The 41259-nt window shown below is 44.5% G+C and carries 29 protein-coding genes and 1 pseudogene; 19 read left to right on the plus strand and 11 right to left on the minus strand.

The features are described 5' to 3' along the window. From VR7878_RS03435 to VR7878_RS03445, 3 genes and pseudogenes are all read left to right on the plus strand, one after another. Positions 1 to 127: pseudogene (locus VR7878_RS03435) on the plus strand (IS200/IS605 family transposase); the annotation flags it as partial. A gap of 147 nt (positions 128 to 274) precedes the next feature. Continuing rightward, complete coding sequence (locus VR7878_RS03440; protein ID WP_077333482.1) at positions 275 to 1360, plus strand: autoinducer 2-binding periplasmic protein LuxP; 1086 nt, start codon at positions 275 to 277, stop codon at positions 1358 to 1360. Positions 1361 to 1401: 41 nt separating this feature from the next. Then, positions 1402 to 3987, plus strand: a complete 2586-nt coding sequence (locus VR7878_RS03445) for a LuxQ periplasmic sensor domain-containing protein (protein ID WP_077333484.1) — start codon at positions 1402 to 1404, stop codon at positions 3985 to 3987. 88 nt (positions 3988 to 4075) lie between these two features. Here the strand turns inward: VR7878_RS03445 and VR7878_RS03450 are convergent, their stop codons facing one another. Further along, the gene (locus VR7878_RS03450) at positions 4076 to 4603 is read right to left on the minus strand and encodes a hypothetical protein (protein WP_077333486.1); all 528 of its coding nucleotides are present in this window, start codon (positions 4601 to 4603) and stop codon (positions 4076 to 4078) included. Positions 4604 to 4779: 176 nt separating this feature from the next. Between VR7878_RS03450 and VR7878_RS03455 the strand changes: the two genes are divergently transcribed. Continuing rightward, positions 4780 to 6255 (plus strand): cobyric acid synthase, encoded by a 1476-nt coding sequence (locus tag VR7878_RS03455; protein WP_077333488.1) that lies wholly within the window; start codon positions 4780 to 4782, stop codon positions 6253 to 6255. Positions 6256 to 6297: 42 nt separating this feature from the next. On the opposite strand, the gene VR7878_RS03460 is transcribed toward VR7878_RS03455, so the two are convergent. The 3 genes from VR7878_RS03460 to yccS all read right to left on the minus strand — a co-directional run bounded on the left by VR7878_RS03460 (position 6298) and on the right by yccS (position 9398). After that, a complete protein-coding gene (locus VR7878_RS03460) occupies positions 6298 to 6624 on the minus strand; it encodes a hypothetical protein (protein ID WP_139344000.1) in 327 nt (108 codons plus the stop codon). A gap of 106 nt (positions 6625 to 6730) precedes the next feature. Further along, positions 6731 to 6943 carry a hypothetical protein gene (locus VR7878_RS03465; protein ID WP_077333492.1) on the minus strand — a complete coding sequence of 71 codons (213 nt, stop codon included), beginning with the start codon at positions 6941 to 6943 and terminating at the stop codon, positions 6731 to 6733. Between the two features lie 289 nt (positions 6944 to 7232). Next, positions 7233 to 9398: a YccS family putative transporter gene (gene yccS / locus VR7878_RS03470; RefSeq protein ID WP_077333494.1), complete on the minus strand. Its 2166-nt coding sequence runs from the start codon at positions 9396 to 9398 to the stop codon at positions 7233 to 7235. 371 nt (positions 9399 to 9769) lie between these two features. Between yccS and helD the strand changes: the two genes are divergently transcribed. Beyond that, positions 9770 to 11836, plus strand: coding sequence for a DNA helicase IV (gene helD / locus VR7878_RS03475; RefSeq protein WP_077333496.1), 2067 nt, complete (start codon positions 9770 to 9772; stop codon positions 11834 to 11836). Positions 11837 to 11849: 13 nt separating this feature from the next. Here the strand turns inward: helD and VR7878_RS03480 are convergent, their stop codons facing one another. After that, on the minus strand, positions 11850 to 12311 hold the full coding sequence (locus tag VR7878_RS03480; protein ID WP_077333498.1) for a methylglyoxal synthase: 462 nt from the start codon (positions 12309 to 12311) through the stop codon (positions 11850 to 11852). A 359-nt stretch (positions 12312 to 12670) separates the two neighbouring features. After that, positions 12671 to 13891, minus strand: coding sequence for a glucose-1-phosphate adenylyltransferase (glgC, locus tag VR7878_RS03485; RefSeq protein ID WP_077333500.1), 1221 nt, complete (start codon positions 13889 to 13891; stop codon positions 12671 to 12673). A gap of 289 nt (positions 13892 to 14180) precedes the next feature. On the opposite strand from glgC, the gene VR7878_RS03490 reads away from it, so the two are divergent. From VR7878_RS03490 to ylqF, 6 genes are all read left to right on the plus strand, one after another. Continuing rightward, positions 14181 to 14849, plus strand: coding sequence for an SH3 domain-containing protein (locus VR7878_RS03490; protein ID WP_077333502.1), 669 nt, complete (start codon positions 14181 to 14183; stop codon positions 14847 to 14849). Positions 14850 to 15322: 473 nt separating this feature from the next. Continuing rightward, the gene (locus tag VR7878_RS03495) at positions 15323 to 16063 is read left to right on the plus strand and encodes an SDR family oxidoreductase (protein WP_077333504.1); all 741 of its coding nucleotides are present in this window, start codon (positions 15323 to 15325) and stop codon (positions 16061 to 16063) included. Between the two features lie 15 nt (positions 16064 to 16078). Further along, complete coding sequence (locus tag VR7878_RS03500; RefSeq protein WP_077333506.1) at positions 16079 to 17287, plus strand: acetyl-CoA C-acetyltransferase; 1209 nt, start codon at positions 16079 to 16081, stop codon at positions 17285 to 17287. Between the two features lie 39 nt (positions 17288 to 17326). Then, positions 17327 to 17674 carry a phasin family protein gene (locus tag VR7878_RS03505; protein WP_077333508.1) on the plus strand — a complete coding sequence of 116 codons (348 nt, stop codon included), beginning with the start codon at positions 17327 to 17329 and terminating at the stop codon, positions 17672 to 17674. Between the two features lie 57 nt (positions 17675 to 17731). Continuing rightward, positions 17732 to 19558, plus strand: a complete 1827-nt coding sequence (gene phaC / locus VR7878_RS03510) for a class I poly(R)-hydroxyalkanoic acid synthase (protein ID WP_077333510.1) — start codon at positions 17732 to 17734, stop codon at positions 19556 to 19558. A 305-nt stretch (positions 19559 to 19863) separates the two neighbouring features. After that, on the plus strand, positions 19864 to 20808 hold the full coding sequence (gene ylqF / locus VR7878_RS03515) for a ribosome biogenesis GTPase YlqF (protein ID WP_077333539.1): 945 nt from the start codon (positions 19864 to 19866) through the stop codon (positions 20806 to 20808). A 122-nt stretch (positions 20809 to 20930) separates the two neighbouring features. Here the strand turns inward: ylqF and VR7878_RS03520 are convergent, their stop codons facing one another. Further along, entirely contained in the window at positions 20931 to 21923 is a 993-nt protein-coding gene (locus VR7878_RS03520) for a CobW family GTP-binding protein (RefSeq protein WP_077333512.1), read from the minus strand. Positions 21924 to 22450: 527 nt separating this feature from the next. Between VR7878_RS03520 and clcA the strand changes: the two genes are divergently transcribed. After that, positions 22451 to 23860: a H(+)/Cl(-) exchange transporter ClcA gene (clcA, locus tag VR7878_RS03525; RefSeq protein ID WP_077333514.1), complete on the plus strand. Its 1410-nt coding sequence runs from the start codon at positions 22451 to 22453 to the stop codon at positions 23858 to 23860. Between the two features lie 72 nt (positions 23861 to 23932). Here clcA and VR7878_RS03530 read toward each other — a convergent pair whose 3' ends face one another. Then, positions 23933 to 24751 (minus strand): phosphate ABC transporter substrate-binding protein, encoded by an 819-nt coding sequence (locus VR7878_RS03530; protein WP_077333516.1) that lies wholly within the window; start codon positions 24749 to 24751, stop codon positions 23933 to 23935. Between the two features lie 623 nt (positions 24752 to 25374). On the opposite strand from VR7878_RS03530, the gene VR7878_RS03535 reads away from it, so the two are divergent. Continuing rightward, positions 25375 to 25719 carry a DUF3024 domain-containing protein gene (locus VR7878_RS03535; RefSeq protein ID WP_077333518.1) on the plus strand — a complete coding sequence of 115 codons (345 nt, stop codon included), beginning with the start codon at positions 25375 to 25377 and terminating at the stop codon, positions 25717 to 25719. 134 nt (positions 25720 to 25853) lie between these two features. Here the strand turns inward: VR7878_RS03535 and rnb are convergent, their stop codons facing one another. Continuing rightward, positions 25854 to 27851 carry an exoribonuclease II gene (rnb, locus tag VR7878_RS03540; protein WP_077333520.1) on the minus strand — a complete coding sequence of 666 codons (1998 nt, stop codon included), beginning with the start codon at positions 27849 to 27851 and terminating at the stop codon, positions 25854 to 25856. A 605-nt stretch (positions 27852 to 28456) separates the two neighbouring features. On the opposite strand from rnb, the gene VR7878_RS03545 reads away from it, so the two are divergent. Then, on the plus strand, positions 28457 to 30301 hold the full coding sequence (locus VR7878_RS03545; protein WP_077333522.1) for a DEAD/DEAH box helicase: 1845 nt from the start codon (positions 28457 to 28459) through the stop codon (positions 30299 to 30301). 95 nt (positions 30302 to 30396) lie between these two features. Here the strand turns inward: VR7878_RS03545 and VR7878_RS03550 are convergent, their stop codons facing one another. After that, entirely contained in the window at positions 30397 to 31941 is a 1545-nt protein-coding gene (locus tag VR7878_RS03550) for a methyl-accepting chemotaxis protein (protein WP_077333524.1), read from the minus strand. A gap of 417 nt (positions 31942 to 32358) precedes the next feature. Continuing rightward, a complete protein-coding gene (locus VR7878_RS03555) occupies positions 32359 to 33801 on the minus strand; it encodes a 6-phospho-beta-glucosidase (protein WP_077333526.1) in 1443 nt (480 codons plus the stop codon). Positions 33802 to 34141: 340 nt separating this feature from the next. Here VR7878_RS03555 and VR7878_RS03560 point away from each other — a divergent pair, with 340 nt between their 5' ends. The 5 genes from VR7878_RS03560 to VR7878_RS03580 all read left to right on the plus strand — a co-directional run bounded on the left by VR7878_RS03560 (position 34142) and on the right by VR7878_RS03580 (position 40931). Further along, the gene (locus tag VR7878_RS03560; RefSeq protein ID WP_077333528.1) at positions 34142 to 35341 is read left to right on the plus strand and encodes a glycine C-acetyltransferase; all 1200 of its coding nucleotides are present in this window, start codon (positions 34142 to 34144) and stop codon (positions 35339 to 35341) included. A 120-nt stretch (positions 35342 to 35461) separates the two neighbouring features. After that, entirely contained in the window at positions 35462 to 36493 is a 1032-nt protein-coding gene (tdh, locus tag VR7878_RS03565; protein WP_077333531.1) for an L-threonine 3-dehydrogenase, read from the plus strand. Between the two features lie 386 nt (positions 36494 to 36879). Beyond that, complete coding sequence (locus tag VR7878_RS03570; protein ID WP_077333533.1) at positions 36880 to 38772, plus strand: methyl-accepting chemotaxis protein; 1893 nt, start codon at positions 36880 to 36882, stop codon at positions 38770 to 38772. 304 nt (positions 38773 to 39076) lie between these two features. Next, a complete protein-coding gene (locus VR7878_RS03575) occupies positions 39077 to 40366 on the plus strand; it encodes a diguanylate cyclase domain-containing protein (protein WP_235862842.1) in 1290 nt (429 codons plus the stop codon). 142 nt (positions 40367 to 40508) lie between these two features. Further along, the gene (locus VR7878_RS03580) at positions 40509 to 40931 is read left to right on the plus strand and encodes an NUDIX hydrolase (protein WP_077333537.1); all 423 of its coding nucleotides are present in this window, start codon (positions 40509 to 40511) and stop codon (positions 40929 to 40931) included. The last annotated feature ends 328 nt before the right edge of the window (positions 40932 to 41259 follow it).

Genomic DNA, 41259 nt, shown 5'->3' on the forward strand with positions numbered 1-41259 from the left:
AGATACGGTAGGTAAAAATACGAGCAAGATACAAAATTACATCAAGCAGCAACTAGAGCAGGATAAAATGGGAGAGCAATTGTCGATCCCGTATTCAGGTAGCCCGTTTACGGGCCGCAGGAACTAGTCATATGCAAATGTCAGATCACTACGCGCCTGCTAGGGCGCTGCTAGTAGGAGAGCCTTATAGGCGCATATGAAAAACCACCGGCTATGCCGGTGGATACTTTTTTTTGTTGATGTAGCAAAATGTTTAATTAATGAGAAGACGACAATGAGACTTTTTGGAGTTATTTTAACCACCTGCTTTTTTCTTATTTATCACTCAGCAGCTTACGCATTAAGTGGTTACTGGCATTACAACGAATATCTTGATTTAAATCCGGATCAAAAACAACTGACTCTTTCTTTAGCAAATGCGGTTCGACTTGAGCCGAAGCCATTACAGGCGACGCAGGAAAATCCGGTAAAAATATCGGTGATTTATCCTGGGCAGCAAGTATCGGACTATTGGAGCCGTAATATCCGAGCCTTTGAATTGCGTTTAAATGAACTTGGGGTCAAGTATGAAATTCATCAGGTATTTACCCGGCCGAATCTGGATATCCGCCAACAAAGTCTCTCTTTGATGGAGGCATTAAAAAATAAATCCGACTATTTGATTTTTACGCTTGATACCACCAGACACAAAAAATTTATTGAACATGTGTTAAGAGGCGGAGAGACCAAACTGATTATCCAGAATGTGACTACACCAGTGAAAGACTGGGCACATCGACAACCATGGATGTATATCGGTTTTGATCATGAAATAGGAACCAGTTTGCTGGTGGACTATTTTAAGAAGACATTAAAGCCCCATTCACCTTATTCCGTATTGTATTTTTCTCAAGGCTATGTGAGCGCTGCCCGGGGCGATACGTTTATTCAAGCAATGACGGAATATCCGCTTGTATCGTCATTTTATACCCAGGCTAATCAGGAGAGTGCTTATAAAATCACGCTTGAGAATATGAGAGAACATCCGGAGATTAAATTATTGTATGCCTGTTCAACCGATGTTGCTCTCGGGGCAGTCAAAGCATTGAAAGAGCTCGGCCGGGAAGATGTTCTTATCAATGGTTGGGGTGGCGGTTCAGCCGAGCTGGAGGCTTTGCAGCATCATGATTTGAATGTCACAGTGATGCGAATGAATGATGACACCGGTGTCGCAATGGCCGAAGCCATCAAGTGGGATCTTGAAGGTAAAAAGGTACCGACGGTTTATTCCGGAGACTTTGAAGTTGTATCCAGTGAAGATAAGCCTGATAGAATTGAGATGTTGAAACAGCGTGCATTCCGATATTCTGATCGACACTGATCTGATCGCAAAATGATAGATAAAGAAAGAGACTATGCTTTATGAACGTCAGACCAAGCCCTATCAGACAGAAACAGAAGATAGCGACCTATTTTACCCGGGCGATCACCATTATCATTGCCATCCTGACATTTAGTGTTCTGTTTCAAAATTATCAGATCAGTAGTCAGCTGATCGCTCAGGAAGTGCAACGAACGGCAAATCAGACCTCAGGGTTAGTTCAAGGCATGGTCAACTTCCGTCTTTCTTTGCTCAAAATTCATCAAGATGGTAGTGCGACCAATGCTGATTTATTACATGCGGTAAGTTCCGGCAAGTCGCAGTATATCGATCAATATTTTCGTGCCGTTGACCAGCTTGACCCGGATAATACCCCGGATGTCCGCTTTATTGCCGGATTGAATCATATGCTGTGGGATGATGGTAATGCGCAGTTTTATGGCATTGTGCCGAATGAATTGGAGTCTGTTTCACATCGCATGGTTGTCAATAATGCGTGGATGCTGGTGAAAATCCCATCTTTGCTGGAAACGGTTTATGCTTTGGCCAGAAGAACCCCGCTAGTGAGTAATCAATCCGGTGAGCTGATTGGTTACTTTTACGTGATGTTTGTGATTAATAATAATTACAATCTTATCGAACAGATTCGCACTCGCAGTAATTCGCAAAATTTGATTCTGGCGATCGGTTCAAACGTGTTGTCGACGACTCTCAACGGAGAAGAGTCATATTCAGAGCAGGATGTGCTCGCTTCCCAACAAAATTCTGATCGACTGGCGTCTTATACGGTCAATACCACCGAACTGAATGTTGATGAAAATCCGACGCAACTGATGATTTATGCGGTTCAGGATAACCAGAATGTCGTCAAACTGAAGCGTAATTTTTATTACGGTGTGGTGTTTATTCTTGTGGCGACAACATTGTTCTCTTTTATCTTATGGCGTTGGTTGCACAATAGAATTCGTGCGGAGATTGAAAAACTGGTGCAGTTTAGCCGCTCTATTGTTGATCGTGGAGCTGAGCATGTTTTTCATGGTTCAAAGATCGAGGAGTTTGATCTGTTCGGGCGGGCACTTGAGCATACCTTTAAGCGCTTATCCGAACAAGAAAAGCAATTTGAGAATTTGTTTAATTTCTCGATTGCACCAACCATTTTATGGGGGGCCGACGGGCGTTTACTACGGATGAACCCCGCAGCGGTAAAACAGTTTTCAAAGGATAGTCAGGTCGCTACTTTTTATGAGCTGAAAGAACGATTAATCCCTAGTATTAAAAAGGCGTCGAACGGAGAAACACTGAATGAAGTTGCGACTGAGTTCGACAGTCAAATATTCCGCTGGACGATTTCCCCGATTGTGACGGAAGGCCGTGTCGAGTCAGTCCTGACTCAAGGGCAGGATGTCACCACCATTGCCGAAGCTGAGAAACAAAGTCACTTGGCCCGGAGTGAAGCAGAGAGAGCCGCTGGTGCCAGAGCTGATTTTCTGGCTCGGATGAGCCATGAAGTCAGAACACCTTTAAACGGGATTTTGGGGGTGTCACAGTTATTAAAAGAGAGTGTGACGGATGAAAAGCAGCTTGAACAGGTTGGGGTTCTCAGCTTATGTAGCGAACATCTGCTTGCTGTTTTGAATGATATTCTGGACTTCTCCAAGATCGAACAGAATAAATTCAAACTCAATCCGGTTCATTTCCACTTGATTGAAACGGTTCGGGTCATTGAACGGATTTATCAGCCATTGTGTCAGGAAAAGGAACTTGGGCTGGATGTCATGACCAATATTCAGGAAGATACCATCGTGGTTATTGATCAAATCCGTCTCAATCAAATTATCTTCAATTTACTGAATAACGCGATTAAATTTACCCGTGAAGGGGAGATTTGTGTTCTGATCAATTTAAACCATTCTGAAAATGGTGCGATGTTCCATGTCTCCATTTCTGATACCGGTATTGGTATCGGGCATGATGATCTTACGTTGATCTTTGAACCTTTTATTCAGGGGGGAACGACCTCAAGCCGTGAGTTTGGTGGCAGTGGTTTAGGATTATCGATTGTGAAAAATCTGGTGGAGCTCATGGGGGGCGTGGTGTCAGTTTCGTCTCAGGTCGGCAAAGGAAGCTGCTTCGAGTTCACGATTCCGATTGAAGTTGAGCAATACCGTGCCAGACACGTAAAAGAAACAATTGAGCAGGAGCCGTCAGGCCAGTTGTTTGAACAATCTCCGCATGTTTTGTTAGTCGAAGATAACAAAACCAATGCGTATATCGCGAAGGCATTTTGTGACCGTTTCGGATTGCGGGTGACATGGGTTGAGGATGGAACGGTTGCGGTTGAAACGCTGAAAAAAATGGGCTTTGATTTAATTTTAATGGATAACCAGTTGCCGGGCATGGATGGTGTGGAAGTGACGGACTTTGTTAAACATCAGCTCAGACTAGACACGCCAATTTATGCATGTACTGCTGATGATACTGAAAAAACGAAGAATGATTTCTTACATGCAGGGGCAGAATACATACTGGTCAAACCGATTCGGGAAGAAAATTTACATCAAGCGCTGGTTCATTTCAGAGATCATTATTGGGAACCAGTGACGTCGAGTGTCATTCAGTCTCATTAGTGAATTCATCAGCTGAGGGGGCAGGGAGCAATGATTTGATGGTGGACATCGTTGACCGGTTTCCAGAGAAAACCGGTCACAAAGGTGATTAATATTCGTAGCGGACACCGAGGACGGTTCGTGGCCCCCAAAGTCCGTTATTATCAAATCCCATATTTAAAGAGAGTTGATCGGTTGAGTGGAAACGGGCACCGAAACTGACGACAGAATGTTCATCCAGTTTTCCCAGTTTGCCATAAACTTCTAACTGTTCACCAATCCACAGCCGGGCACCGATATTGATTTCTCCCAAGGTATCAGATTCACCACCTTCATCCCGGGGACGTTTGATTTGATGTAACAGCATCGCACCGAATACATCAGCAAATTGGGTCACCGGACCATTAAAGCCAATCCCGGCAGCCAGATCCCAATCGTTATCCATTTGGGTGTCGGCATGACCGAGCACATGAAAATTGTCCACCACACTCATACTGAATTCTGACCCGATAGATTCAGGCCCGCCGCTGACCCGGACTTCAAGATAATTGTAATTAAAGTTTGCGGCATGGGCTGACAGCGGTGCAAAGATAAAAGCGAGGCCCGTAATGGTGAGACTGAAAGCCTGTTTTAGCATAAAACGTCCTATCGGTTTGATTCCCTTTATATAGAGAGAAGTATAATATATTGATTTTTAATTTAAACGATTAGGACAGATATTCAAGTGTTACCTATCAGCTAGTTATGATTCTTTGAGTGAATCCCAAAATTCTGATGGTGACAGTTGTTTATTTCCGATGGAGCCGCTCGATAATGAAATCTTCGTTGAATGCCCTGATGGTGCAGGGAACAACCTCCGATGCAGGAAAAAGTGTCCTTGTTGCCGGGCTGTGCCGGGTACTTTACCGTCGGGGTGTCCGGGTTGCGCCTTTTAAACCTCAGAATATGGCATTGAATAGCGCTGTGACATCTGACGGAGGAGAAATCGGGCGTGCTCAGGCGGTTCAGGCATTCGCTGCCGGGATTGAACCCTCAGTGCATATGAACCCTGTTTTGCTCAAACCCAATTCCGATACCGGTGCACAGATTATTCTGCAGGGCAAAGCGATCACCAATATGGAAGCGGATTGTTACCATGATTATAAGAAAACTGCGCTGCATGTAGTGATGGATTCCTTTCAGCATCTCAGTGAAACGTATGACAGTATCATGATTGAAGGGGCGGGCAGTCCGGCCGAAATTAACCTGCGTGAAAATGATATTGCCAATATGGGTTTCGCGGAATCGGCGGATGTGCCGGTGATTATTGTGGCAGATATTGATCGTGGTGGTGTTTTTGCACATTTGTATGGCACGCTGGCGTTACTTTCCGAGTCTGAACAGGCGCGAGTTATTGGTTTTGTGATCAATCGGTTTCGCGGGGATATTCGCCTGCTTCAGTCAGGGCTTGACTGGCTGGAGCAGAAAACCGGTAAGCCGGTGATCGGTGTATTGCCTTATTTACATGGATTGGATATTGAAGCTGAAGATGCAATTGTGGCGACCGAAGTCCGTGAAGGAGATGAGAAGCTGAAAGTGGTGGTACCGGTGCTCTCTCGTATCAGTAACCATACCGATTTCGATGCCTTGCGCCACCACCCGGAAATTTCATTTCGTTATATCAGAAAAGGAGAAAGACTCCGCCATGCTGATCTGATTATCCTGCCCGGTAGCAAATCAACCCGTGCTGATCTTGCGTTTTTAAGAGCACAGGGGTGGGATAAAGATATCATGCAGCATCTGCGTTATGGGGGTAAAGTCATCGGTATCTGTGGCGGATATCAAATGCTTGGTCAGACGATTCGTGATCCGCTCGGTATCGAAGGAGAGCCGGGTGTCAGTCAGGGATTGGGGATACTGGATATCGATACCGAATTGATGGCACAAAAATATCTGACCAATGTGCAAGGATCACTCTGTTTCGACGGCAATAATATACCAGTCAAAGGGTACGAAATTCACGCCGGGTATTCACATCGACGGGATGGCAGTCGTGATCAAGCAATTATCCGGTTACAGGATGGCCGGGAAGATGGTTTGATGGATGATGCTAATCAGGTATTCGGAACTTACCTGCATGGAATTTTTGACCAAACAGAAGTCATGCAATGTTTATGTCAATGGGCGGGGAGCGGAGAGCTTCAAACGCTTGATCATGTCCGGTTGAAAGAGGATGCCCTGAATCGGGTCGCTGATGCGATTGAAGCACATCTTGATTTAGCATTGCTGTGGCCGGAACTACCGAAATAAGCGATTTTATAGCGGATGACCGCTATCCGATCAGTACCACTATCAGACTTGAATATCGAGTAAAGAGCCAATCATGTCCTGCTCACGCTGAATGACGTTGGCACCGGCACGGTTATATTGTGTTGCCTGATTAAGTTTTATTAAGGCGTCAACTTGGGTTTGATCCGGTTCTTTGTCGGCTGTTTCTTTCTGTTGGCGAATAGTATTTTGCTGGGGAGCGAGTGCAGAATCGACCGCGCGTGGTTCTTGTTGCATCTGTTCATCATTACGATATTGCGCAGCACGGTTTATATCACGACTTGCCTCATTGGTCATTTGAGTCGCGTTATTGAGCATTTGATAACCGGACTGAAGTGCAGATACAGACATAAAATCTCCCTTGGTCATGTTCATATTATAGCCAAAATATGACTCAGGTACATTTTTTTCTTGAATACTGTAAGTGTAAGTCGGCTGACGCATGACGGCCGATGCCTTAGAACAGACTCGAGAGCACTTCCAACTCTTCGTGAGTCAGAAGCGGCGAACGTTCTGAAGATAAGTTTGCATCGATTTCGCTCTGAAGACTTCGCAACTGAGCTGGAGTCAACTGTTTGAGTTGCGCTTTCAATGATTCAAACTGGTAGCTTGATAAGCTAGGCTCGGATACCGAGAAATAATGGTGACTATGACTGAGTTGTGTCTGCATCGTTATACTCCGTTTCTCCATCACTGATTAAGTCAGGCCACGATGTTCTGATTTTGTATGTTTATTGTTCGGTTCAGTCTTAGAGTCTAAGTTTTTCGATAAATGCTTTTGTCCGTAAAATGTCAGATAAAAGCAAGAATGCTGCACAAAAACGTTTGTTTTTGCAACGAAGTGTCAATTTAAGCCCGTTTGATAAGCATGAATTATGTAAACCGAATTTGAACTATGGTTTTTCTATGGGTGGCGGTTAGGACTCGTGCAGGCTGAGGGGAAGGCGTCGGAGGCCACCTCAGTGTGATTCCTGTCCGACCCGGGCTGCCAGTTTGTCTGCCAGTGCATGTAATTCGGGGAGAATCCGGTGAATCAGATGCAGTTGTTGCAACACTAAACGGACTGAACCTTTGTCTTCTTCATGCCATTCTGCCAGTTGCTTTTCTAATCCTGTATCTTCAATCTGGCTGATATCACAGCTGTTTTGGTGATGTTCCAGTTGCTCATGGAGTTGTTGCAGGTGTTGGTGAATGACGCGGTGGCCATTCAGAATCAGGTGGATAACCGATTCATCATCCAATTGTGTCCGGTGTGCTCCGATGGTTGAAATATAACTGAGCAGGGCATGATTTAAGGTTAAAAAGCGGAAGCTTTCTTCTTCTGCTTTTCTGTATTTCCCCGGTTCGGACAGCATGTTATTGATTGCGGTGGTGAGTGCTGCATCCTGATCATGTGCTTCTCTTCTGGCGACACGATAACTCAAGCTATCTTTCTTGCCGATACGGTATTGCACCATCATTTGATCCAGATAGTTTTTATTACTTCGAATCGCTTCAGCCATGACACGGTGGAGCCTTTTAGCGTGCCAGTCCGGCAGAATGAAAGATACGGCGAATACAGCAAGGCCACACCCGATGAGTGTATCAAGCAAACGCGGTAGCACCACTGCATATCCGGCGCCCATTTGGTTAAAGCAAAAGAGAACTAAGACGGTGATAAATCCGGTTGCGTAGCCGTAATTATTATTCCGGAAGGCAAAAAACATCACACCGGAGATGACGATCAGTGTGACCTGGCTTGCCTGAGAGGGAAACAAGGTCAGCAGTAATACGCCGATAAATAATCCGGAAATCGTCCCGATAACACGGAGCGTAATTCTTTGTCGGGTCGAGGAGAAATTGGGCTGGCAGACAAACAGTGTTGTGAGAAGGATCCAGTATCCCAGTTCGAGGTCGAAACTCTGTAAAATAGCATAGCCGGTTGTGAATGTGACGGACATCCGAATCGCATGACGAAACAGCAGTGAATCCCGGTTCATGTTACTCCAGACCCGTTGCCACATACTTCTCAGCCCATAAGGATTGGTATCTGAAAGTTGGTTTTCATCAAACTGGTTACTTTCAGGATGGCCGATATGACATAACTGCTTTTCGATGGTGGACAGGTTGTTCAACAGATAATTGAGCTGGGCAAATAACGACTTCCACTCTGGGCGGGAATGGGCGTGTAAATACTGCATCGAGATGTGCAGTTCATCCAGTGCCAGAGCAGATGCGTTCGGGTGTTGATACTCACGGTTTTCTTTGATACTGGTTGCGATTTCCCGACATGCCTGAGCTTGCGTTTCTAACAGATGCCGGAAACGAAAAAGAATGTCACTGCGGCTAAAATGTTCCGCGAGTTCCTGATACCGATAGTGTGTTGAACTGATACGCTCATGAATATCTTGCGCGAGAAAGTAAGTGTTCAAAAAATGGTGACTGGTGGTATGAATCTGGCCTCTCTTGCTATAAGAAAGTAATGTTGCCTTACATTGGTTCAGCGCAGTGACAATCTGAGCATTGAAATTGGCTTCACGAATCCGATAGGGTTGAATTTGCACTTGTGAGACCGGATGAAACAGTTCACTTTTCAGGGCGAAGTAGTCCGCCAGATTGAAAAAAACAGCGGCAAGATTTTCTTTGACCGGACGATTAGGAAACAGAACCAGCCAGACAATTGACAGCAGGTAATACCACAGTGCACCGGCAAGCAGTAACGTCGGTTGAAACCAGAATCCGGGGCTTTGGTGTTCGCCAATCATGGTATAGACAGCAATCAACAGTGAGCCAAATGCAATACTGGCATAGCGCGAGCTGATTGCGCCGAGCATAATGAAACCAAATGTGGAAAGGGCCAGACCGATCGCAAATAAGAGCGGGTGATGAAACAGGATTTCAATCGAAAATGTCGCGATCGCAAAACAGATCAGCGCCAGACTAATGGTTTTGAGCCTTCCGGTAAGACTATCATCTTGTTCTGTCAGTGCTGCTGCAATAATCCCCAGAATCAGCGGGGTAATCCAAGTTGATAGTTGATAATGCCAAGTCGGTAATACCACACCTAGCAGTGCAATTAGAATTAAGACAGAATAATGGAACGTTTTATTCGCCCAATAACCACGAATCTGACTGAGGAATTTCACAGGATTTCAACCATTTCATTCATGTTGCGTCACTATCGTGAATGATATCAGAACTGGACTGTAACGTATTGAACTTTTGTCTGTCTTTTCAGTAACCGACATCAAAATATGGCGTAATTTCCAAGCGGGAAATGACAAGCTGTTGACGGAACAACCTGTCTGGTTGTGATATTTGTTATCGCTGGGAATGTCAGTTAAACAATGATGTTGCTATGATGCCCCAGAAGCGTTGAGATAAATGACTATTTTATATATAAATAGACCCTCGTTACCTTTGGGCAGGATTTCGACTGCACGGAGGACATACTTCAGATATTCTTACGCGTGTAACTGAATTTATACGTTGAACCCCAAGTCAATGAGCATAACTGATGCAGCTGAAAGCTAGTAATACTGCAAAATATTTTATGAATGATGAGTTTTACCAAGTCGCAATTGATGGCGAGAAACTCATTGTCCGTTCTAGTGTCGCAGAAGAAAGAATTCCATTTGCAGTCTGGGATGGTTCAGTCCGTGTCCGGCGCGGGATTGTGTGGGGAGAACTTGAGTTTTTTGCCCATGAACATGACGGTCAGCGTTATAGTTGGTTAATCCGGGGGCTACCTTGGCCCCAGTGTCGGAAATTCGCTGACCAAGCCGTCGCTGCTTATCGCCAATGGCATCAATTACAGTGTGCTCAGCTTTCTACTTACTTACCGGCTTGGCAGCAAGCGCTGAATCAACGCCGGAATGAACCTGTGTTTCTTGCGCATTCCAAGATCAGAGAGTGGCACCGTCAGGTGAGCCGTGATTTGACAACATTGGGGATGTCTCTTGATGAGATTGAGCAGCGAGTTCCGGGGCTGATTTCAGAAATTGGCGCATGGTACCATCAACCATCAGTGATGCTGTCACAGCGTAATGAAGCATGGGTTGAGGCAGAGCGCGAGCGGTGGAATACGTTATTTAAGACGCTTGAATCATCCCCGTTAAATCCGTCACAGCAGTCTGCAGTGCTTTTAAACGATGATTATAATCTGGTATTAGCCGGTGCCGGTTCGGGCAAAACCAGCGTGCTGTCTGCCCGGGTTGCCTATTTGATTGAAAGTGGGTTGGCTACGGGCGACCAGATCCTGTTGCTGTCATTCGGAAAAGACGCTGCATCGGAGATGGAACAGCGCCTAAAAGACCGGGTCGGGCCGGCAGCGACGCATGTGACAGTCAATACGTTTCATCAGCTTGGGTTACGGATTATTCAGGAAGTTGAAGGGCAGAATGTGCAACTGTCTCCGATTGTCGGCGAAGCCAAGCTTAAAGAAGCTTGGATGACCGACTGGCTCAAAAAACACTGGATGACTCCGACCAATTTTAAACGCTGGCAGAAACATTTAAATCAATGGCCGATTGCTTATATCAAAGGGGATGAAGAGCTGGGGAGTCATGTCGAAAACCCTAAATTGATTTCTTGGTTGACGCAGCAGGTTGAACAACTGTCGCTGTTGGGCTTTAGTAAAAAAGAGATTCAGCAAAGAATTGTCGAGCGTGAAGATTACCCGCGCCTGAACAGTGAACTTGCACTCTGTTGGCCATGTTATCAGGCTTGGAATGATATGCTGAAGACACAGGGGCAACTGGATTTTAATCTGATGATCAGCCGGGCGACGGCTTATGTCAGAAAGAAAAAATATCAATCCCGTTGGGCGTTTATTATGGTCGATGAATATCAGGATATTTCGCCACCACGTCTTGCGTTATTAGAAGCACTTTGCCAACAACATTCATCAAGTGGCAATCTCTTTGCCGTCGGCGATGATTGGCAATCGATTTATCAGTTTGCCGGTTCTGATGTCGATCTAACCACGGGTTTCAAGCAGCGTTTTCCTGCCTCGACAGTAACACATCTGGATACCACATATCGGTTTAACAACCGACTGGCAGAGGTCGCAAATGCTTTTGTACAGGCTAATCCACAGCAGATACCGAAATCGCTCAATAGTCTGAAAACACAGAAAAGCAATGCGGTGGCACTGCTTCCTCAATCACGGATCGAAAAGGTTATCGAACAGCTCAATCGGAAGGGGACAGCCAAGAATGAAGTCAAATCACTATTAATTCTTGGCAGAAATCACTATCACAAACCCGAATTGCTCACAGCATGGCAGAAGCAATATCGTCAGCTCGATATTCAGTTCATGACATGTCATGCGAGTAAGGGCAAAGAGGCTGATTTTGTCATCATTGTGAATGTAGATGAAGGACAGTTTCCGGCTAAAGCGAAAACCATGCATTTGGATGATGTTTTAACATTATCAGATGAAACTTTCCCCGATGCAGAAGAGCGTCGCCTGTTTTATGTTGCGATGACCCGGGCAAGAGAGAAAGTCTGGATTGCCTACAATGCCGGTGGTTCATCCTTCGTCAAAGAACTGCTTGAGGGGCCATACGCGGTTTCTAAATGATAAATTCAGTCCCTTATAGTATTTTTCGGGCATTGATATAGGACTGATAGTCAGGGATTTCGATATCGGTACTTTGCGCTATCAACGCGGATGAAAAAATGAAATCGGCTGTGGCACGGTTGAGTGCCATTGGAATATTCCACACACTGGCAATGCGCAGCAGTGCTTTTACGTCTGGATCATGCGGTACGGCATTCAGCGGATCCCAGAAAAACACTAACACATCGATCTTACATTCAGAAATTAAAGCACCGATCTGCTGATCTCCGCCCATCGGGCCACTGATCATTTGAATGATATCAAGACCGGTTTCCTGGTTTAAAAGGTGACCCGTTGTGCCCGTCGCATAAAGCGTATGATTGGCGAGTTGTGCTTGGTTTTGCTTGGTCCATGCGAGTAGGTCAGCCTTGCGGTGATCGTGCGCGACAAGGGCAATATGTTTCTTTTCCGATAATTTGCGTTGGATCGTTTGCATTGATTTTGCTCCATGCTCATGGATGACTCATGTTGAATGTTTTTCTGAGTCCATAATGTTAGATTATTTTATATACGAAATATTCTATATAAATCAATTATTTTTATTGATAATTGGGGTTTGATTTATCTTCTTTTAACAAAACGGAATGAAACCAATACATTGTAAAAGAGGAATTGAACGGGGTGGCTTTTTACTGTTTTTCTCCGAGTAAAAATATTCCATACTCATACGTATCGAGCAGTGTTCTCTTAAAGGCTACCCCCTATGATGTTCTCTTTGAGAGAGTATATGCCTGAAATTTGACCGTATTTCGAGAGAAATACGGTTTTTTTTTATACATGGTGGTTGGTACGAGGTTAATTAGTAAAGTGATAGCTTTCCGGTACGACGATGATACCTTTTTCTGACACATGGAAGCGTTTTTTGTCTTGCACGGGATCTACCCCGATTTGTGTATAAGGGGGGACACGGACATGCTTATCGATAATACAATTGACCAACTGACATCCTTCGCCTATTTCAACATCATCGAAAATAATACTATCGACAATCGTTGCACTATCATTGATCCGCACATTGGAAGAAATAATCGAGTGCTGTACGGATCCACCAGAATTGACGACGCCGTTGGCGATCATCGAATTGATAAAGATCCCTTCATTTCCGGTTGCTGATGAAACGGTCCGGGCTGGCGGGAACTGAGGCTCATAGGTACGGATAGCCCAGTTTTTCTGGTAAATATTCATCGGTGGGACTGGTTCGAGCAGATCCATATTGGCCTGATAATAGGAGTCGAGTGTTCCGACATCTCGCCAGTAGCAGTCCTTGGCAACTCGCCCTTTGTCACCATAGAAGTTATAAGCGAATACGGCGTTGGTTTTGATCAGTTCCGGAATGACATCCTTACCGAAATCGTGACTCGAATGCTCTCGTTCTGAGTCATCAACTAATGCTTCTTGCAGGACATCCATATTGAAAATGTAGACACCCATGGACACGAGACTACGTTCTGGTTGTGTGATCATCGCTGGCGGGTCGAGCGGTTTTTCAATGAATTCAGTAATTTTTGCGTTGTCATCAGTACAGACAACCCCGAATATACTCGCCTCATTCCGGGGAACATCCATACAGGCAATGGTGAGTTTTGCCTGATTGGCAATATGCTCTTCCAGCATTGCGGCATAGTCCATCTTATAAATATGGTCACCGGATAGCACCACGACATACTTCGCATCACTTCTCGAAAGCAGCCACAGATTATGGAAGATGGCATCAGCTGTCCCTTCATACCATTTACCGCCTTTGCGCATCTGCGGCGGGACAGCGGTAATGTATTCTCCCAGTTCAGGGTTGAATATGGACCATCCGTCCCGAAGATGTTTTTGTAGCGAGTGAGATTTATATTGGGTTAGTACCAGAATCCGTCTTAATCCGGAGTGCAGGCAGTTGGTTAAAGTAAAATCAATAATGCGATATTTACCACCAAAAGGAACAGCCGGTTTTGCCCGGTGATCCGTTAATGGGGAAAGACGTGAGCCGATTCCACCAGCAAGCACAACTGTCAGTGTTTCTTGCATCTTTATTATCTCCCTATATATGTGCAATTCACTTCAATTGTAGTGAGCAGTACAAGTTTTAAGCCAACAAGTAAGTGCTTCTATGCTCAGTGATTCAGATATGGGGATGGTTTCAGATGATGTATTTTGGTGCGTAAAATAATCATGAATGAATGATTTTGGTGCAACTCACAACGTGAAGTCATCCGGTTTTTACGTAAGTTTCTATACGTTACAATCAACACAAGTTATTGTTAAGTGAATCTTTCCGTTGCCGATAACAAAACAGATACAAAGAGGCGCTGATTATATGAAAAAAGTACTGATGATTTTGATCTTATTGTTGGGAGTCGGTGGTGCCGGGGCTGGGTATTATCTGTTTTATATGAAACCGGCACAAGACGCAGCCGAACAAGGTGTAACAAAAAAGAAGAAAAAGCCAGTATTACCCAATACTTCAACCGAGCAGCCTGATGAAACGGCAGAGGCAGAAGTCAATACGCATTTTTATGTAAATGAACATAAATTGGCAATCAGGAATGCTCCTGATCCGGAATCTTTTCCTGTGCGATATTTGTATAAAGGTGACCCAGTCACTGTGCTGGAGCAAAAGCAAGGCTGGGGTCGGATTTCCAGATATTTTGTCTATCAGCAAGGGGGGCCGGAAATCGCTGAGTGGGTCGCAATGGATCAGTTAAGTGAACAGGTTCCGGTGATTTCCAAAGAAGAAAGAGAAGAGATTCTGATGAGTTATATTAATAAATCAGATGATTTACTGATGTATAAAGAAAAATTTATCCAAATCACCGGACAGCTCATCGATGAACAAATGTGCGTGCCGGAAGATTTTGACGAGCTGAAAGGTTGGGTCCGTTCTGTTCGTTACCAAGAACGCCATGTCTATTTTATTTATTGTGGTGGTTTGAAATCAGTTGATAAAATTTATTTTGATGCTGATAGCGGGGAAATATTTTATTAGTAAATTAAATCTTAAATAAAGATTAGATTGGCTTTTATTTATATTGATATAAATAATTAATTTCACAATAAACAAATGTAATTTAATTTTTATTTTTGACAAATTTGTTTTTTTGATTATTTATTTTATTAGATGTTTAACCTATTGATTGTGCTGTATATCTCTAAAATCATTCTCAAATGAACCCATAATTTTATCTATTAAATCATACACTTAAACGCCATTGTTATTATTATAAAATAACAATGGCGTTTTTTGTGACATTCATCTTTGTTGGTAAATTTATTTCAACATTTATTTGAAAATTTGAAGCCTTATATTAGCTTAAATAATGAAGAAAATATTTTTATTTGATTTCAAAGGCTTTGAAGTTGTTACATTGTTTTAACATTTGTCGGTTGGTGTCCATTCCTCATTTGACACCTTTCATTATAAAACATATTGAATTTAATTATTTTAGGATGGAGTCTTGAATGAAAAGAATCGCTTTGATTACCGGCTCAAAGGGCGGTATTGGTTCTGCTATTTCTAGTCAACTCGTCGCGGAAGGATTCCGTGTTGTCGCAACATATTATACTGGAGCATACCAGTGCGCTATCGATTGGTTTACTCAAAAAGGGTTTACTGAAGATCAGGTTCGTCTGCTTGAATTGGATGTCACGGATACAGCACAGTGTGCACAACGATTGTCATTGCTCCTTGAGGAGGAAGGAAGTGTCGATGTCGTCATTAATAATGCCGGCATTACAAGAGATGGTGTATTTAAAAAAATGACTGCTCAAAACTGGAAAGATGTTATTGATACCAATTTGAACAGTGTATTCAATGTGACTCAACCTTTATTCGGTGCGATGTGTGATAAAGGCTATGGTCGCGTGATCAATATTTCATCAGTGAATGGCCTGAAAGGTCAGTTCGGTCAAACAAACTACTCTGCTGCGAAAGCCGGCATGATTGGCTTTAGCAAAGCTTTAGCTGCCGAAGGTGCACGTTTTGGTGTAACCGTTAATGTCATCGCACCCGGATATACAGCCACCCCCATGGTGGAAGAAATGAAGCCTGAAGTCCTCGAGTCTATCGTCGGACAAGTCCCAATGAAACGTCTTGCTAAACCCGAAGAAATCGCCCAGACAGTCAGCTTCTTAGTAAGTGACGGTGCTGCCTATATGACAGGCGCCACATTATCTGTCAACGGCGGACTATACATGAGCTAATCGGGGAGCGAAATCATGGAAAAAGTATTTATTGTTGCGGCAAAGCGTACGCCTGTCGGCTCGTTTGGCGGCAGTCTGAAAGACGTGGATGCCGGACATCTTGGGGCGACTGCCATCCAAGGTGTATTGAGTGCGGCTTCACTCGCTCCTGAAACGATTGATGAAGTAATTGTCGGAAATGTGATTAGTGCCGGGCAGGGCATGAGTATCGGCCGTCAGGCATCACTTTTTGCCGGTATTCCCGAAACTACGCCCGCCTATAACATTAACATGGTTTGTGGCAGTGGCATGAAAGCTGTCATGGAAGGTGTCAGCCATATTCGAAGTGGCGATGCTCAAATCGTCGTGGCGGCTGGTGTTGAGGTGATGTCTCAAATTCCGTATGCCTTATCAGGCAGTATCCGTGATGGCCACAAGATGGGTGACATGACCTTGGTTGATCTGTTAATTCGTGACGGATTAACAGACATATTTAATCAGTATCACATGGGGTGTACCGCAGAGAATATTGCCGGAGAATATGATATTTCGCGGGAAGCGCAAGATCAGTTTGCATTGAGCAGTCAACAGAAAGCCGTGGCAGCGATCAAAGCCGGTAAATTTGTCGATGAAATCGTACCGGTTGAAGTGAAAATCAAGCGTGATACCGTCATGTTCGATACCGATGAGTATCCAAAAGCGGACACATCAATTGAGCGTTTAGCACGCCTGCGCCCTGCCTTTGCCAAAGATGGTACGGTGACAGCGGGGAATGCATCCGGTCTGAATGATGGTGCCAGTGCCATCATCGTGGCTTCTGAAAGTGCGGTTAAAACGCATGGCTTAACACCACTGGTCGAAATTGTCAGCTATGCACAGGCTGGTGTTGATCCGAAAGTGATGGGGCTTGGGCCAGTGCCTGCGGTTGCGAAAGCACTCAAACGAGCTGGAAAAACATTAAATGACATGGATCTGCTGGAATTGAATGAAGCATTTGCGGCTCAGGCATTGGGCGTTGTCAAAGGTTTATCACGAGAACACGCAGTCTCTGAAGACGCAATTTTGCAAAAAGCGAATGTAAACGGTGGAGCGATCGCACTTGGTCATCCACTTGGTGCATCTGGAAATCGCATACTGGTCACGCTTATTCACGAATTGAAACGGAGAGGTGAACAGTATGGGGTGGCATCATTATGTATCGGCGGAGGAATGGGAACCGCAGTCATAGTGAAAGCCGTTGGCTAAATAAAAATGAAGATTTGACCCACAATTGGAGATGAAAATATGTATACGGATTTCTTTAAATCATTTACTGATCAAACAGAGAAAACATTAGAACCTTACTTTAAATTCAACAAATTACTGACTAAAAATGTTGAAGTATTGACTCAGCTTCAGTTGAAATCAATGAAAACTTACAGTGATATCGGCCTTGCTCAGATGAAAGCAGCGAGTGATGTGAAAGACGTTGCTTCTCTAACCGCTTTCAACACTCAGCAAATGGGTGCGCTTTCTAAGCTATCTCAACAAATGGTTGATGACAGCAATAAACTTCAGGCGATTGCCAAAGAGTTTAAAGATGATGTTGAGAAATTAACTTCAGAAAACATTTCAACAGTCACTCCTGCGTAACTCCGTGTCTTTTGGCCGCCTTCGCGGGCGGCTTTTTTCTGAACTAGGGAGTAGGTTATGAATCAACACTTCTTCTCAGACTACCTGATGAAAATTCAGGAAACCAATCAAAAATGGTGGACTGATTTTGAAGCACAGCAGGAAGTCTTTCGTTCGCCCTTGAATAAAGCGATGCAGGAAGTGAATTTTGAGGATACTGCAAAACTTTTTGAAAGGGCTGCCAACCAACCGGCTGCATTACTCGATCTTCAGATGGCGTGGTGGCAAAAGCAGTTGGAAATTTGGCAAAATGTTGCCCTTGCCGGTAATAAAGAATTGCTGATTGAAGCGGAACATGGCGATAAGCGCTTTGCGGATGAGTCATGGAAAGATGACGCCATGTACAACTTTATCATGCAATCCTATTTACTGTTTGGCAAAACATACCTTGACACAATTGATGCCATTGACGGTTTGGATGACAAAGTGAAAGAACGCTTACGGTTCTTTTCGCGTCAGACAATCAACGCGATGTCACCCAGCAACTTTATCGCGACTAATCCGGAATTATTGCGGTTGACGCTTGAGTCTAACGGCAAGAATCTGGTTGATGGTATGGAAGCACTGAAACAGGATGTTGCCTCCAGTGCCGATATTTTGAAAATTCGGATGACCAATAACAATGCATTCCGGGTCGGTCAGAATGTTGCAACGACACCGGGTAAAGTCGTCTTCAGAAACGAGTTGTTTGAGCTAATTCAGTACACACCGCTGACTGAAAAAGTTTATAGCACCCCGTTGCTGGTTGTGCCGCCATTTATTAATAAATACTACATTCTCGATCTCCGGGAACAGAACTCAATGGTTCGCTGGCTGCTGGAACAAGGCCATAGTGTCTTTATGATGTCTTGGCGTAATCCGGGCAGAGAACAGGCCGAGTTGGGTTATGAAGACTATGTCATCGATGGTGTGGTAAAGGCTGTTTCTGTCGTAGAAGATATTACCGGACAGGAACAGATTAACGCAGCAGGTTATTGTATTGGCGGCACTTTGCTGGCAACTGCGATTGCTTATTATGCTGCGAAACGCATGAAAAAACGGATTAAATCTGCATCTTTCTTTACGACCTTGCTGGATTTCTCTCAGCCAGGTGAAGTCGGTGCTTATATCAATGATCCTGTCATTAGTGCAATTGAGATGCAAAACCTATCTCGTGGGTATATGGATGGTCGTTCATTGAGTGTGACATTCAGTCTGCTACGGGAGAATAATCTCTATTGGAATTACTATGTCGATAACTATCTGAAAGGTTCTAATCCTGTCGATTTTGACCTGTTGTACTGGAATAGTGACAGCACCAATGTGACAGCTACGTGCCATAATTTCTTGCTCAGAGATCTCTATCTGGAGAACAAACTGATCCAGAATAAAGGCGTTAAAGTCGGTGGTGTATGGATTGATCTGGATAAGATTAAGATTCCGAGCTATTTCATTTCAACCAAAGAAGATCACATTGCGTTATGGCAAGGCACTTATGACGGTGCGATGAAAACCGGCGGTAATAAAACGTTCGTGTTGGGCGAATCCGGTCATATTGCCGGCATTATCAATCATCCGGATAAAAAGAAATATGGTTTCTGGTTGAATGATACGCATGAAGATAGTGCCGATGAATGGCTGGCCAATGCACAACGGCAAGACGGCTCATGGTGGACTCACTGGAATGAATGGCTGTGTGGCTTCTGTGCGAAGGAAAAAATTGAACCGTTTGCAACCGGCAATGAGAACTACCCTGTACTCGATGATGCTCCGGGAGAGTATGTTCGTCAGGTTTTACCCGTTTCGCCAGCAGAGTTCGATTCATCTGTAAATGTGGCAGAAGATCTCCAATCTGCAAAAAAATAGCCTATCTCAATGATGGCTATACCTCTTGTGCCGTCCCTACCTTTAGGCGGCACTTTTTTATCTGTACTGTTTTGATCCTAAATGATCGTTATTCGTGAGCCACAGTGGTGCGATTTTCTCCGGAGCAGGCGGAGTCAGTACCGTCCACCATGGTCAGATATAATAACAATCCCCAATTTCACACTGAGCATGTTAGAATGCCGGCATTTTATCAAATCCGTCCGTTTGTCACGCCCTGAATGTATCAAAGAGCATCGGTTCAGAGGCAACAGAACAAACGGATATCGGTGAAAGGTTCGTTTCAAATGGTTAACAATACAATCCAATGGTTTCCGGGACATATGTATAAAGCACGTAAGGAAATCGAAGAAGTCATTCCCCAGATTGATGTCATTATTGAAGTGCTGGATGCCCGTATTCCATTTAGTAGCGAAAATCCGATGATTGCCGAACTTCGGGGGGACAAGCCCTGCGTGAAAGTGTTGAACAAACGTGATCTGGCAGACCCTGCCACAACGGCACTTTGGATTGAGCACCTTGAGCAAGAGAAAGGGGTAAAAGCGTTGGCGATTACGACCCAGAATACTCAGGAGGTCAATCAGATCATGGAACTGTGTCGCAAACTGGCGCCCCATCGGGAAGAAATCGGTAAAAATATTCGGACAATGATCATGGGAATTCCCAATGTTGGTAAATCGACCATTATCAATGCATTGGCCGGACGGACAATCGCTCAGACAGGGAATCAGCCTGCCGTCACACGTCGTCAGCAACGGATTAACCTGCAAAATGGGATTGTTTTATCGGACACTCCGGGAATTCTCTGGCCAAAAGTGGAGAATCCGCACTCTGGTTTCCGCCTTGCTGCGACCGGCGCAGTGAAAGATACCGCGATGGAATACGATGAAGTGGCATTTTACACGGTTGAATATCTGGCTCAGGCTTATCCGGATTTATTGAAAGCGCGTTATCAGATTGATGAAGAGCCACAATCGGATCTCGAATGGATGGAAGCAATTGGCCGTAAACGCGGTGCTTTACGGGCTGGTGGCCGGATTGATTTACATAAAGCATCGGAAATTCTGTTACATGAACTGCGCGCCGGTACCATTGGGGCAATTACACTGGAGCGGCCAGAGATGATCCATCAGGAATTGATTGATGCTGAACTGGAAGCAACCAGAAAAGCAGCCGAGAAAGCAAAGCATAAAGAGGAACGGCGTAAACGTTACTTACGCAATAAACGTTAATCTAGCCGTAACGCTTGATCTGACCGCAATTCAGCCAACAATCATGACAGCATCACGCTGTTATGATTGCTTTATCCGTGTTGATAGGTGAAAGATGGCGTATTACTTCCTCTGGCGACACATCATTGTTCCGCCGGTTGCCCCAGCCCGAGCAGAATCTGTTCCAGCTCATCCCAAGGCATCAGTTGGGAATCGATCACTTCTATTTTCGACTCAAATCCATCCAGTGATATTTCATGCACGGAGACAACGCGATGATTGACGTTAAATGCGTAGCAGCCCCGATCGGTATTGATCACTGCTTTGATGCGTTCTGCGGTCAGCTCACTGAATAATGAAAATAACGCATCAAAAGAGAAATGGATTTCCGCCCCGAACACCCAGCCACAGCTATAATAGCCATCGCCCTGATTTTCTTTTCTCAGGTACTTTTCTCCGGGGGCTAACTGAAAGACCGGCTCGGCATGGGCATGATGATGGTCGGTAGAAGCGTGCCCCGAGGTCGGTTGCGGCGTTTCCCGACGGGGAAGTTCCAACACTTCCAGTGGAATATCCCCAAAGCGGGTCAGTTTGTGAAAAATTTTGGCGGGCTGCTGGTCAGTTACCCAATCATTGAAAGTGTCAATATCGTTCGCCTGGCATTGATCGACTTTATTACCAATGATGACATCGGCACAGGCCAATTGGTCATTAAAGTTTTGGTGAGTGGTATATTTGTGATTGCTGAGGTTGCGCGGATCGACCAGCGCAATGGTTGCTTTTAAATCCAGATAGGGCTGATATTGTACCGAAGTGAGCGTCGCTACGATTTCCCGGGGGTGTCCTAATCCTGTTGGTTCAATCAGCAACCGATCCGGTTTTTGGCGGAGCAACGCTGTAATTCCAACTGACATCGGCACTCCGGCTGTACAACACATACAACCACCGGGGACCTCTTTCACTAAAGCATTCTGTTGAGATAAAAGGGTACCATCAATGCCGATTTCACCGAATTCATTAACCAAAACGGCCCAGTTTTGATTCGCGGGTTTATTTTTAAGCAGATTCAGAATCGCTGTGGTTTTGCCTGTTCCCAGAAATCCGGTAATGATATTGGCAGGAATACGTTGAGTCATGACGTCAACTCCAAATAGAAAGAATGCTGAGGGCTAGTATACAGAGATTCTGCAAGTGGATAAAATGTAAAAGGCGCACTTACAAAAGCGCGCCTTTATTTCCCGCGACTCATATCGTGAGCTTGCGATCTGGTTGTCAATGAACCAGCTAATGGCGGGAATGGTCTTAGGATTTTTCTTCCTGTATCCAAATTGTATGTAAGACTGAATCGTTCCTCCGGTTGAGATTATTTCATTTGCCTTACACTTTGATTATGGTTTGGTATACGGATATTTCAAGTGTGATGATCGTTTGTTGTAGCGTTTTTTTATGTGGTTCACAGATTTGTTTTTCACCGGCAACTGTGGTTATCATCAGATAGTGGAACAGATAGCGGAATGCTTTCAATTGGTGAAGTCGCTTCTAGAACATGAACCACGTATATATGAAATACAACATTGCAATATTGCAACTATAGAAGATGATAAGGATGCGTATAATTCACGCCCGTTGATATTGATATTTTCATTTGTGAGGCCTTAACTCAATGAGATCTAAAGAGAGATTCAAACCTTCCCTGTTAGCTAAAGTGCCTAAAGATGCCATTAATCAGTTTCTCTCAAAAGATAAGACACCAGTCTCTGTTTTATTGCTTTCTATTCTCGTCGGGATTTTATCTGGCCTGGCCGGAACCTACTTTGAGTTGGGGATTCATTTTGTTTCAGAAACACGCACCAGTTGGCTGATTAGTGAAATTGGTAATGTCCTGCCGCTTTGGCTCGCCGCTTTTTTGATCAGCGCGGGGTTGGCTTTTATCGGTTATTTTCTGGTGCACCGTTTTGCTCCGGAAGCTGCCGGTTCAGGAATTCCTGAAATCGAAGGCGCGATGGACGGGATGCGACAAATCCGTTGGTGGCGAGTGTTGCCCGTGAAGTTTTTCGGCGGACTTGGCGCGCTGGGGTCAGGTATGGTGCTGGGACGTGAAGGTCCGACGGTTCAAATGGGGGGCGCGATCGGTCGGATGATCTCTGGTCTGTTCAGAGTTAAAAATGATGACGCCCGGCACTCATTGCTGGCTGCCGGTGCTGCCGGTGGGTTATCGGCGGCATTTAATGCACCACTGGCCGGGATTATGTTTGTGGTTGAAGAGATGCGTCCTCAGTTTCGTTACACGCTGATTTCGATTAAAGCGGTCATCATTTCTTCGGTTTTCGCGAATATAGTGTTTCGGATGATTAACGGTCAGGCGGCTGTGATTACCATGCCTCAGTATCAGGCGCCAGAAATTCAGTCATTATGGCTTTTTTTACTTCTGGGGATTTTATTTGGCATCTTCGGGGTGTTCTTCAACCGTCTGGTGACATTTTTTCAGGATGTTTTTGTCAGAATTCATCGCAATGATCGCAAACGTTACTTATTGGTCGGCTCTTTTCTGGGAGGCTGTTTCGGCATATTGCTCCTGTATCTGCCCGATCTAACCGGTGGTGGTATCGCACTGATTCCTGTCATTACCAATGGCGGATACACTGCGGGTTTGTTGATGCTACTATTTTTAGGACGCATCTTAACGACAATGCTCTGCTTTGGTTCTGGTGCGCCCGGTGGTATTTTTGCTCCGATGTTGGCCTTGGGGACATTGTTTGGTTATGCATTTGGCCTGATTTCACATAATTTCTTGCCTGAGCTGGCGTTCGATCCGGGAATGTTTGCAATTGCAGGGATGGGGGCATTATTCGCGGCAACTGTTCGGGCACCGATCACGGGGATTTTATTGGTCATCGAGATGACCAATAACTATTACTTGATTCTACCATTAATTATTACGGTGTTAGGTGCAGTTGTCTTTGCTCAGTTGCTCGGTGGAGAACCACTATATAGCCAGTTACTACACCGGACTCTGAAAAACGAAAAGCTACGTCAGCAGGATTTACCACCACAGGAAAAACCTATCGTTTAATGGTTATGAAGTGTTCTGCACAATTAAAAAGGACTGGCATTGCCAGTCCTTTTTAATGAGATTCCAAAAGAATTATTTTATCGACGGAATATATCCATAACTGTAAATCAGTTCCCGTGCCCGATCCGATTGGAGATATTTGATAAAGTCTTGGGTTTCCGAATTGGCTTTATCTGAATAATCAATGACTAAAAATGGTCTGGAAAGTTGATATGAACCATCCGAAATCGTTTTGGTGGATGCGTTCACCCCTTCAAATGAGACGGCTTTAATGGACTGATCAACCGAACCGGTTGAAATAAAGCCGATAGCCCGGGGGTTGTGATTGACCAGCGTTTTGACCATGCTGTTACTGTTGACAACCAGATTACTTGGATTGATATCGGAAACCAGACGATTGTTGACGACACGGGTTAATCCTAACAAGCTCTCAAAACTGAATCGGGAGCCGGAAGATGCTTCTCGTGTCACGACTGCAATTCTCTGATCTCTGCCCCCTAACTCTTTCCAGTTGCTAATCTGGCCTTTATAAATTTTGTAGAGTTGATCTCGGGTCAGATTTTCGATCGGATTGGCGAGATTTACCACAATTGCCAAACCATCATATGCGATGAGTCTAATTTCTAAATTTTCATCCAGCTCACCTTCAGTCAGGTAGCGCGAGCTCATTGCAATATCGGCAACCCCTTTTTTCAACAAAGTAATACCTGCGGTTGATCCCACGCCCTGAACAGCGACGAAGTTTTCAGGATGAGCTTTATTATAGTCTTCGGCGAGGACATCCATAATCCGTGCGACCGACGTTGACCCTGATATATTGATTTCTTTGGCAACAACCTGCGATGACATTACCCATACACTGAGAAATAGGCCGATAACAACCCGCAACATAATCCACTCCAAGTTATGTAATAAAGCTCCGATACTATGAGATTTTGATGACATTTTTGTGACTGTCTGTTTTAGAAGCATCGCTGCATGTCATGTTCGGACAGACTCAGAGAGTCTTTTGCAACTGTATCTCGATTTTGGCTAATCAGTGGCCACCGTCACGAATATTATTCGTCGCTTTGATAGATGATGCTAGGGGTTGTTGACCTGTCGTGGTTGAATTTTGTTCAATCTGAACGGGTATTGATCGCGGCGCGGGGCATGCCGCTTAGCTATCCTAAGCAAATGACCTGCAACAAAGAGCAAGACACGTTCAGATGAACCCTCTGGGCAGCATTTGTCGCTCATTTATCCAGCGTTAGGTCATGGTTCATGTAGATCGCTACACTTCACATGACCTGCCTTGACTAAATGCACGACAAATTGCTGCAAAAACCATCACGAAAGGTCAACAGCCCCTAACTGAAACCTTCTTTTGATAGGGCAGGCAGAATTCATCTTTGTGTGTCGTGCTGAAGGGGGGAATGGTTTATACTCTGTACATTGTGAGATCAATGCAACCAGAATGAAAAATATGTCATGATTGCCTATCTCAGTTGATTAGAAGCTTATTTGAGGGATAGATGACGGTCGTTAACCTATTACAACGTCAGATCGAACACCGAGCTGAACTATTATGCCAAAACCGCAATCAGGGATTGCCGGTTGGTATTGGTAAGTCATGTTTTGAGCCGATTGTGGACGGTGTCCAGTTTCTCAAACACCATTATAAGCTTGATTCCAGTCATTATGATTATTCAACACCCGTAGCAAAGATTCAGTGGGATCAGCACGCGCGAGTGTGGACGCTTTATGTGCCGGATGGTAAAAACGCGTGGATGCCGTATCCCTTCTTGGGACGCAGTGAAGATTTAACAGCGTTAATCCGAGAAGTTGAGAAAGATCCGAAATCTCTATTTTGGTCTTAATGGATCTGGGTTTGATGATGTTTAATTGATATTGAGCATGATCTGATTTAATCATTACGGTTGATGTAAAATAAAAAAGGTATTCATCTGAATACCTTTTTTTATGCAATATAGATTGTGAACTCTGTGCAGAATTAAGCCGTTTCTGAGATGTCGTTTTGAGGTGGCTCCGCAAAAACTGCTGTTGGTTTAGCAATAATGTTCCGGTTTTCTTGATTCACTTCGTTGAGGGTGACTTCAAGTGTATCTCCCAGTTTATACACCAATGCTTTATCGATATAGATATAACCTTGATCTGCGTGGCATTCGATACGCTCTTTGTTATCCATGATCAGCGGTGCAGGAATAAATGCCGTAGCACCGTTTTCGAGTAACCTGACGCGCATGCCGGCACGATTGATATCAAAGATTTCTGCGTGGTAGCGAGTTTGCTTCTGCGGCTCTTCAGCCAAAGTACGGGCGTAAAGCCAGTCACCGACACTTCTTTCAGCAATCTTATGATGCTTACGATGGATGGCCAGCTCTTCACCGACTTGTTCATCCGGCATTTGCACCGGGGGTTTACCCATAATATAAGACTTCAATAAGCGGTGATTAATCATATCGCCATATTTGCGGATCGGGGATGTCCACGTCGCATAGACATCCAGCCCCATAGCAAAATGTGGTGCCGGCTGATTGCTGATTTCACTATAGCTTTGGAATTTACGAATACGATTATCCAAATAACTGGTGTCTTGTGTGGCGAGCCAACGACGTAGCGCGGAAAAGCCTGCCAGCGTTTTGACCGTTTCATCGTTGTGATCATTCATACCGTGCTCGGTAATGAGCGCAATTACATCGGCTATCCGCTCCGTTTTAAAACCGTCGTGGACATTAAATACGCCGGTACCGAATTGCTGCTGAAGCACTTTACCGGCACAGACGTTCGCCGTTACCATCGCTTCTTCAACCAGACGGTTGGCACTTCGGCGCATGTCGGCATGAATGGCAATGACATCGTTATCTTCACTGAGTTCAAAGCGGTAGTCCGGTCTGTCAGGGAAAACCACAGCGTGAGTTTCCCGCCATGAGATACGAGCCTGAGAAAAGGCGTACAGATCGCGGACGACCTGAGCAATTTCATCTGAAGGTGTCCAGTCACTCGATTCTCCAAGCTCCAGCCAGTCTGAGACGTGATCGTAAACCAGACGTGCGTGAGATTGAATTTGTGCTGAGAAGAAGCGGATATCATCTTGCAGGGTGCCGTCCTGAGCCACGGTGACGGTACAGCACAGCGCCGGGCGGACTTCACCTTCCCGCAGTGAACATAAGTTGTCAGCAAGCTCTCTCGGCAGCATTGGAATGTTGCGTCCCGGCAGATAAATCGTAAAGCCACGTTCACGGGCAACTTTATCCATCTGGTCATCAGGTGTGATATAAGCGGTCGGATCTGCAATCGCAATGGTTAACTCAAAATCCCCGGATTCTGTGCGCTTTGCGTACAGCGCATCGTCCATATCCTGAGTCGAAGCACCATCAATGGTGACAAATGGAACATCGGTTAAATCAACCCGTACAAGTGCCGGGTCATCTTTCTGTTCCCAGTTTTCAATCCCTGCAGGTTCCTGATTTGGCAAATCGTTTTCAGCCAGTGTGACCCACCAAGGCGCGATTTTATCGTCGGCATCAGTGATCTTATGGGTAATTTCAACAAAAAAACCATTGTCACCTTTGAGCGGGTGACGTGTCAGTTGTGCAACCACCCAATCGTTTTCCGCAATTGTATTGGGATCCAGACCCTTTTGGACTTTGGCTTTCAGCGGCTGTTTTTTCAGCTGTGGATGATCCGGTGCGACATTGAGTTTGCCTTTGTGCAATTTAACACGGCCGATAAAGCGAGAGAGGGCGGGTTCGATTAACTCTAGTGGTTCGGCAACTTCACGTTCATTCTCAGTACGGATAATGGCAACGACTTTATCGCCATGCATTGATTTTTTCATGTAAGGCGGTGGGATAAAGACACTGTTTTTACTGTCGATTTCTAAAAAGCCGAAACCTTTATCAGTTGCTTTGATGGTTCCTTCTTTTTTCGGCAGATTCTCCTGAATCTGTTGTTTTAACTGGGCAAGTAATGGATTGTCTTGAAACATCAGATATTATTTTAACCTTTCATCTTTTGGCTCAGGAGAGAGTGTTCTCCCCAATTTCGCGAAGTATTCTCCAGTGCGTGGCATCGAAGATCTGCGAAATATCCGTAAATACTATAATACTCTCACATGGTACTCGGTAATCGGGGGAAAGTATATGATTCCCTTATGAGCATACCTGCGATGTCGTATGTTGGCATTGGGCTTTTGAAAGAATGCGTCTCAGTCGGCATTATCGTGTCTTGTGAGTGTTCAGATACCATTGCAACGTGATATGGCAGATGTTCATGTCGCTGTATCAAGTTGCTCTTCATTGATATAATGTCACGTCAAATCCGAGGCGATGGGTTGTAAAAAATCATGACAATATGTTATGTCGCGGAATTAAAAGGATGTTTTTGTCCGCATTGAGAAAAATATGTGATGAATTTCAATTTTTTCTAGATTTTTTTATGCATTTAAGGAATAATCCGCCTCCTTTGTTATGTCCCTCGTCGCTTTAAAGCGGACTTTAATTCATACCGCACGGAAAGGAATCTATCCTTGACTGGATTAGAAATGGTAAAGCGCATGGGGCCTTGTTATTCATCAAAATTAGTGGGAACCCCATGCAAGATAATGTGATTCAATTTAAAGAATTAGCGCTCAAAAACGAAATCCTCTCCGCTCTGGAAAATATGGGCTTCGTTTCTCCTACACCTATTCAGGCTGCTGCAATTCCATTTTTGTTGGAAGGTCGTGATGCTTTAGGTAAAGCACAAACCGGTACCGGAAAAACCGCAGCATTCTCTCTACCTCTGCTCAACAAACTGATTATGAATCAGCATAAGCCTCAGGCGATTGTGATGGCACCGACGCGTGAGCTGGCAATTCAGGTTGCAGCAGAAATCAAAACCTTAGGTCAAAATATTGCCGGCCTGAAAGTGTTAGAAATTTATGGTGGCGCATCGATCGTTGATCAGATGCGTGCACTCAGAGCTGGTGCTCATATCGTCGTCGGTACACCGGGACGGGTTAAAGATTTAATTACCCGTGATCGTCTCCATTTAGATGAGTGCCACACCTTCATTCTCGATGAAGCTGATGAAATGCTGAAAATGGGTTTCGTCGATGATGTGACTTGGATTATGGAACAAGCCCCTGAAAGTGCTCAGCGTGTTTTGTTCTCAGCAACGATGCCGCCGATGGTGAAAGATATCGTTGACCGTTTCCTGCGTGATCCGGCTCGGGTTGACGTCGCCGGTGCAAACCAGACTGTTGCAAAAGTAGAGCAGCAATTCTGGGTTGTGAAAGGTGTTGAAAAAGACGAAGCCATGGCTCGCTTGCTTGAAACGGAAGAAACGGATGCATCAATTGTTTTCGTCCGTACCCGTCAAGATACCGAACGTCTGGCTGACTGGCTGTCTTCTCGTGGATTCAAAGCAACAGCTTTGCATGGTGATATTCCTCAGTCTCTGCGTGAAAGAACAGTTGAGCATATCAAAAAAGGTGTGACTGACATTCTGGTTGCGACTGATGTGGTTGCACGTGGGCTGGATGTGCCGCGGATTACGCACGTATTCAACTATGATATCCCATTTGACGTAGAATCTTATATTCACCGTATCGGCCGTACCGGTCGTGCCGGACGCAAAGGGAAAGCGATCCTGTTGGTCCGTACCAACCAGATCCGCATGTTGCGTACCATTGAGCGGGTTACACGTTCTTCTATGGAAGAAATTCAGTTACCGCATCGTGACAAAGTTGCTCAGGCGCGTTTAGTGCAGCTGAGTCAGGAACTTGAAACTGAAAAAGAACATAAAGCCTTGGAAAAATTTTCCGAGCTGGTTGAAAGCCTCAGAGATTCTCTGGACATTGATACGACCACACTGGCAGCGATGTTACTGAAGCGTCAACAGGGTAAACGTCCATTATTCTATGTCGGCGAAGATCCAATGATTGCTGAGATTGAGCGTGAGAAATCACGTCGTCGTGAGCGTCGTGAAGGTGGTACTAATAATAACCGCCGTGGATATGGTCAGGATACTCAAGACTGGGATACCTACCAGCTGCAAGTCGGCCGTGAACAAGGTGTGCAGGTAAAAGATATTGTCGGTGCACTGGCAAACGAGCTGGGTCTTGGCAAAAATTCAATTGGTGCGATTAAACTGGCACAGGGCCATACGTTTGTTCAGTTACCAAAAAGTATGTCTTCAGATGTGACCCGCAAGTTACGCAAACTTCGGATTCGTCAGAAAGATGTTGGTGCTGTTGTGTGTGACTTTGATGATTTCCGTGAGTCGCGTGGTCGTCGTGATGGCGGTGCGAACCGCGACAGTCGTGGCGAAGGACGTGGTTTCCGTGAAAATGGCCGCCGTGAAGGTGAGCGTCGTTTTGATCGCAACCGTGGCGGAGATAACCGTGGTTCTTACCGTGGTGAGCGTGGTCATAGCCGACGTCGTACCGAAGCATAATTTGGTGATATTGATGAAAAGAGGGAAGCATTTGCTTCCCTCTTTTTTTTGAGATGTGTCCGGTTAAGTTGCTTTGAGCAACCGGAATGAATCATTTAGCGAAAGGTACTGCTCAGTTGGGCAATAGAAATCGCTTGCTCATCAGTTTGTGTCGCATATTCACTGACTTGCGTGACCAGTTTATAATTCTCGACAGCGTGCTGCTGAGCATCATTCATATTTTTCGTCATATCGGCAATCACGGTTCCTTGTTCTTCCATAGCGACTGCAATCTGAGCTGACTTCTCTTCGAGTATCGATATCTGTTCCTGGACTGCATTCATCATTTGCTGCACCGTTTGTGATTCTTGATTGCAATGATCCGCAGTGTCCTGATTTTGGAGCATCGTTTTCTGCCAGTTATGCATCGATGTTTGCAAATCAGCGACCGATTTCTGAATACTCTGCGTGGCGTTTTGCGTTCGGCCGGCAAGATTACGGACTTCTCCGGCGACGACGGCAAATCCTCTCCCTTGCTCACCAGCCCTTGCCGCTTCAATCGCTGCATTGAGTGCCAGTAGATTGGTCTGATCCGCAACGCCCTGAATTTCTTCCATCACTTTTGAGATGTTATCGGTATCTTCGGTGAGTTTACGCAAGGTCGCTGCGGCTTCTCCGATACCTTGATGCAGGTGACTTAAAGACTCTCCATTGGTATGAAGGGTTTGCACCGCCTGACTACATTCGTTTTTCACTTGCTGAACGTAATCATGGGTTGAGCTGAGATTGGTGTTCACGTCATGGATCGTCTGTGTGACCTGAGTCGCAGCGCTCGCCAGATGGGTCAGTTCGCTTGTTTCAGCTTCAATACTATCGAGTGAGTGCCGGCTGATATCTTTCATTTTCTGTGACAAGGCGATCAAATAAGCACCGTTATCTGCACTTCTGCCGAGGATTGTTTTTATTTTGGCATCTTGAAACTGGTTATCATAACGGAGCTTACCAATCAGCCCCGGCCCACCAAAAACCATCCGTGACGGACTCTCCGTCACCGATTGGCGCTGTTTGAGATACTTGGGCAGTTTGACCAGTTCATCATGATACAGGTAGATAAATGTCAGGATGAAGAGCAATAGCACCATTGCTGTCACTATGCCTGAAAAAGCCAGTGCTCCAAGAAACAGCCCTCCGGCGAATATCGCGGAGAATAGTAACTTCAGGGCGTTGTTTTCCCGAAGAGAAAAGCGACGTTTCCCTTGGTTGATCCGGGTGTAGAGTGTTTCGGCAGCTTGAATATGTTCACGTTGGGGACAACGCCGGACCGACTGATAGCCAATAATTTTATCACCTTCATACAGCGGTGTGACAAACGCATCAACCCAGTAGAAGCGTCCGTCTTTACAACGATTTTTCACCATTCCATGCCAGCTCCGTCCTTGTTGCAGCTGAGTCCACATATCTTTAAACGCAGCTTTAGGCATGTCGGGGTGGCGCACCATGTTATGTGGTTTGCCAATGAGCTCTGCCGCACTAAAACCTGAAACTTTACAAAACTCATCGTTGACATAAGTGATGTAACTATCCAAATCGGTTGCTGAAACTAAGAGTTCGTCAGGTCCAAAAGTAACCTCACTTCCTCCGTGATGTTTAGATTGATTCATTGTGATATTCCTTGTTGAGGAGGAAACTTGTTTTTATCATTCAGGAAATGTCAGTGCTTTATTTTGATTGCCAATCAAAAATTAACATATCTCGAGCGCTCAGTAAAGGGCTCGTTTTCTATTATTCATTATAATGAGATGCTGAACCGATACGCTTGCATATGGTAATCAATAACGTTCAGATGAGTGGTCTAATGATTCAATGCAATGATGCTTTATTGAAGGAAGTTCATATATTTGTTGTATCTGCGTTGGTTTTGCTAAGAGGAGTGTGGTATCCGACAAAGAATCAAGGGAGAAAGGCGTAATCTGTCGGGTTAAAAATCAACGGTGTCAGCGAAGTTTCATTACGCCTTTCAACCTTGGTTTTGAGCTTGAAAGACGCAATGAACGCTGTTCAGAACATGTGCTTTGCGGTTAGAGTTCAGAACCGTCAGAGGCAATCACATTTTTATACCAATAAAATGATTTTTTCCGTGAGCGTTGTAGTGTACCGGTATTATCATCATGCTTATCAACATAGATAAACCCGTAGCGTTTTTTCATTTCACCGGTCGTAAAAGAGACCAGATCAATACATCCCCAAGGGGTATACCCCATCAGTTCGACACCATCGATATGGATGGCTTTCGCTATTTCCTGAATATGGGCACGCAGATAATCGATCCGGTAGTCATCGTTAATTTCACCGTTTGCTTCGACTTTATCAACGGCACCCAAGCCATTTTCAACAATAAACAGCGGTTTTTCGTAACGTTCATAGAGGGCTGTCAGGCTATATCGCAAACCGACAGGATCAATCTGCCATCCCCAGTCACTGGCTTTTAAAAACGGATTACGGACAGCATGTTTACGGCTGCCATCAACCAGTTCTTCCTGATTGCTTTCAGTTGCCTGAGAGTTTACCGTATTGGACATGTAATAACTGAAACCGATGTAATCGACTGCTCCGGCTTGCAGAATGGCTTCATCACCTTCTGCGATTTGAATGTGATATCCCTTACTTTCCCACTCTTTGTAGACATAAGTCGGATAGTGACCTTTCGCCATCACATCTGCGAAAATAAAACGATCCCGCATGGCAACTTGTGCCAACATGACATCATCGGGATGAGATGAATAAGGGTAGAATGGCACCATTGCCACCATACAACCGATTTTCAGTGCCGGATTCAGGGCATGAGCCCGGGCAACCACTTTGGCACTGGCAACAAATTGGTGGTGAGCGGCTTGATACATTGCTTCTTCAGGTTTTTCTTTCTGCGTGAACTTGACGCCTGAACAGGTCCAGCCAAAAATATCGAGAGCAACATTCTTCTGGTTATTGATTTCATTGAATGTCATCCAGTACTTCACTTTGTGCTGATAACGCTCAATCACCGTCATCGCATATTTAACAAACAGATCAATGACTTCCCGGCTCATCCAGCCATCATATTTCTGAGCCAGATGGTAAGGCATTTCGAAATGGCTAAGAGTGATGACCGGTTCAATATTGTATTTCAGTAGTTCATCGAACATATCATCGTAGAACTGTAATCCCGCTTCACATGGGGTTTCTTCTTCACCGGTCGGGAAAATACGCGTCCAGGCGATACTGGTTCTGAAACATTTGAATCCCATTTCGGCAAAGAGTTTGATGTCTTCTTTGTAGCGCCCGTGAAAATCGATTGCTTCGTGGTTCGGATAAAATTCATCTGGCTGAATACCGTCGGTAATCTTGCGTTGTTTGCCATAAGCACCGGCAGTGACAACATCGATAATACTCATTCCTTTGCCATCTTTGTCCCAGCCACCTTCAAGTTGGTGAGCGGCAACAGCGCCTCCCCACAGAAAGTTCTCCGGAAATTTCGGGTTCATTGGACTCCTCCAGAAATTTGATAATATTGTCATTTTGAAACCGGTTCCAATGATAAATTCCAAGTGAAATCAAGATCAATGAGATCACTGTGAAACTGTGTTACTCATCCCATTCTGTGATATTGATTACAAAAATAGAGCCAATGGGCGATATTAAAGCTTGAGCAGACTGAACAAATAAGAATACGTTTTATTTGTGAATTAAATTCAATAATCATTTGCCCCGATAAGGGATAATCGCCTTTCACCATATCGATTACACGGTTGAATGACGTATCTTTACAGTGTAAATATTGCGGTATCATCAACGACGGTGAACTAAAAATACCAAGGAAATCTTATGTCTTCTGCATTTTACGAACACATTCAGCAACAGATCGAAGTTATCAAAGAAGAAGGTCTGTATAAGTCGGAGCGTATCATTACCTCTGCACAGCAAGCCGCTGTTCATATCAACACCGGTGATGAAGTTTTGAATTTTTGTGCCAATAACTATCTGGGGCTGGCTGACCACCCAGAGCTGATTAAAGCGGCAGAGGACGGGATGGATAGTCATGGATTCGGGATGGCTTCGGTGCGGTTTATTTGTGGTACGCAAGATATCCACAAAACGCTGGAGCAGAAGCTCTCTGCCTTTCTGGGAAAGGAAGATACCATTCTGTATACCTCATGTTTCGATGCCAATGCCGGATTGTTTGAAACACTGCTCGATAAACAAGATGCGATCATTTCCGATGCATTGAATCACGCCTCGATTATTGACGGGGTTCGGTTGTGTAAAGCAATGCGTTTTCGTTATAGCAATAACAATATGGCAGAGTTGGAGCAGCAGTTAATTGCGGCTGATCAAGCGGGTGCGCGGCATAAAATGATCGTGACAGATGGGGTTTTTTCTATGGATGGCGTGGTGGCGAACCTTCCTGCTATCTGTGATCTGGCAGACCAATATGATGCTTTGGTGATGGTAGATGACTCTCATGCGGTTGGTTTTATGGGTGATAATGGACGCGGCACGCATGAATATCATCAAGTGATTGACCGGGTGGATCTGATTACCGGTACGCTCGGTAAAGCGATGGGTGGGGCTTCCGGTGGTTATACTGCCGGGAAAAAAGAAGTGATTGATTGGTTGCGTCAGCGCTCCCGGCCTTATCTGTTTTCTAACTCGGTTGCGCCGGCGATTGTTGCAGCTTCGATTCGGGTGTTAGATTTACTGGCTGAAAGCAGTGAGCTGAGAATCCGCTTGTGGGAGAACGCTGCGCATTTCCGTCAACGCATGAGTGAGGCTGGGTTTACGCTCGCGGGTGCAGATCATGCCATTATTCCAATTATGTTGGGTGATGCCAAAGTTGCGGCTGAGTTTGCTGAGCGTGCTTTGGCACTGGGTATCTATGTGGTTGGATTCTCTTATCCTGTCGTTCCGAAGGGACAAGCGCGGATCCGTACTCAGATGTCTGCAGCACATTCAAAAGCACAACTTGACAGAGCAATTGATGTATTTATTCAGGTTGGCCGTGAGATGGGTATCATTGAAGGTTGATGATTGAACAATTCAGCAGTGTCACCGGATGGCAATGAGACCCACCGTCGACACTGAGCGTCATCGTGCTTGTCATCAGGCACGGATGATCGTTGAGAACATTGTGACAGAGACAGTCATATGAAAATTAAAGCATTATCAAAGCTAAAACCAGAGCAGGGTATCTGGATGACCTCGGTCGAGATGCCAGTGATGGGACATAATGATCTGCTGATCAAGATTAAGAAGACTGCAATTTGCGGCACGGACGTCCATATTTATAACTGGGATGAATGGTCCCAAAAAACGATACCGGTTCCGATGGTTGTTGGTCATGAATATGTCGGTGAAGTGGTTGGTATCGGGCAGGAAGTCCGCGGTTTCTCTATCGGTGACCGTGTTTCCGGAGAGGGGCATATTACTTGTGGTCACTGTCGTAATTGTCGTGGCGGCAGAACCCATTTGTGCCGCAATACGATTGGTGTCGGTGTTAACCGGACTGGTGCATTTGCCGAGTATCTGGTCATTCCGGCTTACAATGCGTTTAAAATACCGGATGGTATCTCTGATGATCTGGCCGCGATTTTTGACCCGTTCGGTAATGCTGTTCATACCGCACTTTCGTTCGATATGGTCGGGGAAGATGTGTTGATCACCGGGGCCGGGCCGATTGGGATTATGGCTGCTGCGGTTGCGAAACATGTCGGGGCTCGCCATGTGGTGATTACAGATGTGAACCCGTATCGTTTACAACTAGCGGAGGAAATGGGCGTCACACGTGCAGTTAATGTAGCAGAAGAACGTCTCAATGATGTCATGGCTGAGCTGGGCATGACTGAAGGGTTTGATGTCGGTTTAGAAATGTCCGGTGTACCGGCAGCATTTCAGGCTATGTTGGAAACCATGAATCACGGTGGACGAATTGCACTATTGGGTATTCCGCCATCGGACATGGCTATCGACTGGAATCAGGTGATTTTTAAAGGTTTGGTGATCAAAGGCATTTACGGCAGGGAGATGTTCGAGACTTGGTACAAGATGGCGAGCCTGATTCAATCCGGCCTCGATCTGACCCCGATTATCACCCATCATTATAAGATTGATGATTTCCAGCAAGGCTTTGACACCATGTGTAGCGGGGCTTCCGGGAAAGTCATCCTCGACTGGCAGTAAGATTGAGAGCGCTCCGAAAGGGGGCGCTTTTGGTTGAATGCGATTGAAAATCATAAAATCGGAAATAGTTTCCATTATCCTATCCCAGTTAGTGATGTTAATAACATTTTTATAACATAAAATAGATTTATTTTTGATCCTATCCATTTACGCATTACATTCAATTGAGGATATTTGGAAGCTACAAGCTTTATATTTAAAGCCCGTATACCATATTAACAAGTCTGAATCGACCAATGTAATACCCGATGAACCGTCCCGATGAGCAGGGTTGCCTTGTTATGGAACATCACTTTCTTTAGCGGTGACCTTACCATCTTAATAGTGTTTAAGATCATTAAACGACTATACTTAAGTGACAAAAATGTTAAAAAAGGAGTTAACCCATGACTCTCACCAAAAAACTGCTCATTATTGGCGGCTCAATCGTTGCTGCTCTTGCGTTTGTGCAGGCAAGCCTCTCTGCCTATTCTATTCGGACGCAAATACTCAATAGCATCACATCTTCGAATATGCTTTATGGCGAAAGTAGTTCTCGAATGATCAGCGAATGGATTAATGAGAAGAAGAATATGGTCTCTGCATTTGCTGAAGCTTTAAACCGAACGGATACGACAGAAAAAATCACCAGCCAGATTAAGACAATCAGTATGGCGGGTGGGTTTGGTTCGGTTCTGTATGGTACTGTTGCAGGTGATACCTACCGGGGGAAAGGGTTAAATACCAAGGCCAATTACAATCCTAAGGCTCGGTCTTGGTATAAAAATGCTATCGATAACTCAGATGTGTACCTTAGTGAACCCTACGTTGGTGCATCAAGCGGTGTGCTTATCACCAGCGTTTCAAAGAAAGTTCTGATTGATGGGAAAGCAGCTGGTGTTGCGATGGCGACTTTACCACTTGATAAGATCACAGATGACATTCTCTCAATTAAGGTTCCGGGTAACGGAACAGCCTTCCTGCTCTCTTCAACCGGAACCATAATTGCACACCCAAATTCCGAGTTAAGAAACAAGTCCTTTACTGAACTGACACGCGATGTCACGGCAAATGAATTGATTCAACATGCTGATAAAACTAACTTGCTGGATACGAAAGTAAACGGCGTTCAGTACCTATCGACAGTATCCAGCGTGAAAGGGACTGACTGGTATCTGGTGTTAATGAGTCAAAAGAAAGTGCTGTTTGAGCCGGTGCAAAAGCAACTAACATACCAAATCATAACCGCTGTCATTATGTTTGTACTGGCAATTGTTATTTTGGGTGGTGCGCTTCGTTATATGCTTTCAGACTTGCTTTCTGTATCTGCTGCATTAAAGGACATCGCTAAGGATGAAGGCGACCTAACGGTACGCATTGATGCGAAGACTAACGATGAAGTAGGCGATTTGGCAAGAAGCTTTAATTTGTTTGTCGAAAAGTTACAGAGCATCATCTCAACGGTCAATCGGATATCCCGTGACGTTCTTAAGCAGTCAGAGCTCAGTGCTCGAGCTTCAAATGAAAGACAGTTAAGCATCTCTAACCAACAGAATGAAATCACGATGGTTGCAACCGCTATGACGGAAATGGCGACCACGACAGGAGAAATTGCTAACATTGCCGAAGAGACCTCCCAAAGTGCTACAAATATGGTTGAAGTCAGCAACAGAGGTAATCAGCTTTCACAAAAGAGTGAGGAATCTATTCATAAGCTTTCTGAAGAGGTTAAAAGTGCCAGTGAGGTAATTGAAGAGCTTAGTCAACAAGGGGAGCAGATCACAACGATCGTTTTGTCAATTAACGGTATTGCTGAGCAGACTAACCTGCTGGCGCTTAATGCTGCAATAGAAGCTGCACGTGCCGGTGAGCAGGGGCGTGGTTTTGCTGTCGTTGCTGATGAAGTGCGTTCACTCTCAGAAAGAACGCGAAAATCAACAGAAGAAATCAGTCAAATGATCAGTAAGCTTCAAGAAACAACCTCAGAGGCTGTTGAGGTAATGAATCAGTGTCACAACTTAGCTATCCAAAGTGTTGAGGACACCAGTAATTCCGCAGCGAGCTTCAAAAAAATCAAAGAATCTACAGAGGCTATCAATAATATGGCGACACAGATTGCCACCGCAGCAGAAGAACAGGCGGTCGTTAGTAAAGAGATTAACGCCAACACCGAGTCCATCAAGGTTATTTCTGATCGCTTAAGTGAAGATTTTGAGGACGGTGCTATACAAGCACAGCACTTAAATGAGATGTCAGAGAACCTGATTGCTCAAGTCGGGAAATTTAAGATCACGACATAACTTGTTTTTGCCAGCGAAATCGCCAACTTTTTCAGTGCTTTTTATTTCCTGTCTTAAACCACCGACTCCATAGGCAGTTGGTGGTTATCATTTCTAGAACATCAATTCCGGAATTGGAAGGATCAAGCTATATCTTGGCTAAAATACCGACAGAACTTATATATTTAGTATATGATTATAAAGGTGGTTTTTAGTTTATGTCTGGTATTGGGAGTATGAAATTATCAAAGCGTATCAATTCAATCCATGGATGTTTTGTCTATTGACGATCGGATATGTTTTATTCTCTTTTATGGCTGTGAAGATGATAACGGATCGGTTTGTTGATAAACAAAGCCAACAGGTCAAAGAGGTAACACAGCACGAACTCGCGCTAGTTCGGTATAGTATCGAAGCGAATATATTTCGTGATACATATCTTGCAGATAGCTTTGCTTCCGTTGTTGCTTTAAATCCTCAATTTGCAATGGACAATTGGAAGTATGTATCCGAGCAATTTTTATCGAAAGCCGATCTGGTGAAAAACATCGGACTGGCTCCTAATGATATTATATCCCATGTTTATCCTTTAAAAGGGAATGAAAAAGCGATTGGGTTGGATTTTCGTACCATCCCGCAACAGTATAAAACAGTTCAGATTGCCAGAGAGACTCAAAAGGTTTTTATTGCTGGTCCACTTGAACTGGTGCAAGGTGGTATTGCACTGATTGCGAGGTATCCGATATTTACGGATGCGCCACATAATACAAAATATTGGGGCGGTCTTAGCGTCGTGATCAATTATGCTAAGCTGATTGATTTGTCTAATCTTCATCAGCTTAAGGACGTAAACATCGCGCTGGTTGCAAATAACTATAATGGTGCAACGAACAAGTTAATTGAAGGAGACGAAAGGGTTTTAAATACATTTGATATCAGCTATCCAATATCTCTGCCTAATAGTAATTGGACGTTGTTTGCCAAATATAAAAACATCTATGATATCGAGTATATTTATCGTTTTGCGATGCTATTTTATACGCTTGGTGCTATCACATCACTGGTGGGGTATTTTCTCATTTTATCTTTGATTAACAACTATTTACGTGTGCATCAGCTTTCATTGCATGATGAGCTGACTAAACTTCCCAACCGACGTTATCTATTCAATGAGTTTGAAAGAATTAAATTAAGAAACGGAATCACAATTGAATTAGCAGTGTTGAATATTGATTTAAATCGGTTCAAAAAAATTAACGACTCATTAGGGCATGAGGCCGGTGATGAAGTCTTGAAGCATACTGCATCGTCATTAACTCAATGTTTAAGATCATCCGATTTTATGTCTCGAATTGGTGGTGATGAATTCGTTGTGATTCTACAGCGAACCACTAAACCAGAAGATATTGAACAGATAATCCGCAAAATACACCTTTTCTTCGCGTCTAATCCTTTACACTGGCGTAACCATGAAATACCGATTTCTTTAAGTATCGGATATTATTGTTTTCAAGGTCAATCAGAAGATCTTGTTGTCAATGATATATTGTCAGAGGCTGATAAAAATATGTATCAGAACAAGTTAGCCCATAAGCGAAATGAGCAAATGAACTAAAATGGTTCATGAGAATAATACTTTCTGTATGCTTAGATGTCTCTGTATCAGAAGTTGAGTCTGTTGTTCAAACATTGATTATATTTGATGGATTGAATAGGATTTGACAGATATTCGCTGTGATTTGAAATGAGAGTCTTTTATGCCACATATCCGAGCTAAAGTAGTCTGCCTATTTCGTCATCAGCATCGTATTCTGTTAGCTGAAGGGTATGACCCGATTAAAGGTGAAAAATATGTAATTCCAGTCGGTGGTGGGATTGAATTTGGCGAGAAGTCTACAGATGCAGCTCGCAGAGAAACCTTCGAAGAAATTGGGGCTGAAATCGATAATCTGAGGTTGTTGGGAATCAGTGAGAACATCTTTACATTCAGTGGCGCTGCCGGACATGAAATTGTGTTTGTCTACGAGGCTGAGCTGAAAGATAAATCATTCTATCAGCGGGATGTCATTCCCGGGATTGAAGTGGACGGAGAGCGATTTATTGTTCGATGGTTTGATGAAGATGATCTTTTGAACGGCAGTCTGCCATTTTATCCTGACGGTATTATTAATATGTTGTAGCTTGCGGACTTTTTAGCAACACATTGATAAAAATGACCCAATCAGTCGGAGGTGAGGCTTCGATTGAGAATGAATAAAAAACAGCGCCATGAGCGTAATGCCGATCAGTTAAGAAATTTTCGAGATCATTTGACCGATCTTTAAAAGGCTTCAAAATCCGATATTAGTTATCTGATATCGGATTTTCTTTATGCGTTTTGAAAGCGAATTAGCCACAGCCTTTAAGTCCTGTAATACCTTCCATACTTTTGAAAAATATGCCGAGTTGCTATCGCCAGAGCTTATTCAGCAAGGCTTCAAACAAGCTGGAGTCGCAACGTTGAGAAAG

This window comes from Vibrio ruber DSM 16370 (assembly GCF_900163965.1).
GTDB classification, from domain to species: Bacteria; Pseudomonadota; Gammaproteobacteria; order Enterobacterales; family Vibrionaceae; genus Vibrio; species Vibrio ruber.

Excerpts from the sequence above, each read along its gene's own strand:
- VR7878_RS03440 (WP_077333482.1), top strand. The coding sequence starts at position 275 with ATGAGACTTTTTGGAGTTATTTTAACCACCTGCTTTTTTCTTATTTAT.
- VR7878_RS03445 (WP_077333484.1), top strand. The coding sequence starts at position 1,402 with ATGAACGTCAGACCAAGCCCTATCAGACAGAAACAGAAGATAGCGACC.
- VR7878_RS03450 (WP_077333486.1), bottom strand. The coding sequence starts at position 4,603 with ATGCTAAAACAGGCTTTCAGTCTCACCATTACGGGCCTCGCTTTTATC.
- VR7878_RS03455 (WP_077333488.1), top strand. The coding sequence starts at position 4,780 with ATGAAATCTTCGTTGAATGCCCTGATGGTGCAGGGAACAACCTCCGAT.
- VR7878_RS03460 (WP_139344000.1), bottom strand. The coding sequence starts at position 6,624 with ATGTCTGTATCTGCACTTCAGTCCGGTTATCAAATGCTCAATAACGCG.
- VR7878_RS03465 (WP_077333492.1), bottom strand. The coding sequence starts at position 6,943 with ATGCAGACACAACTCAGTCATAGTCACCATTATTTCTCGGTATCCGAG.
- helD (WP_077333496.1), top strand. The coding sequence starts at position 9,770 with ATGCAGCTGAAAGCTAGTAATACTGCAAAATATTTTATGAATGATGAG.
- VR7878_RS03480 (WP_077333498.1), bottom strand. The coding sequence starts at position 12,311 with ATGCAAACGATCCAACGCAAATTATCGGAAAAGAAACATATTGCCCTT.
- glgC (WP_077333500.1), bottom strand. The coding sequence starts at position 13,891 with ATGCAAGAAACACTGACAGTTGTGCTTGCTGGTGGAATCGGCTCACGT.
- VR7878_RS03490 (WP_077333502.1), top strand. The coding sequence starts at position 14,181 with ATGAAAAAAGTACTGATGATTTTGATCTTATTGTTGGGAGTCGGTGGT.
- VR7878_RS03495 (WP_077333504.1), top strand. The coding sequence starts at position 15,323 with ATGAAAAGAATCGCTTTGATTACCGGCTCAAAGGGCGGTATTGGTTCT.
- VR7878_RS03500 (WP_077333506.1), top strand. The coding sequence starts at position 16,079 with ATGGAAAAAGTATTTATTGTTGCGGCAAAGCGTACGCCTGTCGGCTCG.
- VR7878_RS03505 (WP_077333508.1), top strand. The coding sequence starts at position 17,327 with ATGTATACGGATTTCTTTAAATCATTTACTGATCAAACAGAGAAAACA.
- phaC (WP_077333510.1), top strand. The coding sequence starts at position 17,732 with ATGAATCAACACTTCTTCTCAGACTACCTGATGAAAATTCAGGAAACC.
- ylqF (WP_077333539.1), top strand. The coding sequence starts at position 19,864 with ATGGTTAACAATACAATCCAATGGTTTCCGGGACATATGTATAAAGCA.
- VR7878_RS03520 (WP_077333512.1), bottom strand. The coding sequence starts at position 21,923 with ATGACTCAACGTATTCCTGCCAATATCATTACCGGATTTCTGGGAACA.
- clcA (WP_077333514.1), top strand. The coding sequence starts at position 22,451 with ATGAGATCTAAAGAGAGATTCAAACCTTCCCTGTTAGCTAAAGTGCCT.
- VR7878_RS03530 (WP_077333516.1), bottom strand. The coding sequence starts at position 24,751 with ATGTTGCGGGTTGTTATCGGCCTATTTCTCAGTGTATGGGTAATGTCA.
- VR7878_RS03535 (WP_077333518.1), top strand. The coding sequence starts at position 25,375 with ATGACGGTCGTTAACCTATTACAACGTCAGATCGAACACCGAGCTGAA.
- rnb (WP_077333520.1), bottom strand. The coding sequence starts at position 27,851 with ATGTTTCAAGACAATCCATTACTTGCCCAGTTAAAACAACAGATTCAG.
- VR7878_RS03545 (WP_077333522.1), top strand. The coding sequence starts at position 28,457 with ATGCAAGATAATGTGATTCAATTTAAAGAATTAGCGCTCAAAAACGAA.
- VR7878_RS03550 (WP_077333524.1), bottom strand. The coding sequence starts at position 31,941 with ATGAATCAATCTAAACATCACGGAGGAAGTGAGGTTACTTTTGGACCT.
- VR7878_RS03555 (WP_077333526.1), bottom strand. The coding sequence starts at position 33,801 with ATGAACCCGAAATTTCCGGAGAACTTTCTGTGGGGAGGCGCTGTTGCC.
- VR7878_RS03560 (WP_077333528.1), top strand. The coding sequence starts at position 34,142 with ATGTCTTCTGCATTTTACGAACACATTCAGCAACAGATCGAAGTTATC.
- tdh (WP_077333531.1), top strand. The coding sequence starts at position 35,462 with ATGAAAATTAAAGCATTATCAAAGCTAAAACCAGAGCAGGGTATCTGG.
- VR7878_RS03570 (WP_077333533.1), top strand. The coding sequence starts at position 36,880 with ATGACTCTCACCAAAAAACTGCTCATTATTGGCGGCTCAATCGTTGCT.
- VR7878_RS03575 (WP_235862842.1), top strand. The coding sequence starts at position 39,077 with ATGATAACGGATCGGTTTGTTGATAAACAAAGCCAACAGGTCAAAGAG.
- VR7878_RS03580 (WP_077333537.1), top strand. The coding sequence starts at position 40,509 with ATGCCACATATCCGAGCTAAAGTAGTCTGCCTATTTCGTCATCAGCAT.